General features: G+C 64.0%; 51 protein-coding genes (1 of these 51 only partly in view). 11 read left to right on the top strand and 40 right to left on the bottom strand.

Translation table 11 applies throughout. The annotated features are described in order from the left end of the window. Positions 1–2,121: 2,121 nt before the first annotated feature. The 3 genes from AC50X9_RS14560 to AC50X9_RS14550 all read right to left on the bottom strand — a co-directional run bounded on the left by AC50X9_RS14560 (position 2,122) and on the right by AC50X9_RS14550 (position 3,495). Complete coding sequence (locus AC50X9_RS14560; RefSeq protein WP_494894464.1) at positions 2,122–2,883, bottom strand: hypothetical protein; 762 nt, start codon at positions 2,881–2,883, stop codon at positions 2,122–2,124. Positions 2,884–2,921: 38 nt separating this feature from the next. Further along, the gene (locus AC50X9_RS14555) at positions 2,922–3,200 is read right to left on the bottom strand and encodes a hypothetical protein (RefSeq protein ID WP_494894463.1); all 279 of its coding nucleotides are present in this window, start codon (positions 3,198–3,200) and stop codon (positions 2,922–2,924) included. 85 nt (positions 3,201–3,285) lie between these two features. Then, a complete protein-coding gene (locus AC50X9_RS14550) occupies positions 3,286–3,495 on the bottom strand; it encodes a hypothetical protein (protein WP_494894462.1) in 210 nt (69 codons plus the stop codon). Positions 3,496–3,995: 500 nt separating this feature from the next. On the opposite strand from AC50X9_RS14550, the gene AC50X9_RS14545 reads away from it, so the two are divergent. Next, a complete protein-coding gene (locus AC50X9_RS14545) occupies positions 3,996–4,202 on the top strand; it encodes a hypothetical protein (protein WP_494894461.1) in 207 nt (68 codons plus the stop codon). 292 nt (positions 4,203–4,494) lie between these two features. On the opposite strand, the gene AC50X9_RS14540 is transcribed toward AC50X9_RS14545, so the two are convergent. Beyond that, a complete protein-coding gene (locus AC50X9_RS14540; protein ID WP_494894460.1) occupies positions 4,495–7,053 on the bottom strand; it encodes an AMP-binding protein in 2,559 nt (852 codons plus the stop codon). A gap of 174 nt (positions 7,054–7,227) precedes the next feature. On the opposite strand from AC50X9_RS14540, the gene AC50X9_RS14535 reads away from it, so the two are divergent. Continuing rightward, complete coding sequence (locus AC50X9_RS14535; protein ID WP_494894459.1) at positions 7,228–7,617, top strand: hypothetical protein; 390 nt, start codon at positions 7,228–7,230, stop codon at positions 7,615–7,617. Positions 7,618–7,809: 192 nt separating this feature from the next. Here the strand turns inward: AC50X9_RS14535 and AC50X9_RS14530 are convergent, their stop codons facing one another. The 8 genes from AC50X9_RS14530 to AC50X9_RS14495 all read right to left on the bottom strand — a co-directional run bounded on the left by AC50X9_RS14530 (position 7,810) and on the right by AC50X9_RS14495 (position 17,700). Beyond that, the gene (locus AC50X9_RS14530; protein ID WP_494894458.1) at positions 7,810–8,841 is read right to left on the bottom strand and encodes an Lrp/AsnC family transcriptional regulator; all 1,032 of its coding nucleotides are present in this window, start codon (positions 8,839–8,841) and stop codon (positions 7,810–7,812) included. 85 nt (positions 8,842–8,926) lie between these two features. After that, positions 8,927–10,174, bottom strand: coding sequence for an amidohydrolase (locus AC50X9_RS14525; RefSeq protein ID WP_494894457.1), 1,248 nt, complete (start codon positions 10,172–10,174; stop codon positions 8,927–8,929). Between the two features lie 53 nt (positions 10,175–10,227). After that, positions 10,228–10,959: a hypothetical protein gene (locus AC50X9_RS14520; protein WP_494894456.1), complete on the bottom strand. Its 732-nt coding sequence runs from the start codon at positions 10,957–10,959 to the stop codon at positions 10,228–10,230. A gap of 22 nt (positions 10,960–10,981) precedes the next feature. Beyond that, positions 10,982–11,716: a DUF5058 family protein gene (locus AC50X9_RS14515; RefSeq protein WP_494894455.1), complete on the bottom strand. Its 735-nt coding sequence runs from the start codon at positions 11,714–11,716 to the stop codon at positions 10,982–10,984. A gap of 1,600 nt (positions 11,717–13,316) precedes the next feature. Next, a complete protein-coding gene (locus AC50X9_RS14510; protein WP_494894454.1) occupies positions 13,317–14,696 on the bottom strand; it encodes an MFS transporter in 1,380 nt (459 codons plus the stop codon). Between the two features lie 101 nt (positions 14,697–14,797). Beyond that, a complete protein-coding gene (locus AC50X9_RS14505) occupies positions 14,798–16,036 on the bottom strand; it encodes an NAD(P)/FAD-dependent oxidoreductase (RefSeq protein WP_494894453.1) in 1,239 nt (412 codons plus the stop codon). 16 nt (positions 16,037–16,052) lie between these two features. Then, positions 16,053–16,376: a 2Fe-2S iron-sulfur cluster-binding protein gene (locus AC50X9_RS14500; protein WP_494894452.1), complete on the bottom strand. Its 324-nt coding sequence runs from the start codon at positions 16,374–16,376 to the stop codon at positions 16,053–16,055. 28 nt (positions 16,377–16,404) lie between these two features. Continuing rightward, entirely contained in the window at positions 16,405–17,700 is a 1,296-nt protein-coding gene (locus AC50X9_RS14495; RefSeq protein WP_494894451.1) for a cytochrome P450, read from the bottom strand. Positions 17,701–17,815: 115 nt separating this feature from the next. On the opposite strand from AC50X9_RS14495, the gene AC50X9_RS14490 reads away from it, so the two are divergent. Next, entirely contained in the window at positions 17,816–18,730 is a 915-nt protein-coding gene (locus AC50X9_RS14490) for a LysR substrate-binding domain-containing protein (RefSeq protein ID WP_494894450.1), read from the top strand. Between the two features lie 137 nt (positions 18,731–18,867). On the opposite strand, the gene AC50X9_RS14485 is transcribed toward AC50X9_RS14490, so the two are convergent. From AC50X9_RS14485 to AC50X9_RS14435, 11 genes are all read right to left on the bottom strand, one after another. Then, positions 18,868–19,152 (bottom strand): hypothetical protein, encoded by a 285-nt coding sequence (locus tag AC50X9_RS14485; protein WP_494894449.1) that lies wholly within the window; start codon positions 19,150–19,152, stop codon positions 18,868–18,870. Between the two features lie 317 nt (positions 19,153–19,469). Then, a complete protein-coding gene (gene hxlA, locus AC50X9_RS14480) occupies positions 19,470–20,093 on the bottom strand; it encodes a 3-hexulose-6-phosphate synthase (protein WP_494894448.1) in 624 nt (207 codons plus the stop codon). A gap of 112 nt (positions 20,094–20,205) precedes the next feature. Next, positions 20,206–20,805 (bottom strand): 6-phospho-3-hexuloisomerase, encoded by a 600-nt coding sequence (hxlB, locus tag AC50X9_RS14475; protein ID WP_494894447.1) that lies wholly within the window; start codon positions 20,803–20,805, stop codon positions 20,206–20,208. 131 nt (positions 20,806–20,936) lie between these two features. Beyond that, the gene (locus AC50X9_RS14470) at positions 20,937–22,907 is read right to left on the bottom strand and encodes an acetoacetate--CoA ligase (RefSeq protein WP_494894446.1); all 1,971 of its coding nucleotides are present in this window, start codon (positions 22,905–22,907) and stop codon (positions 20,937–20,939) included. Next, positions 22,904–23,512, bottom strand: a complete 609-nt coding sequence (locus AC50X9_RS14465) for a cupin domain-containing protein (protein WP_229994192.1) — start codon at positions 23,510–23,512, stop codon at positions 22,904–22,906. The genes AC50X9_RS14470 and AC50X9_RS14465 overlap by 4 nt, the downstream gene beginning before the upstream one ends. Beyond that, positions 23,512–24,528 carry a fumarylacetoacetate hydrolase family protein gene (locus AC50X9_RS14460; protein ID WP_494894445.1) on the bottom strand — a complete coding sequence of 339 codons (1,017 nt, stop codon included), beginning with the start codon at positions 24,526–24,528 and terminating at the stop codon, positions 23,512–23,514. The genes AC50X9_RS14465 and AC50X9_RS14460 overlap by 1 nt, the downstream gene beginning before the upstream one ends. 86 nt (positions 24,529–24,614) lie before the next feature. Beyond that, positions 24,615–25,466: an ABC transporter substrate-binding protein gene (locus AC50X9_RS14455; protein WP_494894444.1), complete on the bottom strand. Its 852-nt coding sequence runs from the start codon at positions 25,464–25,466 to the stop codon at positions 24,615–24,617. Then, a complete protein-coding gene (locus AC50X9_RS14450; RefSeq protein WP_494894443.1) occupies positions 25,463–26,494 on the bottom strand; it encodes a fumarylacetoacetate hydrolase family protein in 1,032 nt (343 codons plus the stop codon). The genes AC50X9_RS14455 and AC50X9_RS14450 overlap by 4 nt, the downstream gene beginning before the upstream one ends. A gap of 30 nt (positions 26,495–26,524) precedes the next feature. After that, positions 26,525–27,463, bottom strand: a complete 939-nt coding sequence (locus tag AC50X9_RS14445) for a VOC family protein (RefSeq protein ID WP_229994196.1) — start codon at positions 27,461–27,463, stop codon at positions 26,525–26,527. Between the two features lie 41 nt (positions 27,464–27,504). Continuing rightward, on the bottom strand, positions 27,505–29,010 hold the full coding sequence (locus AC50X9_RS14440) for a bifunctional 3-(3-hydroxy-phenyl)propionate/3-hydroxycinnamic acid hydroxylase (RefSeq protein WP_494894442.1): 1,506 nt from the start codon (positions 29,008–29,010) through the stop codon (positions 27,505–27,507). Between the two features lie 104 nt (positions 29,011–29,114). After that, a complete protein-coding gene (locus AC50X9_RS14435; protein WP_494894441.1) occupies positions 29,115–30,491 on the bottom strand; it encodes an aldehyde dehydrogenase family protein in 1,377 nt (458 codons plus the stop codon). A gap of 144 nt (positions 30,492–30,635) precedes the next feature. On the opposite strand from AC50X9_RS14435, the gene AC50X9_RS14430 reads away from it, so the two are divergent. Both AC50X9_RS14430 and AC50X9_RS14425 read left to right on the top strand, forming a co-directional pair. Further along, complete coding sequence (locus AC50X9_RS14430) at positions 30,636–31,649, top strand: ornithine cyclodeaminase family protein (protein WP_494894440.1); 1,014 nt, start codon at positions 30,636–30,638, stop codon at positions 31,647–31,649. 27 nt (positions 31,650–31,676) lie between these two features. Next, complete coding sequence (locus tag AC50X9_RS14425) at positions 31,677–32,696, top strand: dihydrodipicolinate synthase family protein (RefSeq protein WP_229994200.1); 1,020 nt, start codon at positions 31,677–31,679, stop codon at positions 32,694–32,696. Positions 32,697–33,062: 366 nt separating this feature from the next. Here the strand turns inward: AC50X9_RS14425 and AC50X9_RS14420 are convergent, their stop codons facing one another. The 3 genes from AC50X9_RS14420 to AC50X9_RS14410 all read right to left on the bottom strand — a co-directional run bounded on the left by AC50X9_RS14420 (position 33,063) and on the right by AC50X9_RS14410 (position 36,709). Then, positions 33,063–33,359: a hypothetical protein gene (locus AC50X9_RS14420; RefSeq protein ID WP_494894439.1), complete on the bottom strand. Its 297-nt coding sequence runs from the start codon at positions 33,357–33,359 to the stop codon at positions 33,063–33,065. Positions 33,360–34,025: 666 nt separating this feature from the next. Then, on the bottom strand, positions 34,026–35,438 hold the full coding sequence (locus tag AC50X9_RS14415; protein ID WP_494894438.1) for an MFS transporter: 1,413 nt from the start codon (positions 35,436–35,438) through the stop codon (positions 34,026–34,028). Positions 35,439–35,452: 14 nt separating this feature from the next. Continuing rightward, a complete protein-coding gene (locus tag AC50X9_RS14410) occupies positions 35,453–36,709 on the bottom strand; it encodes a substrate-binding domain-containing protein (RefSeq protein ID WP_494894437.1) in 1,257 nt (418 codons plus the stop codon). A 127-nt stretch (positions 36,710–36,836) separates the two neighbouring features. Between AC50X9_RS14410 and AC50X9_RS14405 the strand changes: the two genes are divergently transcribed. From AC50X9_RS14405 to AC50X9_RS14395, 3 genes are read left to right on the top strand one after another with little or no spacing between them, the layout of a single operon-like run. Continuing rightward, positions 36,837–38,345, top strand: a complete 1,509-nt coding sequence (locus AC50X9_RS14405) for a sugar ABC transporter ATP-binding protein (protein ID WP_494894436.1) — start codon at positions 36,837–36,839, stop codon at positions 38,343–38,345. Continuing rightward, positions 38,342–39,301: an ABC transporter permease gene (locus tag AC50X9_RS14400; RefSeq protein ID WP_494894435.1), complete on the top strand. Its 960-nt coding sequence runs from the start codon at positions 38,342–38,344 to the stop codon at positions 39,299–39,301. The genes AC50X9_RS14405 and AC50X9_RS14400 overlap by 4 nt, the downstream gene beginning before the upstream one ends. Beyond that, on the top strand, positions 39,298–40,326 hold the full coding sequence (locus tag AC50X9_RS14395) for an ABC transporter permease (protein ID WP_494894434.1): 1,029 nt from the start codon (positions 39,298–39,300) through the stop codon (positions 40,324–40,326). The genes AC50X9_RS14400 and AC50X9_RS14395 overlap by 4 nt, the downstream gene beginning before the upstream one ends. A 731-nt stretch (positions 40,327–41,057) precedes the next feature. On the opposite strand, the gene AC50X9_RS14390 is transcribed toward AC50X9_RS14395, so the two are convergent. The 4 genes from AC50X9_RS14390 to AC50X9_RS14375 are packed head-to-tail and all read right to left on the bottom strand — an operon-like array spanning position 41,058 to position 44,420. After that, a complete protein-coding gene (locus AC50X9_RS14390) occupies positions 41,058–41,858 on the bottom strand; it encodes an ABC transporter ATP-binding protein (RefSeq protein WP_494894433.1) in 801 nt (266 codons plus the stop codon). Between the two features lie 12 nt (positions 41,859–41,870). After that, positions 41,871–42,632, bottom strand: coding sequence for an ABC transporter permease (locus AC50X9_RS14385; protein WP_494894432.1), 762 nt, complete (start codon positions 42,630–42,632; stop codon positions 41,871–41,873). After that, positions 42,629–43,384, bottom strand: coding sequence for an ABC transporter permease (locus tag AC50X9_RS14380; RefSeq protein ID WP_494894431.1), 756 nt, complete (start codon positions 43,382–43,384; stop codon positions 42,629–42,631). Before AC50X9_RS14380 ends, AC50X9_RS14385 begins: the two co-directional genes overlap by 4 nt. A gap of 49 nt (positions 43,385–43,433) precedes the next feature. Then, entirely contained in the window at positions 43,434–44,420 is a 987-nt protein-coding gene (locus tag AC50X9_RS14375) for an ABC transporter substrate-binding protein (protein ID WP_494894430.1), read from the bottom strand. A gap of 322 nt (positions 44,421–44,742) precedes the next feature. Here AC50X9_RS14375 and AC50X9_RS14370 point away from each other — a divergent pair, with 322 nt between their 5' ends. Further along, complete coding sequence (locus AC50X9_RS14370) at positions 44,743–46,062, top strand: NADH:flavin oxidoreductase (protein WP_494894429.1); 1,320 nt, start codon at positions 44,743–44,745, stop codon at positions 46,060–46,062. Positions 46,063–46,208: 146 nt separating this feature from the next. On the opposite strand, the gene AC50X9_RS14365 is transcribed toward AC50X9_RS14370, so the two are convergent. The 3 genes from AC50X9_RS14365 to AC50X9_RS14355 all read right to left on the bottom strand — a co-directional run bounded on the left by AC50X9_RS14365 (position 46,209) and on the right by AC50X9_RS14355 (position 48,763). Further along, positions 46,209–46,622 (bottom strand): hotdog fold thioesterase, encoded by a 414-nt coding sequence (locus AC50X9_RS14365; protein ID WP_494894428.1) that lies wholly within the window; start codon positions 46,620–46,622, stop codon positions 46,209–46,211. After that, positions 46,619–47,839, bottom strand: coding sequence for an acetyl-CoA C-acyltransferase (locus AC50X9_RS14360; protein WP_494894427.1), 1,221 nt, complete (start codon positions 47,837–47,839; stop codon positions 46,619–46,621). Before AC50X9_RS14360 ends, AC50X9_RS14365 begins: the two co-directional genes overlap by 4 nt. Before the next feature lie 345 nt (positions 47,840–48,184). Continuing rightward, complete coding sequence (locus tag AC50X9_RS14355; RefSeq protein ID WP_494894426.1) at positions 48,185–48,763, bottom strand: TetR/AcrR family transcriptional regulator; 579 nt, start codon at positions 48,761–48,763, stop codon at positions 48,185–48,187. 309 nt (positions 48,764–49,072) lie between these two features. On the opposite strand from AC50X9_RS14355, the gene AC50X9_RS14350 reads away from it, so the two are divergent. Next, positions 49,073–50,047 carry a helix-turn-helix domain-containing protein gene (locus tag AC50X9_RS14350; RefSeq protein ID WP_494894425.1) on the top strand — a complete coding sequence of 325 codons (975 nt, stop codon included), beginning with the start codon at positions 49,073–49,075 and terminating at the stop codon, positions 50,045–50,047. A 27-nt stretch (positions 50,048–50,074) separates the two neighbouring features. On the opposite strand, the gene AC50X9_RS14345 is transcribed toward AC50X9_RS14350, so the two are convergent. Continuing rightward, positions 50,075–51,691, bottom strand: coding sequence for an FAD-binding oxidoreductase (locus tag AC50X9_RS14345; RefSeq protein ID WP_494894424.1), 1,617 nt, complete (start codon positions 51,689–51,691; stop codon positions 50,075–50,077). Positions 51,692–51,728: 37 nt separating this feature from the next. Between AC50X9_RS14345 and AC50X9_RS14340 the strand changes: the two genes are divergently transcribed. Continuing rightward, the gene (locus AC50X9_RS14340; RefSeq protein WP_494894423.1) at positions 51,729–52,679 is read left to right on the top strand and encodes an SDR family NAD(P)-dependent oxidoreductase; all 951 of its coding nucleotides are present in this window, start codon (positions 51,729–51,731) and stop codon (positions 52,677–52,679) included. A gap of 379 nt (positions 52,680–53,058) precedes the next feature. Here the strand turns inward: AC50X9_RS14340 and AC50X9_RS14335 are convergent, their stop codons facing one another. The 6 genes from AC50X9_RS14335 to AC50X9_RS14310 form a co-directional block, all read right to left on the bottom strand. After that, on the bottom strand, positions 53,059–53,409 hold the full coding sequence (locus AC50X9_RS14335) for an aminotransferase class I/II-fold pyridoxal phosphate-dependent enzyme (RefSeq protein ID WP_494894422.1): 351 nt from the start codon (positions 53,407–53,409) through the stop codon (positions 53,059–53,061). A gap of 295 nt (positions 53,410–53,704) precedes the next feature. Then, positions 53,705–54,799, bottom strand: a complete 1,095-nt coding sequence (locus AC50X9_RS14330) for an MFS transporter (RefSeq protein WP_494894421.1) — start codon at positions 54,797–54,799, stop codon at positions 53,705–53,707. Between the two features lie 136 nt (positions 54,800–54,935). Next, a complete protein-coding gene (locus tag AC50X9_RS14325; protein WP_494894420.1) occupies positions 54,936–55,832 on the bottom strand; it encodes a dihydrodipicolinate synthase family protein in 897 nt (298 codons plus the stop codon). Positions 55,833–55,958: 126 nt separating this feature from the next. Beyond that, positions 55,959–56,858: an EamA family transporter gene (locus AC50X9_RS14320; RefSeq protein WP_494894468.1), complete on the bottom strand. Its 900-nt coding sequence runs from the start codon at positions 56,856–56,858 to the stop codon at positions 55,959–55,961. A 7-nt stretch (positions 56,859–56,865) separates the two neighbouring features. After that, entirely contained in the window at positions 56,866–57,606 is a 741-nt protein-coding gene (locus AC50X9_RS14315) for a B3/B4 domain-containing protein (protein WP_494894419.1), read from the bottom strand. Continuing rightward, positions 57,599–57,671 carry the final stretch of a helix-turn-helix domain-containing protein gene (locus AC50X9_RS14310; RefSeq protein WP_494894418.1) on the bottom strand. It continues 533 nt past the right edge of the window, so the window shows 73 of its 606 coding nt (coding positions 534–606); its start codon lies beyond the right edge, outside the window; it ends in the stop codon at positions 57,599–57,601. The genes AC50X9_RS14315 and AC50X9_RS14310 overlap by 8 nt, the downstream gene beginning before the upstream one ends.

Below are 57,671 nucleotides of genomic sequence, written 5' to 3'. Positions count from 1 at the left end.
GCGGTATCCGGGCGTTGCGGAAAGAATTGAGGCTGCGTCCTGACACTCACGTGCGGCCGATACTCACGGAAGTCCCGTTGCTGCCTGAGGGCAGAATCTTGGACTTCACGAATCCCGACGGCTCCTTCAAGGACAGGCGCGACGAGGAGCTGCTGAAAGCTTACTTTGAGTTCGTGGCCGGGATTCTTGGCGATGCTCCGCCTCACCACAATATTCAGGAGGCAGACGCCCTCCATGCGGTCATGTTCACCCGGCAACTGCTCGCCCGAACTGGCTGGGTACAACTCCCCCCGAAGCAGGCCAAGGTACTGCACGCCGCTGGTCTGAGACGGACGGGAGCGAATCTCACGGCGGCGCAGATGACTGAGGAAATCGTTGGAGCGTGGATGAAGAGAAACCCGGAGGCGTCCAAGGGTATCTATGAGCTGTGAAGGTGACGCTGGCGGAGCCGACAGTCGCCGCGCCAATGGCGGGTGTCGGCGCCCCGGTCTAGTCTTCGCTCATGCCTGAACAGCCACCGATCCGGATCACGGCAGGGTATCTGGTGTACCTGCACCCACCATCGTGGCGGCCCTCTCCAACGAACCGGACCGGCTGCTGGTCAACGACTGGCCGGAGGAGGACGGGCCGATGCCGGGTCGTCGGCGGGCCACATCTCTCAAGAGCCCCGGGTCATTGCTGCGGCGGTCGGTTAACTGGTGGGAAGGCCATGGCAGCAAAGCCCAGCAGTTCCTGCAAATCGCCCCCGAAGCCGGCCCGCCTACCGACTGGCCAGGCCCAGCGAGCTCATGATCAGCTCCGGATCAGCTGCCATGTCATGCCGTTCCCGATGCATTCCTGTATGAACAGGTACCGGAGCGGAATTCCCGACCGGCCGCAAACCTGGGTCGATCTAAAGAACACTCAGCAAATCACGTAGTAGGCGGCTCCAGCCACCATGAAGTAGTGAACGCGAAAACCCAACGGAAGGACAACCGAGAATGAACACCCAGAAGAGACCCCGCAAGGGGGTACCCGGTCCGCCGTAGGCAGCCGCTCCCCCACACAACCGATTAGGCCGTTTCCGGTACCCCACAAACCCGGAACATCAGATCAGAGGCGAGAGTGTGCACAATGTGCACACGAAAAAACACCAAAAAGCCCCTGAGCAGGGAAAACACTGTGCCCGAGGTGGGACTCGAACCGGGTTCCAGCCCTTGCAAACACTGGACTCCCGCCAAAACATCCCGAATCCGGGCCAGTCCGGTACCGGTACGGCCCAGTCCGCGACGCAAAGTGTGGACACTGTCCACACCCCCAATTCTCCCCACCAAAGACCTCCCCCAGACAGCCGCACCCCGCATTGACAGGGTGCGGTATTTCTCCGTCGCGACATCGTTGAACCCCGCGTGCGGCAACAACCTTGTCGTGTTCTCGCTCAGTGCGGGCTTTTGGGCAGACCGCGCAAGGCTGTCGGTCGCTAGGCCCTGCATTACGATTCCACCTCCCTTCACCCCTTCCATCGTCCGATGGGCCGGCAGCCGCATGACCGGGCGGCGCCCCGCGTATTCGCCAGAGCCATGCGCCAATCAGGGAATCAGGGAATCAGGGAATCAGGGAATCAGGGAATCAGGGAATCAGGGAATCAGGGAATCATAGCGACGGCACCATCCTCGGCCGGCGGCCCAGTGGAAGCCTTTGGGACCCTCGTCCCCAGAAGACAAAATCTGCGATAGGTGGATGAGGTTTCCGTGGCCCGATCGGCGGTATCACTTCCTACCGGGAGTCGGCCAAGCGCAGCTTTGACGAGCCGGTGATCCTTGCTCTCGGTGAGAAGTACGGCAAGTCCGCCGCTCAAGTGATGCTGCGCTGGCATATCGGCTGTCAGCGTGACCCCGGTGGCGCCAGTGAGTGATCGAATGATGCCCTTCTCGCAACCCTCCTGGGCTAAAGCGCCCAGGTACAGGAAATCCCCCACCGCCAGTCCTTGGTTGGATTTGAGAGTGAGGGACGAGATCCCGGCTGCTACGTCTGCATCAAGAACGGCTCGCTCTTTTATGTTCGCCGGTGCAAATGAATCAGCTTGTAGGGTTGTGGCCATTGCTCACATAATGAGCCAACCACGGAGTGGCGGCAAGAGGATTAAACGCTCGCGGTGTCAGACTCCGACTCGGATGCGGGTTCTGTGCGTGACCGACGCTTTGTCTTTTTCCACCCTTGATTGAAAGAAATTTGAGCACTCGCCACCGCGAACAGCGCAAAGCCCGCAATAGCGACTCCGAGACCGAGGCCCTGCCAGTCTTTCCCCAGGATTAGCGACGACGCCAGCGGTGAAAACGATGCCACGGCGAGTCCAACCCAGTTCAGAGGCTGCCACACCTTTTTACGGGCCTGCGTAACGTCAAGGGATCCGCCGTTTTGCCCAGCCACGCGGGCGTGGACCTTCGGGACTTCCAAGAGCCCGTCAGTCACGAACTGAAGCTCCACCCACTCGCCAACGTTTAGCAACCGCGGCGTAAATGAGACGGATTTGTCTCCGTCCCGGACGATGTCGATATTGATGGATTCATCTAGCTTCCGACTAACACTTGCAGCCAACAGCCGCGATTCGTTGAACTCAATCCTGACAGGGCCGTCAAAGTCGTCACCGTGGATCTCAGCCTTACCGCTATTGCCGACGCGCAGAACGACGATGTTCGGGCTGTCGACCTCCAGGTCGTCGTAAACAACCTTGAGCGGGAGTGACCGACTTTTGCGGGACAGGATTTTCGTCTCGGTAATGACTTCCCAACCGAACCGCTTCAGCTTACGTGACAGTAAGTAGAACCAGACACCGGTCACCAGACCCAGGACACCGAGTATGTTGCCGAACTGCTCGCCCAGCCACGTCCAATTTTCATTCACCTGACGATGCTACTGGAGGGGTGGGACAAGACTCGTCTTCACTTGGGTAGTGCGTTCCAGAACAGCATCATCGCTAGGAAGACTGAGAGAACGATGACGGCGAAGTAGACGGTCTTCCAGACCCCATTGAGCGCGTCCAGGATTGGCTTTAGGAACTCGAGTGCAATGATCAAAAGGCTGAATGCAATCGCTGCGCAGACTGGTTTGGCTAGCGCTGTGGTCCCCTCACCGATCGTCAACGCATACAAAGCGCAAAACTCACCGGCGATGATGCTCAATGTGATTCCAAGGGAGAGAGCCGCGGTAATCAGCTTCACAAGCCAACCTGATTTGGCAGAGGACTTCTGAAACTGACAGCGGGGCCCTTGCCCGTGCGGAGTCTCTTCGAAACGTCCCTTTGAGTTAGACAGCGACGTCAGGCGGGCGCGCATCAGTCAGTGCGCGTTCAAGCAATATCAGGTCGATCTGACCAAGCACGTCAACACCGTAGATGAAGGCTTCCAGCTCAAAGGGCCCGGCGTTACCGCCGACGCTAAAATAGGCGAGCCAAATTTCGTCTAAAGACATCTCGCAGGTTGCGACAAGGTTTCGGGCCCGGGACCGGGCGTCCATATCCCAATGCTAGAAACGCGTCAGCCTCACCACAAGACAGCGTTGCTACCCACCCGCGCAATCCCACCCAAGCCGACGCCGTAGGCAGTCCCCGAACCTATTGGGCGGCGGCACGCGATGCTGTGGTTTTGTCAGAGCTCCCTGACGTTTCGGCCCATGAGCACTGGCTCAGAGACTCAGTCCCCTGGAGCCAGCGGGAAAACTGCCCTAGTTTCGGACGCGACCCGGTGGGACCATGCAGAGATGAGCGAGAACGCACAGCGCCGTTAGGTCGCTTCTCTCCCGGCGGCGAGGAAGAACCCGTGCCGACCCCGCTTGGAGATCACCCCGGCAAACCGTCCCCGCAGCATACGAGCGCCGTGGGCCAGCGCCGCCGGGATTCAGAGGAACAGCTTGAACAAGAACATCGCGAAGCCAAGGCAAGCCGGTTGGCTGAGCCGGCCTTCGCCATCATCTGTCCTCGAGGCTCCGGGAAGGACACCCGGTACGGGAGGAAATCAATGGACGTCAACGTTCTGCGCCGGGCGGCCAGGAACGGCCTCGACGACGGAAACTTCACCCTGCTGGATCTCTCGCTCGGCTTCTGGGCACACGGAGGCCACGCCGAGGCATGGGACCTGGACGCCTTCATTTACGGCCTGAAGACCCTGTCCGGTTCCGACATCCTCGTTCTCGCTTGGACGCTGGAGGAACTTCACGACGCCTGAGGGATCGGAACCGCCACAGGCTCTGGAGCCGATCCCTCAGGCGTTCTGCTGGTTCCAGGCGGTCATCGTCGCTGGTGGCCGGGGCGGCAGGTGACGGTAGAGGCTGGAGCGGGTGATTCCGGTTGCCTGAACGATCCCTCCGATCGAGAGCCGGGTCGCGCAGGTGTGCGACGTAGGCAAGTTTGGTCGGATCGACCACTCTGGGCCATCCAATTCAGGGTGCTGAATACAGGGAGTTACTACTTCCTTGCACTCCAGGACGATGACCTTGAGCAATAGCCTTGTGAGCCGGTCAAGCGGTTCGCGACAGGGCTGGGGGAACTTGTTTGTGGGAATTCTTCGTGCGGATCCTCCGGCGGGTGACCGCGTTCGCCACGCGCAAGCACAGAGCCCAGTATGTTGCCCCCGCGGCGAGCGAGGCCGCGACGGCCAGTGCCGGGCTTATCCCGGCCAGGGGCGGGTAGATCAGCCAGTGGACCAGGTACGCGTAGAGGGAGGCGCTGGCCAACACCACCGTGAGACGGCGGAGGCCCTTCGGCACAGGGATGCTGGGCAGCCAGATGAGAATCAGGATCCCGGCGAGGAGCGTGACTTCCCGGGTCGCGTTGTCGAAGAACCCCGGTACGGTGAGTACTGCAATTGCTGAGACCACGCAGCGTTGGGCTACCGTCCGGGACCGTGCAATGGCCCAGCCGAGTGCGAAGAGCCAGAGGGCCGGCGCCGTGTTTGGCACCCCCGGGTTCACGAGTTCGTAACGGGTGAGCAGCCCTGCTCCGGTCAGAGCCAGCGGAAGAAGCAGGGGAAACCGCCGCTCGGCGCGGTTCACCCACGGAACGGCCAGCAGGGCCGTCATTCCCAGGAGCAGGTAGACAAGTATTTCGATGAACCAGAAGTGCCACTGTGTGGTCACTGCCTCCGGCCCGACGATGGCGTTCAGGAGCAGGATATTGGCAGGTGTGTAGTTGTCGGTGATCAGATAGGCGACGGCGATAAACGCCATGCTGGGCACGACGATCCTGGCCAGGCTGGCCAGCTGCCGCCGCAGGCGCTGGAGACGTTCCCCCGAGAGCTGGAAGCGGGCGAAGTTGTACCCGGCCACGGCCATGAGCACGTGGGCCGCGCCCTGCCAGCTGAACAAACCGACGTGTGTGCTGACGATCAGGACGATCCCCACGGCCCGCAGCACGACGCTTGTCTCGAGCGGCGCAAAGAATCGCCGCAGCTTCCCGGCCGGAGCAGTGCGGGGCAGCGGTTCCAGGTCCCGGACCGGAGTCACGTGCCAATCCGGCGGGAGATGACCCAAGGCTTGTTCCAGCCTGACCGATGCCGCCACGTAGGACAGCGAGTCCCCGCCCAGGGAGACAAAGGTATCGCCGTCGGCAATGTCGGCGACCTCCAGGGCGTCCGCAAAAATCCTTCGGACGGTGCCGGGGCCGTCGGATGACCGGTCCGCATGCGCGCGCACGGGTTCGGGCTCAGCCCGGGACAGCGCCAGGACAGCCTGATAGTCCAGTTTGCCCGTGGCCAGGCGCGGGAGATGTTCGACGACGTGGATCTGGAGAGCGGCACGCGGCAGCCCCATGCCCTGGGCCAGGACCTTTCCCAGCAGTCGCGTGTCGTGCTCGCCCTCAACGGCGACGACGAGGCCGTCGTCGGTCCCGGCGCTGGCTGCCTGCACGCCGAGGTCGGCCAGGAGCCGCTCCACCTGCCCGAGGTCAACGCGCAGGCCGACGATTTTGACGAACCTGCTGCGGCGCCCCACTACTTCGTAGACTCCTGAGGGGTGCTGCCGGGCGAGGTCGCCGGTACGGAGCTCACCGATGGCCCGGCCCTTGCCGAGGTCCTCGGCCCTCTCGGCGTAGCCGAGCATGACGTTCGGGCCTGTGTAGACAAGTTCGCCATGATCCAGGCCGGGAACGGGATCGATGCGGAAGGCGCCTCCGGGGACGGGAATGCCAATGGCCCCGGGAACTGTGGCCGCGAGCTCAGGCGGCAGATATGCCATCCGGGCGGTGGCCTCCGTCTGTCCGTACATCACGAATAGATCCCAGCCCATACGGCGCCCGAGCCCGGCATAGTGTCGCACCATCTCCGGTGCGAGCCGGCCGCCGGCCTGGGTGACGTAGCGCAGGCCCGGCAACTCCATATCCGCGAACCCCACCCGTTCCAGCAGCTCGAAGGTGTAGGGAACGGCCGCGAATGACGTCGCCCCGCGGTTTCGGAAAAGCTCCCAGAAGCACGGATCAACGACGGACAGGTCAGTGAGGACCAGTCCCGCACCGCGGAGCAGGTGGCTGTTGATCACCGACAACCCGTAGCAGTAGGACATCGGCAGCGTCGTCGCCGCACGGTCGCCCGGACCGATGTTCAGGTACTCGGAAATAGACTCCGCGTTAGATTGCAGGTTCGCATGCGACACACGTACAAGCTTGGGCGAGCCCGTGGACCCGGACGTGCTCAGTAGGAGGGCAAGATCCGGATGCAGCGTGTGCCTGGTGCCCGGCCTGCGTTCCTCGAGGACGATGCGCCCGTTCCTTGACCGCACAAGCACATCGGGGTCATAGGCCCCAACGAGGGATTCCAAGGCAGCTGGTTTGTCCTCGGGCAGGAGGATCAGGGGGTGCCCGCCCACCAGTGCCGCCAGATAGGCGACAAGCGATTCGAGGTCGTTCGCTGCGGCCAGCGCGACAAGGCGCCGTTCGGTGCCGAGCCGGACCGCAAGATCGTCGACGCGCTCCGCCAGTTCCCGGTAGGTCACCGCGATGTTGTCGGTGAGAATGGCGGGGCTGTCCCCGTAGCTCGCAAGATCAGCGGCAAAGGGTACCCGCATGAAATCAAGCTGCGTGGTCACCCGGACGATGGTAGTAGATTAGGCTCACCTAAGCAAAATTAAGGTACAAAAGTCTTGCGTAATACCCCTTCGCCGGTCATTGAAAATGTCGGTCTGAACGGAGCCCGTCAGGGCGGCCCGAAGAGCCACCACCCGAGGGCGTGGCTTGAGGCACGGCCGGCAGGGTGACCACGAATGCAATTGGTCCCGATGAAGCAGTCCTTCGTCGCGTTGGACACGCCCGGACAGGACTCGCTCATGTTCTCCATCGAATTCCATCAGGGCGGCGCTTCATTTCTGTCTCGGCCAGTGCCGTACGGCCAAGACATCGACGGCGTCGGAGACAAGGCGATCCTCGTCGTCCGGATGGACCCCGGAGGACCGAAATCCCTCCGGCACCCGAGCGACGTACCGCTCACTTACATGTCCCTCATGGTGGCCCGCGGCCAGAACATGGCCATCTTCACCGCACAGATCCTCATCTCCCCGACCGGTCCCACAGCCAAGCAGACCAAGGACAAACTCATCACCCCTCGTCAAGGAACGACTTCTGACCCTGGGACAGTCTTTAGGAGGAACCCATGATCGAATCGCTGCCGGCCCGAGCTTCGCCGCGCCGGAGGAATTCAACGTCCAGCTCAGCAGATGGCTGCACGGGACCAGCCGTCGAGAAGTCCCGAAACACCGGGAGGCGCCCTGCGGAGCTGATCGGCGCCGACCGGGCCACGATGCTGCCAGCTGCCGCCGGTAGGCACATCAGCTGAAGTCGGTGAACCGTCAATCCTTCAGGGATCGTACGGGCGGCTTCCCTTCCCAGCTATCTTCGACTCCGGCCCGCGGGAGCTTCCCGTTGCGGTAGGCAATAGTGCTGCGCTTGAAGACCCCGGCGAAGAGCGAGACGTCCACGCCGGCCACGCCGGGATGTGCTGCGATTCCCTCCATCACCCCGCGCAGCTCCACAAGGCTCCGGGCCGCGGCCTGAACCAGGATGCGGCCAGGGACGTTGACGGCCCACCGCGTCTCCGGCAAATCAGCAATGTACCGTCCGGCGGCGTCTAAAGCGAGGGCATTGGCACGCACAGTCAGGAGGGCTTCAACCGGATATCCGATCGAGGCCGGGTCGAGGACGGCACGTACGTACACTGCGCCGTTGGCAATGAGTGTTTCGAGCCGACGGCTCGCGGTGGCCTTTGACACGCCCAGGCCAGTGGCCAGCTCCTCGATTGTCCTGCGGCCATTGGCCCGCAGGAGCTCGGCAAAAGCGCGGTTCGGTTCGTCGAGGCGCGACATCCCGGGTTCCGCGGACTGCGTGGCGAAATGCGGTTGCTCAGAGGGGCTGAGCGCCTCGTACTGCTCCCGGGTGAGGAGGTCCGGCCGCCAGCCCGAGACGGTGCGGTAGTACTCGAATATCGGCTCGAGCGAAACGTCCTGCACGCCATCGAGCGCGGCGAGCTCGCCGTACAGAAACGGGCCCACGGCTTCCCGTTCGAGAAAGAGTTCACCAATGCACTCGCTCGCCCCGGACAGAGAGCTGATCCAGTGCGTCTCCGGTCGCTCGGCGAGCCACGTCCCCACCGTCGTGATGGCGGACGGCGCGGCGGCGACGCGGAGCATGTAGAGATCCACGGGCGCAAGCGCCACGGGGTTCGGGAAAGACTGCACGCGCACCTCCCCGGATGCGAGGAGACTGTTGCCCCGGCGGGCTACAGTGCGCTCCTGCTGCCCGAGCACCTCGGCGATGAGCCTCCACGGGGCCCGGCCATTGCGGATAAGGGCTGCCACGATCTGGCAGTCGAGGTCATCGAGCATGCGTATCATCCTCTCATCCCCCGGGGGGCGCCGCCCATAAGGGCGCACGCACGACGGCGGGTGGCTGCCCGCCGTCGTGCCTTGGCTATTTGCCCACGTATTCGAACAGCACCGTAAGCGCTGCACCGGTGCCGTTGACCACGGCGAGCTCAGCATCGGGCGCGAAGTGTGGCGAATGGTTGCCTGCTGGCGAGGCGCCGTCGGCGAACGCTTCGGCCGGGAACGCGCCGAAGGACCAGAAGACCACCGGGACATCGATCGCGTCGCCGAGCCAGCCGGCGTCCTCCGAGCCCATGCCAAGCGGCTCGGCGATGACGGAGTCCGGCCCGAAGCCCGCCAGGAGCGCCGCCGTGGCGCGCGCGGTGTGCTCGGCGTCGTTGAAGAGGCGCGGGAACCGGTTGATCTCCACGATTGCGGGGTCCTCGATGCCGGAAGCGGCGGCCTCGGCGGCCACAATGCGGCGAATCGAGCCCAGGACGCGGGCACGGACGTCCTCGTCGGGCGTGCGCACGTTGACGCTGAACTCGGCGGTTTCCGGGATGATGTTCTCCTTGAGGCCCGCGTGGAACGTGCCGACCGTCACGACGGCCGGCGTGATCGGGGCGAGCTCGCGCGAGACGATCGTCTGGAGGCGCAGGACCATCGAGGCCGCCGCGACGATCGGGTCGAGTGACTTCTCCGGCTGCGACCCGTGGGCCTGGCGGCCACGGACAGTGATCCGCCAAGAATCGGCAAGGCTTGCCATGTTCCCCGCACGCAACCAGAACTTCCCCGCCGCGAGAGGCATGACATGCTGCGCCAGGACCACCTCGGGACGCGGCGCGCGGTCCCACAGGCCGTCGTCGACCATCGCCTTGGCACCCCACGCAGTCTCCTCGCCGGGCTGGAAGAGGAGTACGACGGTCCCGTGCCACGCGCCGCGATTAGCCGTGAGGTACTTCGCTGCCGCGAGGGCCGCGGTGATGTGGGTGTCGTGGCCACAGCCGTGCATCGTGGGCGCCTCGCTGCCGTCGGGCAGCGTGCCGGTGGTGGTGCTCGCGTAGTCGAGACCGGTGGCCTCCGCGATGGGCAGGCCGTCCGTATCCGCGCGGAAGCCGACCACGGGGCCCTCGCCGTTGGTCAGGAGACCAACGACGCCGGTCCCGCCGGAGCGGAAGTGCTCGATGCCCAGCTCGGTCAGCCGGGCCTCGATCGCCTCGGCCGTCCGGTGCTCGACCGAGGACAGCTCCGGCGCGCGGTGGAAGCCCTTGTACATTTCGACGTGCTCGGCGACGAAGCCCGCGGGAACCTTGATGCCCGTAGCGAGGGCGACGGTGGTGTTGGCGTCAGTCATGGTGGCCTTTCGTGTCAGTCAGGTTCTGTTGTGTTCTGTTCTATTCGCGGAGCTCAGTGTCCGACGGACGGCGGCGCGTCGGTCGCCGCCGACCCGACGGCGCGCTTCCGTGCGAACCACGCGACGATGATCACGGCAACGACCGACATCGCCGTCGCGTAGTTGGTGAGCGCCGGCGCAAGCCGGATCACGCCGTATACGACGAGGGCCGAGACAACTGCGGCGATGATCGTGGTCCGCGCGTTCTTCATCGACACAACGGCCTGGACCGTTACGGCGCCGAAGACAGCCGCAAGGATGTACAGGCGGGCCACCGCGACGACCCCCGCCGGCAAGAGGCCCAAAAGCCAGGTGCCGAGGAAGCCCACGAGGATGATGAGCGTGGTGATGTGGACGATCGCCGCGCCGATTATCGCAGCGCCCGCGATGAGCTCGGCCCGTCGCGTGCCCGGCTTCTCGCCGAGATCGGTCTGGGCGATGAGTGCGGAAGGGAGCAGCTTGTTGGCGATGTTCCCGATCATGAACGCCTGGTACATCGCGGAGCGTCCGAGGATTGGGTAATAGGAGATCGGCTCGACGACGGCGATGATGCCGAACGTCGCGAAGACGATGCCGAACGCAGTCCACACTTCCTGGCCCGTGATACCGAGGCCCGTTCCGAACGCCGTGAAGAGCGCGGCGGCGAGGGAGACGAGGAAGCCAAGCCCCAGGGTGATGGGGCCCCAGATGGACGTGGTGCGATCGAACTGTGCGAGTCCGTCGAGGGATGCTGTTTTAGAGGACATGAGCGGTTCTCCTGGGCTCGTGCTACTTGGCGGTGACAAGGAAGGCGGCGGCAAGGGCTACAAAGATCGAGATGCCGAGGCCCCACTCGCGCAGCCAGGGCTTGTTCAAGAACTTCGCGGCGGCGATGCACAGGCCCATCACGGCCGCCGAGACGAGCAAAACGAGAACGTGGACCCCCGATTTGGTGGTCTCGGTGAAGGCGAGCGTGATGAACGCGGCGAGGATCGCTGCCGTCGGGACCACGGTCATGACGGCCGGGTTGACCCTGCGCAGCGTTTCGTCGCCCTTGGACAGGATGGGGGTGAGGATGAGCGCCGTGAGCATCCACACCAGGCCACCGAGCGTCATCGCCGCGAACCCAATCGCGAATACCTTCTGGGTATAGGTGGGGCCACCGAGCTGCGCGCCCTGCGACTGGGCTGCCAGGCCCGCCGCGGCGACGTCGAAGGCTGCGGAGCCGACCAGGCCGATGCGGGTCAAGACAGCCGGCGTGCTGAAGAGCGGCAGGAGTGAGATCGCCACAAGGGCGACGGCAAGCGAAGGTCCGATCGCGGCGATGCCGCCACGGCGGACCGAGCCCAAGACCTGCTCGTCCGTGAGATTGACCGAGCTGGCGGCCTTGCGGATCGCGCGCAGGTAAATGACTGACTGGAGCACGATGACCGCGAACACGGCGGCCGCGCAGATCCAAAGGACAGGGTGGAAAGACACTGGGCTGATGTCGGTCGAACCCGGGTCAACGGCGAAGCTGTGCATCCGCACTCCTTTGATGATTCATGTGATGGCCATGTGTGATGTCGATCTAACATGACTGTGATCTGCATCATTACTGATTTCATCAATGAGACGGCATTTGATGTCCAAAAGTCAACCGTCTTGCCATTAAATAGTCGATAAAGGCTAAAGGGGGGTGTGCACTTCCGGCCAGATGTTTTCGGCCAGTGACGGCTTGTCGCCCTCGCCCCGGGCAGTACCTTCGTACAGCGGCGGCCTCAGTAAAGATCCGGTCTGGGTCGTCTCCGTGTTGCTCGACCAGCATGCGTTGACGCCGGGGAGGCAGGGCTCGTCGGGATCTGATTGAGGGCAACGTGGCCAGCTCCCACCGCCAAAACTGGGAGGGCCGCGATGGCGGATACCAGAAGCCGGATGCGGCGGTGAAGGGAAAATGGGGTGCCGGCGGCGGGTTAACTGACGGGAAGGCGATGGCAGCAAGGCCCACCTGTTCCTGAAAATCGCCCCCGAGGCCGGCCCCGCCTGTCGACTGGCGAGGCTCAGCGAGCTCATGATCAGCTCCGGATCGGTTGCCAGGTCATGCCGTTCCGCCCACCTTCCCGCATGAACAGGTACCTGAGCGAAAAACCGTTACCGGACCCAGCACGAGCCCGATCGAAAGAATAATCATCAAATCATGTTGTACGCGGCCCTAGCCACCATGAAGTAGTGAACGCGAAAACCCAACGGAAAGGACGGACGAGGATGAACACCCAGAAGCGACCACACAGGGCGGTACGCGGCCCGCCGTAGTCAGCCGCTCCCCCACACAACCAAATAGGTCCTTCCGGGACCCCACACACCCGGGACATCAGATCCGAGGCAAGAGTGTGGACACTGTCCACACGAAAAAACACCAAAAAAGCCGCTGACCTGCGGAAACACTGTGCCCGAGGTGGGACTCGAACCGGGTTCCAGCCCCTGAATTTCCGCCGCTCCCCCGAAAACCTCCGCAATCCGGCCCAATCCGGCACCAGTACGACTCGATCCGAAGCCCAGGGTGTGCACATTGTGCACACCCTCATTCTTGCCCATTATGTTCCTTGGTCCAGAAGTCTGTCGTGATGGTGCGGGCCACGACAGGTTCACGCTGTGCGTGATGTTGCTCCTCTCTGGCCTAATGTTCTCCGAAGCGTCGGCGACGACTCCTACCAGACACCCACCGAGGCGGCATTGGACAGTTTGGGAGTCGACATGGGTCATGGCTGTTCGTTCCTCCTTTCCGAACATCTCATGGGCAAACGGTGACGTAACCGCATGACCGACACTCACTGGCCGCCCCTTGTAGAAGTGGGGCATGCAAGGCTCCGCATTGCGCCGTGAGAACGCCTGCTTGTACGTTTTTGGAACGGCCGACGGCGTCAATCACCAGGTCCGTGCCGCTGCCCCGCAGTGCCCGGATGGCCTCAATGGGATCTTCTCGGCTGGACAGCTTGCGTCGGCGATCGCGGCGATACCCACACCGCCGAGCAAGCCATTGTGGTCCTCATGCATTGTGATTCATTCATGCGGCTCGACGGCGAGCATCCGCCGCGCTTGGGGCCAGTGCCCTGTCAGCTAGCCCCAGCCCCGAATGACGGCTTGATCAGTTGGTGCGGATGAACTCATTTGGAACGTCCGCCGTGCGCCGGTCAAAAACGAGGGCTCCAACTTCCTGTTCGGCCTGATTCCGGATGGAAAGGTCGATACCTGAGCGGTCCCGCACCAGTGAGACGGCCACAAGAGAGATGAGTGTCATCCCGACCAGGTACAGGGAAACGGCTTCGGTTCCGCCTGTGGCCTGCACCAATGCTGTGGCGATAGTCGGGGCAAAGGCGCCGCCCAGGATCGCTCCTAAAGCATAAGAGATGGACACACCCGAGAAGCGAACCGAGGCAGGGAACATTTCCGAGTACAGGGCAGCCTGCGGGCCATACGCCAGTCCCAGACCGACGGTAAATATAGTCAGCGCCAGATAGAGCATCGCCAAGGATCCTGTGTTGATCAGCCAGAAGAGCGGGAAGCAGGCTAGCAACTGGGTGCCGAAGCCTATGAAGTAGGTGCGCTTGCGGCCAATCCTGTCCGAGAGGTATCCGGCGAGGTAGGTGAAGATAAGCCAGACAGCAGAACCGTAAGCGACTGCGACGAGCACGTCAGTGCGTCCGTGACCGACAGCGGGGCTGGTCGCGTAGCTGGGGATGAAGCCGCCTGTTGCCATATACCCTGCAGCGTTGTTGCCCGCGAAGATCAGGGCAGCGATGATTACGAGCAGTCCGTGGCGCCGGAATAGCTCCACGATTGGTGTCTTGGGCTGTTTTTTGGCTGCAGCGATTTCCTGGAATACGGGGGATTCGTCCACCGCGCGGCGTACGAAGTAGCCCACGGCAACGAGAACAATACTCAGCAGGAAGGGCACGCGCCATCCCCATTCGAGGAAGGCTGCCCCAGGGGAAACTACCCCGGTCATGAGTGCTGTGACGCCGGAGGCCAGCAGCAGTCCCAGTGGGACGCCCAGTTGTGGGAAAGCCCCGGCCCGTCCGCGGCGGTCGCTGGGGGCGTGCTCGACCGCCATCAGGACGGCGCCTCCCCATTCACCGCCGGCGGAGATGCCTTGCAGGATCCTCAGCAGCAGGAGCATGACCGGGGCGATGATACCGGCGGTCGCGTAGGTCGGCAGGAAGCCGATCAGGGTGGTTGCGACGCCCATGAGGATCAGGGTCAGCACAAGCATGGCGCGGCGGCCGATCTTGTCGCCGTAGTGGCCGGCCAGGAAGGCGCCGAGGGGTCGGAAAAGGAAGCTGATGCCGACGGAGGCGAAGGACAGCAGCAGTCCGATGGAGGAGCCGGCTGGTTCGAAGAACAGCTGGGCGAATACCAGGCCGGCTGCCGTGGCGTAGATGAAGAAGTCGTACCATTCAACGGTGGTGCCGATGACGGTTGCAAAGGCGACGCGACGTTGGTTCGCCTTCGAACTGTGTGTGGACATGCTCATGGTTCTCCAGTTGGTGTGAGCGCTGTACTCCGAGGGGAATCCCTGGGGCATCAAACTGTGCTGCCGATTTGTTGGGCGGAGACTGGCAATCCGTGTCAGGCCACTACTGGCACTAAAGGGGTGCTGGCAGCTGCCTTCAGGGTGAACCCCTCGGTTTCTGCCTGGGCGCGGGTGATGCCCGTGCCGGCGACGAGTAGTTTGCGGGCAGCCATATGGTCCGCGGTGACGTTGACCGATTCCACAGCCGTGAGGACGCCGTCCCTGAAGCAGAGGACGGAGAACTTTGCTGCCGCCTGGTCACCCACGACCAGCATGTCGTCGTCGGGTCGTGCGAGCCCTGCCATCTGCAGCCGGTAGGGGCCCTGTGTGGACCAGAACCAGGGCAGCTCCGTGTAGGGGTGTACAGCCCCGAGAATGGTACGGGCGGCATGACGGGCCTGATCGGTGGCATTCTGGACCGACTCCAGACGCAGACGGACCTGGGCGTGCGCGCTGGGGAAACTGGCGCAGTCGCCGATCGCCAGAACGGCAGGGTCCGCCGTGCGCAGCGTTTCATCGACAACGATGCCGTTGCTGGTTTCGAGGCCGGCGTCCGAGGCCAGGGTGTCGTTGGGCTGCACGCCGATGCCCACGAGGACCAGATCAGCAGGATATGACGCCCCTGTTGTTGACACTGCGGCTCCGACGCAGCCTTCCGCGCCAGGCTCGAACCGGTCGATGCCTTCGCCGAGACGCAGGTCGACGCCTTGTGAGCGGTGAGCTGCTGCAAACCACTCCCCCATGACGGGGGTCACCGCACGTCCCATCGGGCGAGGCGCGAATTCCAGTACGGTCACCTTGCATCCGTGGGCCAGGGCGGCGGCGGCAAATTCCAGTCCAATGAATCCGGCACCGATGATGACGACATTGCGGGCGGTGGGCAGCGCCCGGTGCAGCGCCTCTGCATCTGTCAGGGTTTTCAGTCCATGGATGCCGGATAGGGACGCGCCCGGACACTTCAGCATCCTGTTTCGGGCGCCGGTCGCGAAGACGAGGTAGTCGTAGTCGAGTGAACCCTCGGTGAGCTTCACCTTCCGTTCAGCCAAATCAATGGCAAGTGCCTGGACACCTTCATGGAGAGTGACGCTCTTGTCCTCAAAAAAAGATGCGCCGCGCAACGGCAAGGGAAGCGGTTCCTTGCCCGGGGCCAGGTAGTCCTTTGACAGCGGCGGACGCTGATAGGGCAGCCCGGATTCCTCAGCGATCACGTGGATCTTGCCCTCGTACCCCTCGGTCCTCAACGTATCGGCGACCTGCAGGCCGGCCTGTCCGCCGCCAATGATGACAACGCTCATGTCATTTTCCCCGCTTCTAGAGTTGGCCGGCAGGGATGTCGACGATAATCTCTGTGAGTTCTGCGTCGATTTTGATCTGGCATGCCAGACGGGAGGTGTCCAGCCGCTCGGCTGTGGCGCAGTCGAGCATTTCGTCTTCATCGTCGCTGATTTCGGGCAGCGCCTGTGCATATTCCGGCCGCACGTAGACGTGGCATGTGGCGCACATGGCCTGCCCGCCGCATTCGCCGATGATGCCGTCAATGCCGTTGGTGACGGCGGCGCGCATAAGTGTTGTGCCCTCCTGGACCTGGAGGGTTTGCTGAGTGCCGTTTGGCTGAGTGTAGGTGACGGTAGGCATCGTTGCTCCTTGGTATTTGGTGGTGCTTCTAGTTCCAGGTGACGGGCAGGCTGGTCAGTCCGCGGAAGACCCAGCCGTCCCAGCTTTCATTCCGCCGTTCGTCTACGCACAGCCCTGGGAAGCGCTTGTATGCCAGCGGTACTGCTACCTGGCCGATTGAAGTCTTTGCGGCCCAGTGCCCGGCGCAGAGGTGGACGCCGCTGCCGAAAGCGAGGTGGGGGCGCTTGGGTCGGTGGATGTCGAAGTCTGCAGCGGATTCTCCGAAGTGGGCGGCGTCGCGGTTGGCGGACGCAACGACCACGCCTATACCGGCGCCGGCGGGTATCCGGACCCCTTCGAGGACGGTTTCCCGGGTCGTTTCGCGCGGGTACATCCCGATAGGCGATTGCCATCTGACAGCTTCGTCAAACACCGAAGCCCACAATGCGGGGTCGGCGAGGACCTGCGCGCGCTGTTCGTGGTGGTTGCTAAGGGCCCAGACCATGTTGGTGACCATGTGCTGGGGCTCGTTCATTCCGCCGGAGATGGTCAGCTTGACGTTGGCCGTGACGTTGGGGGTTGGCAACCCGCTGTTTGCGAATGCGGACACCATCGAGGCGTCCGGCTTCTGCCGGTAGTAGGGGATCAGCTCCTCGAGCAAGCGGTCGGCCTCCTCGGTCGAGGAGTCACACCGGTCCCAGATCGACTGATCGTCCAGGACGTTTCCCATGCCAGAAATGAAGTCGTGGGACCAGCGGCGTACCTGTTCGACCGAAACGTCCTTCAGCCCCAGCAGGTCAATGAGGTTCTGCGAGGCCACGGGCGCGGCGTAGTCCCGGTTCAGGTCTGCTTCCCCGGGCCCGATCTCGGCGAATTTCTCAAGGTAGGTTTCGGCGTTGCGTTCAAAAACCGGTCCCCAGATTTCCTTGATGGACTTGGGACGAAGTACAGGATTTACGGGTGCCCGGTCTGCCGAGTGCTCTGGATCGTTCTTGCGCAGCATCGGCCGGGCACCGATGGCCCGGGTCATCGTTGAGCCGGAGACGTTGGCGCTGAAGATTTCCTGGTCCTGTTCCACCGTGTGGCAGCCGGCGTAGTTGGTGACGAGGAACTTGTTCAGCTGCGGAACCCAGGCGATCGGAGACTCTGCCCTAAGCCTGGCATAGGTCGGGTAGGGATCCGATGCAAGTTCAGCCACGTCAACCCAGTCAGCCACGGGGTAGTCGGCGGCGTCCTTCGAAGCGATGGTGCGAGCTTGATCGCTGCTGCCGCGCACCGATTCCGCGTCAAAGCTTCGGGTCTCCGAGTTCCCGTGGAAGGGGCACTGTGGGGCTTGTGTCGTCATGGTGGTCCTACTCCTACTGGCACGTCATTGTGTTATCAGTGTCACAGCCAACATTCTTCTAGTAAACTGTGAATATTAGTAAAAGTATTTCGATTCTTTAGTAGAAGAGATTTTCGTGCCTAAATTCACCTTTCGTCAGCTCGAACTCTTCGCCGCGCTGCCGGAACACACCACCCTGGGATCCGCGGCGCTACAGCTCCACATCTCCGAATCCGCGCTCTCGCACGCCATCAGCGAGCTTGAGGCAGCGTTGGGGGAACAACTGTGCATCCGAAGGAAGGCCCGGGGCATGCACCTGACGCCGACAGGGCGCCACTTCGCGAAGCGGGCCAAAGAACTGCTTCGCGAGGCCAGCGCACTGGCAGACGGATTGGGTGAGTTGCGCGGCGAGCTGAAGGGGCCGGTGTCGTTGGGCTGCTACACGGGCCTGGCAAGCAACGTCCTGCCCGCCGTGCTTGAAGGCATGGCGAACCTGCACCCCAAAGTCGAAATCAGCATCACCGTAGGGGACCACTCCGATCTGCTGCCGGCACTTGAAGATGGGACCCTGGACACCGCCATCGTCTACGACATCGGCTTGCCGGCGGATGTGGAGCGCAGGGTCATCTACAAGACCGAGGTCATGGCCGTTCTGGCGGCCAGCGATTCGCTTGCTGAAGAAGACGACGTGGACCTCGCGGATCTGTCGACCAAGCCACTCATCATGCTTAACACGGCCCCAAGCACGGAATATACACAGTTGATGTTCGCTCAGCGTGGGCTCAAACCAAATCTGGGTGCAATTGTCCCGCAAATCGATCTTGTCCGGGCGATGGTCGGGCGGGGGCTCGGCTACAGCCTCCTGATGTCCCGGCCCAACCAGATCCCGGTTTCCAGCGAGGGCAAGGGACTAGTGACCAAGCACCTTCGTCCCCGCGCCGGCCAGACCTCTGTTGTTGCGGTCTGGCCAAAGAAAACGATGCTGACTGCCCGGGCATTGGCCGTCACACAATATGCAGTCCAGGTCCTGGACGCCATCGAACCCGAATAGCGACCGCCGGGTGCCAGAAAATCAACACCAAGGGTCGGTGCCCGCCCCATTCCTGAACGGTCAGGCTGCGTTACGTGCTCGCTCTCGAATGGATGCATGGCCAACAACCACGTGGTTCCGGAAGCAGGTACGCTCTCTCACCAGGCGGACCGCTCGCGGGATTCCCCGAACGGCACTTCTTCACTGAGCTCTAGGACGTACCGGCCTGAGTGATGGCGGGTGACCAAAATGCCGGCGGCCCGGCGGTTCAGAGCCACTTCGACCAGCGACGACTCAGCCTCGTTCAGTAACTGCTCGACAAGATTTGGGTTAGCAGTGGACACCTCGCGCCGCTCTTCCGAATATGCAAGGAGGGAAGGGCTCTGATCGATTACCGCGGACCTGGCCGGGGTCGGGTTGGGAAGCAACGTCAGCTCGGACATAGTGTGACGCCATCCCCGCGCAGGAACAGTCGCCGGTCAGCCGCAACGTTCTCAATCACCCAAATCAGATGCACCCGGGCTCCGACCGCCTCTGCCCATGCGGCGTACTGGAGATCCCCCAGACACACCTCTACGCTGTCGCCTGGGCTCAGGTACTCCCATTGCTGGATGCGCTGATGGGTGGGCCGAGGCTGAAGCGTGGCTCCAGCATTCATCGCATACCCGCTTTCTATCGGTCCGGTTCCTTGTGAGTGGACTGGATGCGGCGGCCGCACGTTTTGCACGTGCGGGCCGCCGCAGGTCATGGAAGAGAAACGTCAGATGATGGCGGCCTTCAGTTCTTTGGCGGCCAGGCTGGGATCCGCGGCTCCGTAGATTGATCCGCCCGCTACGGCCACGTCCGCCCCGGCCTGCTGGACAGCGTTGATCGTCGAGAGGTTTACTCCTCCGGCTACTGAGAAGGGGACGCGCGCTTCTTCGCCGGCGGCCAGGAGCCCGTTAAGGTCATAGCCGGGCTGTGCCTGCTCATCAAGGCCAGCGTGGAATTCCACGAACTTGGCGCCAAGGGCACGAGCTTCCTTGGCGCGGGAGACTTTATTGGATACCCCAATGAGGTCAACAACGATGCCTTTGCCGTGTGCCCGGGCGGCTTTCACGGCGCCGGCGATGGTCGAGTCGTCTGCACTGCCCAAAACAGATACCAGATCGGCGCCGGCTTTGAAGGCGATGTCGGCCTCCAATTCTCCGGCGTCCATTGTCTTCATGTCAGCGAAAACGATTTTGTCGGGGTGAGCATTTTTGATGGCGGTGACAGCGGAGAGGCCTGCAGCCTTTATCAGGGGCGTTCCGAGTTCGATGATGTCCACGTACTCGGCTACCTTGGCGGCCAATTCGAGGGCGTCTTCGACGGTGAGGAGGTCCATTGCAACTTGGAGTTTCATGCTGGCTCTTTCTTTAGGAATTGTTAGGTTTGAAGGAATTTAGGGGTGAGTGGTTGCTTGGTGTTTTCCGCTGCGTCGGTCGCCGTCGTCGTCGTCGCCATTCTGGGTTCAATTATTCGAGATTGGCGTGCCGGGTCCAGAGCTGCTGGGCAGAAATGCTGGCTTCCTCCCAGAGGGCTTGGAACACCGCTTCGGTGGCGAGGAAAAGCACCTGTTCGAAGAGGCTTCCGGAATATTGCCTGGAAGCACCCAATTGGTGGTCGGTTTTTTGCGGGGCCGGGATAACCACGAGCATGTCGGTTACTGCAGCTAGTGGGGAATTTGTGTTGGCAGTGAAAGCGGCCACCTTTGCACCGGCCTTTGCCGCAGTTTCTGCCGCCTTCACCACGCTTGAGGTCGTTCCGGATCCAGAGGCCACCACCAGCAGATCCCCGGCGCGGATCGCAGGAGTGGTGGTGTCCCCTGCGATGTGGACCGTGAGGCCAAGATGCATCAGCCGCATGGCGGCCATCCTCAGAACTAGGCCGCTGCGGCCCGCCCCGGCGACAAACACCCGGTTAACGGTGGTTAGATGGGCGGCCAGGAGAGCAAGTTCCTGTTCATTGATGCAGTTTGCCGTCTCTCCGACCTCGCCCCGGATCAGAGAGATGCTGTGCCCGATGGCGTCGGCCGTTTCTTGACTGGCAGGTGTTGCTAGTGGCGTGGTTCCCAATGTCTCTCCTTTGAGGGGTGAGCCGTATTCAGCGATCCGTGGAGTCGTCCGATGTTCTATCCTCGATACTTCCCGTCGCCCATCTCCCATTACGGCGGCCTGAACCTGTCGGAAGCCGGTAGCGGTGCCACTTAGGGTGAGGTCGTCTGCCGTTCAAGGGCAAACCGGGCATATTCTTCCAACAGCACGGGATCATCCACCGACCCTAGATCCGCGACCGTTTCCAGGCGCGCCCCTTGCAGAAGCCGCTTGACCGGAACCTCCAGCTTCTTTCCGGTCCGGGTATGCGGAATTCCAGGCATGAAGACAATCTCGTCGGGCAGGTATCGGACCGACAGGTTCTCACGGATGGATCTGGTGATCGCCTCTTGGGCCACGTCCGGCTTGGTGCCTCCGGCCAGGTGGACGAACAGCGGCATGTAGTAGTCAGTGCCCAGCTCCGCGCCGACAACCAGTGCCTCGGCGACTTCCGGCAGCGATTCAACCACCGCGTAGATATCTGCCGAACCGAGCCGGAGCCCGTTTCGGTTGAGGGTCGAGTCGGAGCGGCCGTGGATGAGGATGCCCCGGTGCGTGAACTCGATGTAGTCCCCGTGCCGCCACACCCCCGGATACATGCCGAAGTAGCTCTCGTGGTAACGGCTGCCGTCATCCCCCCAGAAGCTCAGCGGCATCGAGGGAATTGACTTGGTTACCACCAGTTCACCCTTGCCCGTCGTGGGATTGCCGGCTTCATCCCACGACTCCACGCGCACTCCGAGGGCCGGAGCCTGGATGTAGCCGACATGGACCGGCAGTGTCGGGGATCCCCCCACGAAGATGGAGGCGATGTCGGTTCCACCGCTCATCGAACTCAACCAGATGTCACCCACATTGCCGTAGACCCAGCGGTAGCCGTCGGCCGAGAGCGGCGATCCGGTGACCTGAAGGGATTTCAGGGCACCCAGGTCGTGGTCGCGCATCGGCACCAGGGAGGCCTTCGAGCAGGAATGGACAAATCCCGCACCCACACCGAGGACCGCGACCTGCTCGGCTGCGGCAATTTGCCACACCCGGTCGATCGACGGGAAGGTGGGGTTTCCGTCGACGAGCACCGCCGTCGCCCCCACGCCCAGTGCGGAGACGAGTGCGTTCCACAGCACCCAGCTCGTCGAGGCCACATTGAGGTAGCGGTCCCCGGGCCGCAGGTCGGAGTGGATGAGGAGCATTTTCATTTCCTCAAGCAGCGCCCCGCCGTGGCCATGCACGATGCCCTTGGGAATGCCTGTTGTCCCGGAGGAGAACAGGACCCACAGGGGGTGGCTGAACTCGACGTCTTCGAAGGCGAGCTCCGCCGGTTCGGCCACGGCCTGTGCCCAGTCCACGGCGGGAACCCGGGTTGGGATACTCGGGACGGACGTGTGCCGCCCCACCCAGATGATGTGCTCGAGGGTGGGGAGTTGGGCGAAGATCTCCCCCAGCTCCGCCTGTCGGTCCCGGTCCTTCCCGCCGAGCCGGTAGCCGGGCGCGGCGATGACGACCTTTGGACCGAGCTGGGCGAACCTTGAAACGATCGCGCCGGGGCCGAACTCCGGGGCGCAGACGGACCAGATCGCGCCGATCGAGGCAGCGGCGAGCAGCCCGACGACGGCCTCAGCGACATTCGGAAGGATTCCGACGACCCGGTCCCCGTGGCTCACACCGCGCGCACGAAGGTGCGCGGCGAGGGAGGCCACCTCGCGCCTCAGCGCATCCCAGGTGACCTCCTCGCGTGTCCCGTCCTCGGCGATGCCGATAAGTGCGGTCCCCTCGTGGCCCTGCAGCAGGTGCCGGGCGAAATTAAGGGTGCGTCCCGGAAACCACCGAGTGTGCGGCATGGGATCAGTGGTGCAGACCGGCCCTGCCGCCCCGCCGAACTCGACTCCCGCAAACCGGGCAAAGAGTTCCCAGAACTGTTCGGGCTCATCAACCGACCAATGCCACAGCTCCTCATAGCCAGCACCGATCTCGATGCCCTGGCCGCCCAGGAAGGCGGCGAAACGGGCGACGCCGGTCTCGGCGCTGTGTTCGACGTCAGGTTCCCAGATCACCTCCCCGTCTGCAGCCTGGGCGTCGGTGATCATGCCCTCTCCAGCGTCTGCGAGGCTTCCTTGCGCCGCTCGGCAATCTGGGCCGCTGTGAGGGGCTCGGTCCCGATCAGCACGAAAAGGACGCGGGCCGTTGTCTCCGTGCGGTTGGACCACGCGTGGCTGGTGGCACGTTGCACTGCCACGTCGCCGGCGCGCATGGTCGCCTCACCTTCATCGACCAGCAGGGTGATTTCACCTTCAAGGACGACGGCGTAGTCCAGGGAGTCGGTGCGGTGGAACCAGAAGTGCCTGGAGCCGCTGTGCTCGGCTCCCGCTTCGGCTTCGTCGTGTCCGTCGAGCTCGCTGAAGATCACCGAACCCGCCTCGTCCGGATACGCGGAGTCCGGCGGAAAGTCGGCGATGCGCATAATCGTCTGGCCCGGGGCCGGGAAGCTGGGGATTTCCGCATCGGCGCTTGCCGGATCCGAGTCACTAACGTGGTCGATTATCCCAGCTTGGGTCAGCCAGGGCACGGTGGCACCGAATCCAGGGATCATGTCCGAGGACCAGTGGTTGGGTGCGGCCCCGTCCGAGAGGATGATGGCGCGTCCCTGGTCGTCGTGTCCGGTGACGATGCGGCGAACTGGGGGCCGGGTCATCACGCCACCCATTCTTCGTGCGGGTAGGTGCGGGGCTCGGGCCACCAGGGGGCCTTGTGGCGTTCGGTCGAAATCGGCGTGCGCAAAGTGCCCACGCCTTCCAATTCCAGCTCGATGACGTCGCCCGGGTTCAGAAACTTCCCGATTTCGACGCCGGCGCCGAAGCCCATTGTGCCGGAACCGATGATGTCCCCGGGCTGCAGGCGGTCGGAGATGGAGACGTAGGCCAGCAGTTCCGCGGGGGTGTAGACGAAGTCCTCGACCTTGGTGTCGGAGAGGACTTCCCCGTTGACACGGACTTGGCCGCGCAACCCCTCGATCGACGTGATTTCATCCATCGTGGTGACCCAGGGGCCGATGCCGTAGCCGAAGTCCTTGCACTTTTGCGGGCCCATGCCGATGGCCATTTCGGCGCCCTGGATATCGCGTGCGCTGAAGTCGTTGAAGATGGTGATGCCAAAGAGGTGGTCCAGCGCCGTGTCCGGGGTCAGGTCGCTGCCGGACTTGCCTACCACGTACCCGACCTCAAGTTCCCAGTCCAGGGCCTCGGTGAAGTCGGGATAGGGCAGCTCCTGGTTGTGTCCGTAGGACATGGCAGTGGTGCCCTTGAAATAGCCCGGACGATCGTAGATCGAGCGTGCCGGCTGGGCCTTGGCAACAATGCGGTGGAAGTTCTGGATGTGCTTCTCGAACGTCAGCCCGTCGCGTATGACCGGGGAGTCGACAGCCGCGCGCCATGAGACCTCGTCGATGCCGTACGAAGCATCATCAGCAGCAGCAAGCGCCTCGTGGGCCGCATCCATGAAGATCGCACCTCCGCCGATTCCTGCAGCCAGGCTCCCCGGGAGAATGGCCAGGGCGAGCGCCCGAGCCCGGTCAGGATCGGCCGCCCTGCGCCGAAGCGTCAGGGCATAAGCGCGGGCGAGATCAATGACCCGGCCCTGGTCTGGCTGGGCTGCGACGAGTCGAATCTGTTCGCCGTCGGGCGTGGGCACTGCTATTCGTCCCAGTTTCATGTTGCTCCTTTGAATGCATAATACGATACGTACAGTATCGCATTGCGTTAGTGGAGTTGCAATAGGCAACTACGTGGGGGTGAAGCTCAGCTACCGATAGTGGCGGACCTAGTGGCCCTCAGGAGAGGTCCCGCGTCGCAGAGTTCCTCCAGGTCGATGTCGGGCGGAAGCATGCCCAGGCTTCGACGAATCTCCGTCAGTAGCTCCAGGCCGTGATGATCAACGGTGAGCGTGCAGGCGCGTGTGCCCCAGGCCGTCGCGGCCGCCGCTTGGTAACCGCGCCGTTCAAGGAACTCGATGCCCTGCGCCTCGGCCATCGACGCTCCGGCCTCCACCCCCCGCACCAGTGCTCGCAGGTAGTCTTCCAGCTCCGCGGAACCAAGAAGATCGGCGCGGGCCACCAAGCCCTGGCCCGGCAGTCCGGGCAGCAGGGCGTTGACATCTGCAAGGGCCCGGAACCCGGCCCGCTCAGCATGCTTGTCGAAGGGGGGCCCGAGCAGGGTCGCGTCCACGCGCCCCTCGACCAGCGCCTCCAGGCGTTCACGCACGCCACCCACCAGCACGTAGTCGACCTCGACGCCGGCGTCCCGCAACAGGCGTTTGGCGATCAGCGCGAAACCGTTGTCGGGCGCGTCCACCGCGAACCGGCAACCGGCCAGGTCCGCGATGGATTCCACGTCACCGCCTGCATGGATGCCCAGCGGCGTGGTCGCCTCGACTTGGGCCACCAGGCGCAGGTCGGCCCCAGCCCGGGTCCATTCGAACAGGTTGTCAATTGCTGTGACCACCATGTCCTGTTCCGCGGCGAGCAGGGCACGCAACTGCTCCGCGCTCGAGGTGGTTCGGCTGGGCACCACATCCACTGAGCGCAGGAATCCCAGCTCGTCCGCCAGTAGATAGGAAACCGGCGGCACGAAGTGGCTTTGGCGCAGGCTCATGAGGAGGCCCCGCCGGCCGCGGCGACGGCGACCGGGCGGTCAACATACCAGGGAGGCAACTGCCCGCTGGGCCCGCGGACCGTTGAACACTGGGTACCGAGACCAGAGATTTCCGCCTCCATCACGTCGCCGTCCCTCAGGAAACGGCCCCAATGCGAACCGTTCCCCGCCGGCGAGCCGGTGATGAGGACATCCCCGGGCAGCAGTACGGCCATAGAGGACGCGTAGGCGATCAGGCTCGGGATATCGAAAAGCAGGTCATCTGCCAGAGCATCCTGCATCAGCGTACCGTTGAGGCTCAAACGGATCCGGAGCTTCGCCGGATCCGGGATGAACCGCCTTGGCACCACGTAGGGGCCGGTGGGGAAGAACGTCGGCTGGTTCTTCGCCCGGAACCAGTCGGTGCCCATCATCGCGATGTCGTTGCGCGGGACGAGCGTGCGCGCGGTGACATCGTTGACAATCGTGTATCCGGCCACGTAGTCGAAGGCGTCGTCGGCCGAGACCCGGTGCGCCCTGCGGCCGATGACCACGCCGAGTTCCAGTTCCCAGTCGACGTTGCCGCCGACATCCGGCAACTGCACGTCGTCGTAGGCGCCGCAGACCGCCGAGGGGATCCCGGTCCAGACGTAGGGGTCGCCCGAGCGGCCGCGCTCATCGATTTCAGCGGCGGCGTCGGCGGCCAGTTGCGTCGTATCGGCGCCTTCTTTGCCGAGCTTGTGGGCCACGCTCATCTGCAGGACGTGCTCCCGGTAGTTCGCCCCCGCGGCGATGATGGTGCCCACCGGCTGCACTGGAGGCAGCACTTTCAGCCCCTCGAGCGGGCGCGCGCCGGCCGCTGCCGGGTCGACGGACTCGAGCGTATCCAGGTGCGCGTCCCAGCGGGCGAACAGATCCCCGATCCGCGCGATTCCCGGCACCACTGTGCGCAGGTCAACGACAGTGTCCCCGAAGACCACACCGGGAAATTGCTCCCCGCCGTCCTCGAAGGTGCCCAGCATGAATCCGCGCACGCGTGCTTCTTCCATGAATCCTCCACTAGTCATTGTCTGCTGCCGCTATACCGGTGGCGGGACAAACAGGCCCTTGTCGCGGTCGTTGAACATTTCGCGGGCGATAAATTCGTCCATGTCGCCTCCGGTTCCCCATTGGTCGGAGGTCTCGGGGTCGCGCGTGTCAAAGATGCTTGGATGCCATGTATCCTCATCCACCGAATCCAGCTCGGTGGTGTACTCCATGGTGTTCCCGTTGGGATCGTGGAAGTAGGTGAAGGTGTTGTCCCCGGCCTTGTGGCGGCCAGGGCCCCAGATTTTCTTGAACCCGGACCGCAGCAGCTTGCCGCTGCCGCGCATGTACTCGTCGATGCCGCGCAGCTCGAAGGACGCGTGCTGCAGCGAGGCATGCGGGCCGCGGGAGATCGCTATGGAGTGGTGCTGCGCATTGCAGCGCATGAAGTAGAAGAGGTCGCCCATGTGCGGGTGGTTGAGGGTGTCGGAGAGACGGAAGCCCAGATGCTGTTCATACCAGGCGCGCATCTTTTCCGGTTCCGGGGAGTTGAGCACCACGTGGGAGAGCCGCACCGGGATCGCCTCGCGTTCCTCGATCTTGCGGTGCTTGCGCACCTCGACGTCTGACGAGACCTCGATGGTGCGTCCCTCCAGGTCGAAGAAGCGGAAGCCGTATCCCCCGCCGAGGGTCTTGACGTCATCGGGTTCGCCAATGAGCTTCACGCCCTTGGCAATGAGGTCCGAGGCGAGCTGGTCCACGGAGGCCTTGTCCGCCGCGCCGAACGCGACCATGTCAAGGCGCTTCTCCTCGGCCTCGCGCACGCGGACCGAATACTGCTCCGGGGAGCCCTCGGCGGCGAAGTAGGTGACGCCGCCGTCGTTCTCCATTTCGGTGAGTCCCCAGTGGTTCTTGTAGAACTCAACCTGCTTTTGATAGTCGGGCACCGCGATGTCGAAGTGCCTCAGGTGTGTGATCGGGCTGAATGCCATGATGGTCTCCTGTGTTCTGTCCGTTTGACGCGGATGTGGGTTTAGATGCGTGCCGGCACGTTGCGGCCGACCTGCGGAATGCTGCGGATGAGGCGCTCCAGGGCCTCGGGTGTGTCGCCGAGGCCCAGGATGTAGCGGTCCGGGCGCACGACGACAGCCTGGGCGCCGGCGGCTGCAAGGATCTGGCCGACCTTGGCCGGATCGAACAGGACCACGACGTCTGTATGTTCCTCGAGTTGTTCCCGCACCGGGGCGGGGACCGCGGCATAGAGCTCGCGGGTTGTTGCCACTAGGAAACGGCTTCCCACCATGTCATCCAGGCGCACCCCGTCGGCGAGGATCGGCTGCATGCCGAGCCGGCCGGCGCGTTCGTCGGTGCTGCCTTCGTGCAGGCCTGGACCCAGCGCGGGGGCGACCGGTGCCGATGCCGCGGGGTTTGCACGGATGAAGGCATCACGCTGCTTGGCAATGTCGGCGTCCGTGGTTTGCATGAAGCCGGCGGCGCGGGTTGCCTGCTCGACCCAGAACCGTGCGTGCGGCATACGCTCGCTCTCGTAGGTGTCAAGCAGGCCGTCGTCGGCGGCACCGCGCTTGACGGCATCGAGCTTCCACACCAGGTTGGCCACATCGCGCATTCCGGCGCACAGGCCCTGCCCAAACAACGGCGGGGCCTGGTGCGCGGCATCCCCGGCCAGGAAGATGTTCCCGGCGCGCCACTGATGCGCGATACGCCCCCGGAACGTATATATCGCCAGCCGGTCCGCAGCGAACTTGTCTGCCGGCAGCACGCCATGGCTGATCCGTTCCACGCCCGCGGGAGTCGCAATTTCCTCGGGATCGTCCCCCGGCATCAGCATGAACTCCATCCGCACCCGCTGGCCGGGGAGGCGGATCCACAGGGCGGGCCGCGTGTGGTGGCCCAGGAAGATCATGTCGGAAGACAGGCCTGGACCTTCTTCAAGGATCCCGTCCGCGACCAGCCACTGCGCATCCTCGCCCAGCTGCTCGCACTCGATGCCCAGTGCCTGGCGGCTCTGCGAGCGCGCCCCGTCCGCCGCGATGGCCCAGTGGGCGCGGATGAGGAAATCGTCGCCGTCCGCGTCACGCACGGCGACCTCGACGCCCTGCCCGACATTGCGCACCGAGACCACGGTCATGCCGCGGCGGAGCTCGACGCCGGGAAGCTCATGGACGACCTCCTGAAGCAGGACTTCGATGTCCGGCTGGTGGAAGGTGAGGTCATCGTGCCAACCCTGGGTGCCGAGCTGACCGGTTGGCACCGACACCAGGACTTCGCGCTCCTCGTTCTCGATGTGGAACGAGGCCATCGGCAACGTGGCCTCGGCAAAGCGGTCGGCCACGCCCAGCGACTGGAGCGTGCGGAAGGTCTCGCCATCGAAGTGCACGGCACGCGCGGTGGGCCATGCCTGGACCTCGCGTTCGACGCCTACGGCGCTCAGGCCGGCGCGGCCCAGCAACGCCAGGGCAGTGACCCCCACGGGTCCTCCCCCGACCACCACCACGTCAACATTGACGATGTTTGCCATCTCACTCCTTTGTGTTCAGTACGTATCGTTTCGTAAAAAAGGTAACACCCATCACTCACCCACACAAGAGCTAACGGCTCCCGGCGTGCGTCGAGCCCTGCCGCTCAGGCCTTCCAAACAGTCTTGAGGTTGCAGAACTCCCGGATGCCGTCAGCGGCGAGCTCACGCCCGAACCCGGAGCGCTTGATCCCGCCGAACGGCAGCTCCTGGAACGAGACTGTCATGCCGTTGATGAACACCGCGCCCGCGTCGAGGTTGGCCGTGAACCACTCCTCTTCCTCTGCGTCGTTGGTCCAGACCGCACTGGACAGACCGAAGGTGGTCTGGTTGGCGATGCGCAGGGCATCCTCGCGGTCCGCCGCACGGTATAGAGACGCGACGGGCCCGAAGGTCTCCTCCTGGATGATCCGCATCCCTTCGCTGAGCCCGGCGAGCACCGTGGGGGCATAGAAGAAGCCGGGGCCCTCGGGAATGGTGCCGCCAGTCAACACCTGGGCACCCAGGGCCCGGGCGTCCTCCACCAGCCCGGCCAGCTCGTCGCGTCCGGCCGCGGTGGCCAGCGGCCCCACCTGGGTCGCGGCGTCTAGCGGGTCCCCGACGGAAAGCTCTGACATAAGCTTCACAAATTCGGCAGCGAACGAGTCATAGACCTTGGTGTGCACGATGAAGCGCTTGCCGGCAATGCAGGACTGCCCATTGTTGCTGATCCGCGCACGCACTGCGCTTGCGGCAGCGGCGGCGACGTCCGCCGAGGGCATGACAATGAACGGATCCGACCCGCCCAGTTCCAGCACAGACTTCTTCACATGGTCCGCTGCAATGGAGGCTACGGAGCGCCCCGCCGGCTCGGAACCCGTCAGGGTCACCGCCTTGACCCTCGCATCGGCCAGGACGGCGGCCACCTCGGAGCCGCCGATCAGCAGGGCGCGGAAGGAGCCGAGGGGGAACCCTGCCCGCTCAAAGAGCGTGTCGAGGAAAAGTGCCGCCTGGGGCACGTTCGATGCATGCTTGAGCAGGCCGGAGTTGCCCGCCATGAGCGCCGGGGCGGCAAAGCGGATGACCTGCCAGAGCGGGTAGTTCCATGGCATGACCGCCAGGACGGTGCCCAGCGGTTCGTAGCGCGTCCACGCTCGGCTAGCACCGACCGACGACGGGTCCGCCAGCGGGGCATCGGCCAGGAAGCCCTCGGCATGCGCGGCGTAGAAACGCATGGCTTTGACGCACTTGTGCACCTCGGCGATCGATTGCGCAATCGGCTTGCCCATCTCGACGGTGATTAGCTCGCCCAGGCCCTCGGCCTGGTCCTCCAGGATGTCCGCCGCGGCGAGCATCCACTGCGTACGCTGGGCGAACGTACTGCCGCGCAGCAGGCGTGCCGCCTCGTCGGCTTTCGCGATGCGATCCTGGACTTCCTCGGCCGAGTGCGGCTCAATGATCATTTCGGTCGAACCGGTGGTTGGGTTGACGGTTGCGATTGCCATGGTTGGGATCCTTTCCTGGAGACGTGTTCTCTCTCACGACTATATAGGATACGATTCGTATCGAATACTATTTGGGTCTACTCAGTAAATCCACCCACACCCGCAGCCCGTGGACCGGCTGCCCGACATCCAAGGAGTGCCCCCGTGAGCACCAATGGCGAGCTACCGAACAGCCTTCCGCTCTTTCTCACCGACGCCGACGTCGCCAGCCTTTCGGACTGGGCCGGGGCGATCGAAGCCATCCGCACCGCCTACAAGGCCCCCGGCGACGAGGCCGGAACCCCGGGCCGGATCTTCGCCCAGACACCTCGGGAATGGTTGCGGATCATGCCCTCGGTACCGCCCAGCGGCCAACTTTTCGGCTCAAAGTCAATCGCCGGGTCCTTCGCGGACGGCCTGCGCGTCAGCTACTTGATTTCACTCTTCGACAAGGACACCGCAGATTTGGTGGCGCTGGTTGACGGAAACCGCGTCACCGGCCTGCGCACCGCCGCGACCACTGCGGTGGGCACCTCCACGATCGTGCCGCAGCGGCCGCTGATCGTCGGTGTGATCGGTTCCGGCTTTGAGGCGCGTTCCCACCTGACAGCCTTTTCCCACCTGTTGGAGTTCGCCGACATCCGTGTGTTCAGTCCGACCCCTGCCAACCGCGAGGCGTTTGCCCGCGAGTTCGACGGCGCGTTCGGCGCACCCGCACGAGCTGTCGACTCGGCCCAGGAGGCCGCAGAAGGCGCGGATCTCATCCTGTGCGCTGCACGCTCTCGCGATGAATCCCCGACGCTGCTGCCCGAATGGGTCGGCCCGAACGCCGCGGTGGTCTCGATCGGTTCCACCACCCCCGCCCAGCGCGAACTGCCCGCGGAGCTGATCGCCCGCGCCGCGGTGGTCGTGGTGGACGCCCGTGACGAGGTCGTTCACGGAAGCGGGGACATGATTGCGGCCCGGGCACATGGCGTCGATGTCGATTCGCTCGTCGTCACCCTCAATGACGTCCTGACCGGTGAAACCAAGATCGACGCAGAGCAAGGGATCCGGATCTACAAGTCAACAGGGTCCGGCCTGCAGGACATCGTGGTTGCCGAGATGCTCGTGGACCGCGCCCGTGCCGAGGGCATCGGCACTGTCCTGCCCGTCGGCATCGTCACCAGCCGCAAATAGACCCCTCACAGACAAAAGGAGAACAACATGGTGGACTACACCAAATCCGAAGCCCGCTCCTGGGCCCGGGAGAACTTCGTCGGCACCGTCGCGGTGACGCACCCATCCTTCACCCCGGACTTCTCTGGCATCAACGAAAATGCGATCCGCCACGACATCCTCCTGCTCAAGGAACGTGGCTACAAGGGCTCCCTGCTGATCGCCGAAGCCAATGTCACCCCGGAGGAGAACGCCCGGATCACGGCCATCGCCCGCGAAGCAGCCGGCCCGGACTTCGCACTCTTCTTCCACGCCATCTTCGGCACCCTGGAGGAGAACATCCACGCGGCAAACCTGGCTACCAAGGCCGGCGCCGACCGAGCGCTGCTGGCCTACCCCTCTTCGTTCTGGCCGACCTCCTACGACGAGGTCTTCGACTACACCAAGCGGTTCACCGACGAAACCGATCTGGCCACCATGCTCTTCCCCCTGCCGGCCTGGGGATTCGAGCGAATCCACCCTGCAGGCATGAGCGTTGACTTCGTGCGCCGCGTCCTTGACGCGATGCCGAGCATCGTTGCCATCAAGGCCGAACAGGGCTACCCGGGCATCCCCGGAGTCATGGAGATGTACCACCATTTCCGCGATGAAGTCGTGATCTCCTGCCCCATCGAGGCGGAAATAATCCCCCTCATGTCGGTCTTGGACGTCCAGTTCTCCGGCACCGCGAACACGAACTGGATGGGCGACTACTACCCCAAGGCCTTCGAACTGGCGCGCACCGGCAAGTGGGAAGAAGCCATGAAGCGCTACTGGGAGGTCCAGCCGGCCCGGGCCGCCAATATGGCTGTATCGTCCACTTCCACCCCGGGCACCAGCTCCATCAACCGCACCCAGTGGAAGTACCAGGAGTGGCTCTCCGGCTTCAACGGCGGCGCCCTGCGCCCGCCAGCAGTCAGACTTCCCGACCGCTTCATGAAGCAGCTGCGCGCAAGCCTGGAAGCCTCGGGACTGCCCGTCACCGATTCCCCGGACTCTGAATTCTTGCGCGGACGCGTCAGCGCCTAAGCCTTGCCCGGCCGCGTGCCGGCATTGCAAAGCCCCTTGGACCACTGAACCGGCTGGCTGGTTCGTTGGTCCAAGGGGATTCTTTGCGTGTGACCGAAAGTGCCGGACACAACGCGGCACCCGAACCGAGGGTTGACGCCACGACGGCGGCTTGTCGAAGCGGCTGCGCTCGTCGATAGTTGGGATATTCCCTGCACCAGCGCGCTACAGCTTCGTAGACGACCCTTCGCGGACCAACCGGAAGCTGCAAAACGGGCGTTTCCCGCCCGCCACCTGCCCTCCCCCTGGGTATTCGAGCCATTCCACGTGTTCGCGATGAAGCCCACCCACGGGCAAAGGCTCGGTTCCGTTTCTGGAACGGCTCGGTCAGCTCATCGATGCAACCCTTTGTGTATCCGGGGAGCCCTCCCGCGCCAATCCGCCGTCCCCAGCCAAACAGGCGATCGATAGAAACGGTCCCGGACTTGTCACCAGGAGAATGAACAACCCCGCGATTAACCAAACAGGTGCCTGCATGCCGCCGCCTTCCGCGGGCGCGAACGCCCAATTGATCTCGACCATGAAGTTCGCGCGGAGCACGTATACCACTAGCGGAATTGCCACCGGCATGGTGAGAAAACCAAACGCGATGAAGCTCCCGCCGACGAACATCAGAAGCGTCACGTACCAACCGGTCAGAAGAGGGAATGGAAGTCCTCACGCGCCCTCTACAATCGCAGCGAACTTCGCCGGCGCGAACTGGAGTTCGTGGGCAATCAGCGTTGCACTGATCGCGATTCGCAGGAGCAAGGGGACGCAGGGTTCGAGGCGTCGCAATGGCGCCGAAGTGCAAGAAACATTGTTAAAGCTCCCCAGTAAGTTTGTAGGGCCGAACGTTTTGTCATTGCATGGAGAGCAGGGCGGTAGGTCTGGTATCGATTGCCAGGGAATATCAGGGGCCAACGGCTCGGTCCTGACCGATGCGACTCGACGGCGTGTCACCGCTCGCTATGTTTTACACGCCGGCAGCCAGTTCCGGCGTGTGCCTGTGTTGTACGGGGCAGCCGCCGCCTGTTCTTCTGAGGCCGTATGCCCTGCGTCCCCGCTTCCGGCCGGTAACCGTGGTTCGCGGTGAAACAACAGCACGCTTCGTCCCACGGTGGATGTCGCTTCGACATCCACCGTGGGACAAAGTATTCGGTTCCGCATCGAACCTGGTGATGAGCGTGTTCCCGCATTGGCATCAGGCGCCGGAATGATCTGAAGGACGCACTGCATCGCTCACCGGTGCGCCGTTCGTCACGGCACTCGACGATGCGCGGTACGGGCAGCCATTCCCCAGGGAAGCCATCAGTCCATGGCGGCCGCGCGTTCGGGGGTTCCCTCCGCCGGCGCGGGGCCAGTTGGACCGACCTCCGCTTGCTCAGAGACCAAGGTCCGCCGTGACTGCGCACGAAGCCCCGTCAAGGAACAAAGAAGCACCCCGATTGGCAACAGTAGGACCAGGAACAGACCCGAGAGCCCCATTCCGGCGGCGATGAGCGTGCCGCCGGCAACACCGCCGGCAGCCGCTCCCAGCCGTCCGCCGAATTCCGCCACGCCTATTCCCGCACCCCGCATGCTGGCCGGGTAGGCCATGGCTGCCAGGACGCTGCGCGTGGGGCCGAAGGCGCTCGGCAAAATGAATCCGGCGATCCCCAACACGACCAGCAGGGAACCGAACCCCGGATCGGGCAGCAGATAAACCACGATGGACATCACCGCAGCCAATCCGAGAACAATCCCGATGATCAGGAAGCGTGACAAGCGGGCCAGAATGGCTCCCAGCACCACCCCTCCCACGACGCTGGCCAATCCATAGACCCCGACGATGGTGCTGCTCTGCACGGTGTCGAGTCCGGGTTTGGGCAGCTGCAGCAAGGTTGGCATGTATTGGGCGATCAGCAATTGGGTGCCCAGGGAGAAGAAGCCGAAAAGCCACAGCAGGAGGGTCTTAGGGGCCAGTGGACGGGACAGGACGGTCCGCACCGACACCGCGGGCCCTGCAAGTGACGGCCGAACCCTCAAACCCGGATCAAATGTTTCAGCACCACGTCCGTCCGTCGACGCTGCACCGTCCACCCGGCGCTTGGCCAAGAGGAACGCGGGAGATTCGGGGACGACGGCGGCAAGCGCAGCGATCACTGCCAAGGGGATCAAGCCTGCCACCACGAGCAGCAGGCGCCACCCCGAGGTGGGTATCAAGGCGCCGGCGAGAACCGCACCTAACGTTGTCCCCAAACCCACTCCGGCGTAGGCCGTCGCGATCAATGCCGCGCGTCGCCGTTCGGGAATCAGGTCTGCCAGCAGGGCGTTCCCTGATGCCATGGCAGCGCCCATCCCCAGGCAGGCCAGGATTCGCCAGCCGGCGAATGCCGTGAAGTCGCCAGATGTTCCGCCCAGGGCGGTGGCCCCGCCGAAGACAACCACGCTGCCGATGAGCACTGTCTTGCGTCCCCACCTGTCGGCCATGCCGCCGGCGACAACGGCACCAAGGCCCATGGCCAGGAAACCCACAGCGACCACGAACGCTATGCCGCCCCCGACGGAGACGCCCCAGCCCCTGATGAGCGTCGGAAAGACGTGGGCGACGATCGTGACGTCCATACCATCGGAGAGCAGAACGAGCGTGATCAGGCTGAAGTAGAGCCAGTGCCTCGGAGTCAGGCTTTCGGGGCTCGCATTGTCGGCAGACCGCGCGGTGGACCCACTTCTCGTGTTCAAGGATCGCACCATCCCTATTTGCCGGGGTGTGCGAAGAACTCGTTGAGGCGATCGGTAGGCAGGTAATCCTCCGGGGCGCCAGCCAAGTCGGTCAGATCATTGTGGTCCCACGAGCGGTCCGCGACCTTGGCAAGGTTCTCCCGGGAGACGATCACCGAGGGTTCAACAATCTGGTTGATCTTCGGGCCCTCGCCCTTCAGGATGCGCAGCGCCACGTCGACCACTGCCTCACCGGTGCGCACGGACGGGGTCGTGGTGCCGAAGAACGGGTAGTCCGGGTTTGCCAGCGCCCAGGAGGAGAAGCCGTGGCTCGATCCGTCGTCCGCGATCGGCGGCACGTCCATGCCTGATTCCTCAAAGGCGTTGCGGATGCCTACGCCCATCGTTCCGGCCTGGAGAACGGCGTCAACCCCGGCAGGGTTGGTCGCCAGGAACTTCTGGACCTCCGCCTGGGCCTTTGCCGGCTGGAAGAAGCCCGTGACCGACCCGGTGACCTTGACCTCCGGGCAGTTATCCAGGACAGCATCGATTCCCAGGTTCGCGAAGGTCGAGGCAGGGATCCCCGGGATGCCCTCGACGCGCAGGACGGTCCCCTTGCCCCCGAGTGCTCCCACTGTCCCGGCGGTGACCTGGGCGACGGCCAGCGGGGTGTTCCTCGTGACGCTGACGGCGTATTCGGAATCGATCGGAATCTGGGCGGCGACCAGCGGGATGCCAGCGTCATGGGCTGCCTTGGCCAGGTCCACGGAAGGCTCCGGTGCGATGGCGGTGTAGATGATCACGTCCGGCTTAAGCGAGAGCGCTTCGTTGAACTGCTGGAGCTGCAGGGGCACGTTCGACGGGTCGTCCGGGGCGAAGTCGCCGACGATCTTGACACCATTGGCCTTGAGGCTCGAGCGGATCGCCTCCGACATGGAGGCTATGAACGGGCTGGCAGGTGGCATGCCCACAATCGCGGCCGTGAAACCGTCAGTCTTCTTCGACTTGTAGTCGGCCCATGCCGACTTCCGGATCTCGTAGGGGTAGAGGTTGTAGCCCGCGGCGATCTCCTTGGGTACACCGGCCAGCAGGCCATTCGGATCGTTCGCCGTACCCGTCGGCAGCGACCCGCAGGTCCCGGCGGCCGCCGACGACGCCGGCCCGGGTGTGGCCCCTCCGGCGGAGCCCGGGGCCGCTGGCGCCGACGCCGAACAGCCCGTCAGAACGAGGGTGCCGGCCCCCAGAATCGCGGCGCCAACAGTCGTAAAACGGGGGAAAGAGGTCTTCTTCATTGATTAATCTCCTTGCAAAATGAACGATTCGTATCGTATGGCATCAGAGTAGATGCATGCGGTACGATTCGTCTAGTTTCGAATATGACCTGCGACACATTTATCGGCCATTCAAAGGAGATCCGCCGTGAACAACCAACCATCCGGACTGGTGCTCGCCGGGGTGAGCAAGCGCTTCGGTGCCACCCGCGCCCTCATCGACGGCGACCTCCACCTCCGGCCGGGCGAGATCCACACGCTCCTGGGCGAAAACGGGTCCGGGAAGAGTACCCTCGTCAAGATCATGGGAGGCGTCCACCGCCCGGATTCCGGCACCGTCACATTGGACGGCGTCTCCGTAACCAGCCGATCGCCCCGAGCGGCCCTGGACCTGGGGATTGCAACGGTGTTCCAGGAAGTCCTCACCGCGGGGAGCCAATCGGTCCTCGAGAATGTCTGGCTCGGGTCCCACGGAACGTTTCGTCGCCGGCTGGGCCGCGCCGAGCAGCGATCAATCGCGCAGGACGTCCTGACGCGCATTGCCGGCGCGATCCCGCTGGATCTTCCGGCCGGGCAGCTCTCGCTCTCCGAGCGGCAGGCCCTCTGCATTGCCCGCGCACTCGTGCGCAAGCCCAAGGTTCTCATCCTCGACGAGTCGACAGCCTCCCTGGATGTCAGCTCCCGCGATCGGCTCTTCGTCGAGATGCGCCGGCTCGCAGCCGAGGGGACCGCCATCCTGTTCATCTCGCACCGCATGGACGAGGTCGCGGAGATCTCGGACCGGGTCACCGTCCTGCGGTCCGGGCGCAGCGTCTCCACCGTGGAGAGGTCGGATCTGTCCATTAACCGGCTGATCGCGGACATGACCGGAAACTCCGGCCATGCCGAGACCCGGCGGCAACCGCATGATGCCGGGGACACCATCCTTCAGGGAGCGGCCGTCCGCCTTGCGCCGGCCTCGGCACCCATCGACTTCGAGCTGCGCGCCGGCGAGATTGTGGGCCTCGCGGGGCTCGAGGGCCACGGACAGGACCAGTTCATCAAGCGCCTGGCCGGTGTGGCCGGTGGGCCCGGCAGCGTCGTCCGCCTCCTCCCCGGGGGCGCCGCGGAGCTTACCGAGCGCAACGGGGATGCCCTGGGGGTCGCCTACCTGCCGCGCGAACGACGCGGGGAGTCGCTGTTCGAGTCCATGTCGATCCGCGAAAACTTCGCGCTGCCGACCCTGGCCAAGGACCGCCGCGGCGGCTTGCTGGACACCCGCAGCAGTGCCCGCCGGTTCGATGCCTTCGCCCGCTCCCTGTCCCTGCGCTTCGGCGCCGCGCACGAAGCCATCTCCACCCTGTCCGGCGGTAACCAGCAGAAGGTGCTGCTGGCGCGCTGGCTTGCCACCGACCCCAAAGTCCTGCTGCTCAATGACCCCACCAGAGGGGTCGACATCGGGACCAAACGGGAGATCTACGCAATCCTGCACCGGCTCAGCGGCGAAGGCATGAGCGTCGTGATCCTCTCCAGCGAGGTCGACGAGCTTGTCGACCTCGCTGACCGCGTCCTGGTCTTCCGCGACCAATCCGTGTTTGCCCAGATCCCCCATTTCGAGCTCTCCACCGAGTCCATCGTCGCCGCATACTTCGGCCAGAAATCAGAGGTGCACACATGAACCGCGTCCTGACTTTGTTCCAGCGCTGGCCTTTCGCCTTTGCCTTGCTTCTCGCACTGGTGCTGCTGGTGCTGAACGTGATCGTCTCACCGTCCTTCCTCTCCCCCGCGCGCCTCCCCGGCACCCTGGCCACCCTGGCGCCGTTCGTGCTGGTGGGATTCGCCTCCACGCCCTCGATCCTCGCGGGTGGCATCGACATTTCGGTCGGCCCACTGGCCACGTTCATCAACTGCCTGTTCGTCGCAATCCTCATTCCCGCTGGGCTGGGCAACTGGCACCTCGCGGCACCCATCATCCTGGCGGTGGCCGCCGGGATCGGAGCCCTGAACGGAATCCTGGTCGTCGTCGTCCGCCTGCACCCGGTGGTCGCGACCACCGGGATGCTGTTCCTGCTCGTTGGCCTGTCGCTGACCATCGCTCAGAACCCGGTGGCCGCACCTGACAACTGGACGGAGGTCTTTGCCGGGAGCATCGGCATCGTCCCTGGTGCCCTCATCACGATCGGCGTCGCCGGGCTGATCTGGTTCGCGCTGCGCCGCACGGCCTTTGTCAGCAACCTCCTGGCCACCGGCGAGAGCGATGTCTCCGCCTACGGTTCCGGGGTGAACATCAAGGCGATCCGGATCCTGGCCTACACCCTCGGCGGCCTGTTTGCCGGGATCGCCGGAATTGCGTTGACCGCACTCGTGCAGTCATCGCAGTCTTCGCTCGCTTCGACCTATGCACTGCTGGGGCTCGCCGCCGCAGTCCTGGGCGGAACCAGCCTGGCCGGCGGCCGCGGCGGCCTGTTGGGCGCACTCTTCGGAGCGGTCTCCATTTATCTCCTGCAGCAATTGCTCACCGCCTCGGGCGTGGCCCCCAGCCTCATCCAATTCGCCTACGGCGCCGTCCTCGTCGTCGGCGTCGTGCTGGGCGCGACGCTGCTGGCCCCCCGTTTGAAGAGGAACGCATCATGACCAGTGACACCCTGTCCCCCGCGGAAACACCCCACGCACCAACCGCCCGGCAGATGGCCTGGACCCGGTTCAGGGCCTGGGTCTTCGAGGTACCGGCATTGCAGGTCCTCGTCGTCCTGGCCCTGGCGGCCTGGCTGGTGGTCACCATACCGGCCATCGCAAACCCCAGGTCCGTCACCTCGATACTGGTCATTACGTCCTTGCTGGCCCTGGCAGCCATGGGCCAGACGCTCGTGGTGATACTGGGAGGACTGGACCTGGCGGTGCCGGGTTACATCCTCTTCGGCGCCTTCATGGCTGCGAACGTCGCGGGCAAGCTCGCGGTCCCGGCGGTTGTCGCCGTGCTGATCACCGTCCTGGTCTGCGGCGGCATCGGTGCCCTGATCGGCTGGATCTGCCACCGCTTCGCGGTCCAGCCACTGGTCGTCACGCTGGGCACCGGCGCTGCCCTCACGGGCGCAACGCTCTTCCTCGCCGACGGCGACTATTCCTCCGCCCCGCCGCAGGCGCTCCGTTCCCTGGCAAGTTTGCGGGGAACCACCTTCGGCATGCCGTTCCCGCCGATCATCCTGATCGTGCTCCTCTGCGGGGTGGGCATGTGGATTCTCCTCAACCGCACCGCGGCCGGACGTCGCTTCCATGCGACGGGAGTCAACTTCCGCGCCGCCCGGCTGACGAGGATCCGCACCTCAGCCGTGTGGACCTTAGTATTCGCGGCCTCAGGCGCCCTGGCCGGCGTCGCCGGCATCTTCATTGCCTCTTACGGCTCGGGCTGGTCGCAAACCATCGGGGAACCCTATCTGTTCTCTGGCCTGGCCGCGGTTCTCGTCGGCGGCTCGATCTTCGGCTCGATTCGCGGCAGCTACACGCGGACGCTGCTCGGCGCACTCACCCTCACCCTTTTGTCCACGATCATCGTGAGCAACGGACTCTCCGAGGCGCAGAGCCGCATCATTTTCGGAATCATCATCCTTGCCGTGGTTTCGCTGTACGGCCGGGAACGCCACGTCCGCGACAGGTTCTGAGTCCCGGTCCTGGTTTCTGATGAGACAGACGGGGGATGCTCGGCCCATCGGGCCGGGACGTCCCCCGTCTGCGCTCCTGTGCGCTTCAGATAGCCGAAGCCGGCGGCCCTGTTGCCGCTCTCCGTTGCGGAGAACCCGCGCCGAAGCCCATCGGGTTCTCCCCGACGGTGAGCCACCCAAGTAGTCCTTCTGCGCTGCGGCACCGCGAAACCGGGGCATCGGTCGGAACAAGGTGCCTCAACACTGCATTCCGTGAGGCAGCCACCTCCACCGCGTCGCGGCATACCTGCTTATGATCGTGTGCGACGAAGCCAAATTCTCGCCGACCGCTCCCCCAACCGGGGGCGGTATGGAGGCTGCCGGTTTATCCGCGAAGGTGTGTCGTCATAGCCACTGCCGCTGTTGTTTGCAACGGATTTCCCACGAAATTATCGGTGGCGAAGCAGGCAAAGCCCCCGCCATCGATCGCTGCGGGGGCCCAAAGGACATGATGCTCGTGGTTAACGATTTCCTGAGGGTGCTGCCGGTAGAAGTGCGCGCGGCATCTGCGCACCCCATGCTGGAACGTCATTGAATCAGTGAGCCTCATGGCCCCGAGGCGTTTCAACGATCCTGCGCATCGACTGGATACAAGAAAGGCCCGGGCGCGAATTAATCGCCCGGGCCTTCAACAACCTGTCGGCTCCGAGTGCCCATACCTTTTCAAGGAGAATCAGGCAGCGCCATGGGGGTCATCGGGGCGCCCTTTGGGGCGCCACGGTGTCGGACTTCCTCATGATCATCCGGTGGATCTCGGCCCGAAGCTCAAGGTACGCCGGACGGGACTTGGTCTCGATCTGGTCGCGGCCGGTGCCCAGCGGGATTTCGACCGAGGCGGCCACGGAGGCCGGCCGACCCGATAAGACGATGACCTTGTCTCCGAGATACACCGCTTCCTCGATGTCGTGTGTCACCAGGACGATCGAGACTCCTAGACGGTCGCGGATATCGAGCATCAGGTCCTCGAGGTCCGCCCGGGTCTGTGCATCAACGGAGGCGAACGGCTCGTCCATGATTAGGATCTCGGGGCGATAGGCCAGGGACCGGGCAATCGCCGCGCGCTGTTGCATGCCGCCTGACATTTGCCACGGATACAGCTCTTCGGCATGTCCAAGGTCCACATCGCGCAGCGCCTGTTCCACACGTTTCCGGCGTTCCTCTCGCGAGAGTCCGAGCCGCCGCAGCGGCAGCTCGACATTCTGGCCCACCTTCATCCAGGGCATGAGGGACCTGCTGTAGTCCTGGAACACGACCGCAAGTTCCGCAGGTGGCTGCACAACTACGCGCCCGTTGACCCTCACTTCTCCGCTGTTCGCGGGCCCCAGCCCCGACAAGGCGCGCAGCAGCGTGGTCTTTCCCGTGCCTGAGGGACCCACGATGCAGACGAATTGACCTTTCGCCACTGAGAAGGTGACGTCGGACAAGACCTGGTTGTCACCGAAGGACTTGCCGATCCCGTCAGCTTCCAGAATGGGCGTCGATATGGATTGCATGTGGACCTGCTTTCAGCTTCGCGATTCGCGGTGCCAGTCGAGCGCAAATCGCTCGACGAGCAAGAGGATGACATTGAGTAAATAGCCGATGACGCCGAGCAGGATCATGCCTGACCACATCTCGGGCAACGAGAACTGGCGCTGGGTCTCCAAGATGAAATAGCCGATCCCCTGCGAGGCCCCCATCAGTTCGCTGGCGAACATTAGGATGACCGAAACCGCGAGGCTCGCCCGGATCCCTGCGAAGATCTGCGGGGAGGCACTGGGAACGACCACCCGGAAGACCCAGTCGATGGGGCGTAGCCGGTTGGACTTTGCGACATCCACCAGCGCGGGGTGTACGCCCCTGACCCCGTCGATGGTGTTGAGCAGCACCGGCCACAGGGCACCCAGCACCACTATCAGCACGCGCATGTCGGGACCGATGCCCATCAGCTGGATGGCCAGCGGCAACATTGCCACCGCGGGCAGGTAGCGCATGAACTGGAGCAGTGGTCCCACGGCCGTGGCGATGGCGTCGTTCAGCCCGAGCACGATGCCCAGGCCTACTCCCAGCACGACGGAAATGCCGAGGCCGATCAGTACCGAGTTGAGACTGGACACCACGTGCTCGCCAACGAGGTCGAAGATCCACAGCTCATGGAACCTCTGCCAAATCTTGGCGAGCGGAGGAAAGAAGATCGATGTGCTCCCGGCGCTTGCCATCCACCACAGTGCAACGAGCAGCGCCGGGACGATCGCCGGCAGGAGGAACCGTGTGATCCTTTGCGTCATGAGCTGACCTTTCGATGCGACGGATGCCATGCCAGAACGCTGCGTTCGAACCACCGGAACGTTGAGTCGATGGCCATGCCCAGCACCCCGCACAGCACGATGTAGGCGAACATCTCCGGGAGCGCACCACTGAGTTGGTGGACCACGATCTGTTCCCCGAATCCGCCGGCAGGGATGACGATCTGCGCACTGATCGAAATCAGCAGGCAGATCGCTGCAGCCAGCCGGACACCTGTGGCCATATACGGCAGTGCCGTCGGGAGCAGAAGCCGGGTCACCGTGTCCCAGCGGCGGACGCCGAAGGAGCGGAAAGTGTCCCGGGCCACGGGGTCCAGGTCGCGCGCGCCGTAGATGGTTTGCATGACCATTGCCCACACTGCTCCGAAGAATGCCAGCAGTATCGTGCTCTGCAGTCCCGCACCGTAGAGCAGGACAACCAGCGGGACAAAGACCAATGCGGGGATGGTCCGCAGGAAATCGAGAGTGACCACCGACATCCGGTAAGTCTCTCGGCTCACGCCGAGTGGAAACCCGATGATCACGCCGATGACCACCGCCAGCAGCAGGCTGATGAACCAGCTAGCCAGGGTCTCGGCAAGGGGTCCCCATACGGAGCCGTCCAGGAGAAGTCCCAGCACCGCGCCGGCGACAGCCAGCGGCGTGGGCACCGCACCGAGCTGCCCGGTGGCCGCGGCCACCTGCCATGCCCCGAGCACCAGCACGATGACGCCCAGCTGGGACAGCCAGTTCATGGTCCCCCGCCGTAACGCGGGCTTCCGCGGCCGGGGCTTGCTCGGTGCCTCAGCTGCCTGCAGGGGTCCAGATGAGCTTTGCCGGGTCGTAGCCGTCATTGATGAATCCTTCCTTGGCCATCAGGTCAGCAAAGGCCTGGATGTCTTCCACGCCGAGCTTTGTGTCATAGGTGGGAATCACGGACTTCTCAATGGCCTCCGGGGACAACGAGGTGAATTCCGGGAGGACCTTGCGCACTGCCTCGGGATGCTCATTCGCATACTCCCCGGCACGCTTCATGGCCTTGGTGAATCGCTGGACGGCGTCCGGGTTGGACTTCGTGAACGCATCGCTGGCCACCCACTCCAACGCGCTCATCCCGCCGATCCCCTCGGTGAACGGTCGCCCGATCACCTGTAGGCCCGCGGCGCGCGCCTTGGAAAGGAACGGATCGACGACGAACGCCGCGTCCACCCGCTTGGACTGAAGCGCCGGAACCATGTCCGGGTAGGCAATCTCGACGACTTTCACCTGCTCGGGGTCGACGCCGGAGTCCTTCAGGAGCACTCGCAGGGCCAGTTCGGGCGCCGATTTGAGGCCGACCACGGCCACCGTCTTTCCGGAGAGGTCCTTCACGGAACCGACGCCGCTACCCGGTGCCGCGACCAGCGCGGTCGTGTCATGCTTCGGATCCAGGGGATAGCGGTCGCTGCCGGAAACGACCCTGATCGGCAGCCCCTTCGAGGCAGCCGTCACGATGGGGACGGATGTCATGAGCGCCATTTGAAGCTCATTGTTAAGCAGGGAGGGAATCGCGGTGGCCGCGGTCTGAATCGTCGTGACGGTGACATCCAGATTCTCGTCCTCGAAGAACCCCTGCTGCTCTGCGATGTAGACGTGGGCAGCATTGGCAATCGGCGTCACGCCGACGGCCAATGCCACGGGGGCTCCGGCCGATTCCTGCGGGGCTGGGCCGCTGGCCGAGCACCCGGCCAGAAGCAATGCACCGGCCGAAAGTGCGGAGATCGCGGTGAGGGTTCGGGAAAGTCTGGGCATTGGCACTCCTAGATGAACGACGCAACATTCGAAACGATTCGGTTCGTATAGCACCGTATGTGACGCGCGTCATGAAGTCAATCGTCTTTTCGAGCGTTACGAGCGGCTCGAAAATCGCTGCAACAACCACCTTCGCGGCAATCCCAGGAGGTGACACCGAGACGACCTAGCCAAGGGAAAGTGGGCACAGGTAGCGCGAACCAAGCCCTTTCGGGCTATCCATATGAAATACGGCACAAACGCGATACGATACGACACGACTCGAACTTGATAATGGATAAATGACTTCATCCAGATTCCATTGACAATCCAAGGAGAACAAATGTCCCCCGAGACCGCCACCGCTGCCGAGGTCCTCTCGAGCCCCTGGAAAATCGACGGCCTGACAATCAAGAACCGCTATGTGCTTAGCCCCATGGCCGTGCTCCAGCCGACGAAGGACGGCCATCCCAGCGAGCAGACGATCGCGTTCCTCACCACGCGCGCACGCGGTGGCGCGGGGCTGCTGATCATCGGCGGCGGCGTGGCCACCGAACGCGGCAACCAGGAAGCACCGTTCCGGCCACTGATGCGCTTCGACCGCGACGAATTCACTCCGGGCCTGAAGCGCATGGTCGATGCCGTGCACGAGCACGATGTACCCATCTTCGCCCAGATCTTCCCCAGTTTCGGCGCCATGGGCGTGCCCGGCGAGGGACGGCCCACGCGGGCTGCGAGCCCAAAGCCCGTCCGCATGGCCGCACCCCGCCTGCCGCACGGTTTCTACATTCCAGGCGGCAGAACGAACCCGACGCCGGAGGAGATCACCAAGGCGGAAATCCTTGAAGTCCAGGAGCAAACCGTCGCCGCGGTGCGGCGTGCCAAGGCGGCCGGCTTCGACGGCATCGAACTGGGCGCACACATGCGCTACCTCTATTCCTCCTTCCTCTCACCGCGCACCAATTGGAGGACGGATGAATACGGCGGCAGCGCCGAGAACCGCGCCCGCATCCTTGTCGACACGATTCGAGCGATCCGGGCCGAAGTCGGCCCCGAATATCCGGTGGGCCTCAGGATGAGTACGAACGACCACCTTCCCGATGGCCAGGGACCCGAAGGCTTCGCGGAAGTCGCGGCGATCATTGAGAGGGAAGGGATTGGATATATCGCCCTGAGCGATGCGAATTACGAGTCGATGGACAACAACGTCACCTCCTTTTCGGGCGCAATCCTGGAGCACGGAGAGCCACAGGCATTCCGCGCCGCCATGCCCGAGGTTCCGTTGCTTCTCAGCAGCACCTACGACCCACAACAGTGCGCAGACGCCATCACCGCCGGATTCGCGGACGGAATCATGCTGGCCCGGCAGATGCTGGCCGATCCGGAATTCCCCAACAAGGTCCTCCAGGGACGACAGGATGAGATTGTGTGGTGTGATCACGACAACTCTTGCCTGCGCCGCCTGATTTTCAACGTGCCGGTGAGGTGCCACAAGAACCCGGCCATGGGACGCGAAGCGGTCCTCGCGGGGGCCAAGGAACCAGTCTCGGTGAAGCTTCAGCGTCCGATCCAGGGCCTGCTGATCGCCGCGACCGGGTCCCCGGTCCTCATGGGCATCGCCGACAAACTGGCGACCGCCGGCTCGAAGGCCTCCAAGAGCTGACGCCTTTGCCGCGCGTCGGCCCCCGCCGTCATGGGGGCCGACGCGCGGCAACCTTGGCACAAATACGTGTGTGCCCGGGCTCCGACTCGGAGCCCGGGCACACACATATGTCTTGCCGTCTTGTATCGGCAGTTGTTTCAGAAGCCTCAGTCCGCGGGGCGCAGGGCCCTGCCGGTTCCGCGGTAGATGGCGACGGTCCGCTCCCCCGCCCGCACGCTGACATCCACAATCATCCGGCGGCCCTCGTGAAAGGTCACTTCGGCGGACGCAACCAACTCCTCGGCGATGCGGGCCGGGGAAATGTAGGAGATGGAAGCCTCCGCAGTCGCGATTCCGGCGCCGAAGGTGTTTGCGGCCATGGCGAACGCCGTGTCGGCCAGCGCGAAGACCAACCCTCCATGGGCGATCCCGTGCCCGTTGGCCATTTCGGGCATAACCGTCAGGACCGCAGTGGCTCGGCCCTCGCTGGCACGCAGCACCCGGATGCCAAGGCCTTCCAAGGCGCGGTCGGCGGCAAGCATCGAGCGGGCCGGCTCGTCAATGAGCGTTGCCGGGTTCATGCGAGCCTCTCCACTACCATCGCCATGCCCTGGCCGCCGCCCACGCAGAGCGTGGCCAGGCCGAGCGCACCGTCGATGGTCTGCAATCCGTTGATAAGCGTTCCGACCAGCCGTGCGCCGGTCGCGCCGAAGGGGTGGCCCAAGGCGATCGCCCCGCCATACGGGTTGACCCGCTCGGGATCGGCGCCCAGCTTCCGGACCACGGGAACCACCTGGGCAGCGAAGGCCTCGTTCAACTCCACGATGTCAATGTCACCAATCGAGAGGCCCAGGCGATCAAGAAGGCGGTTGGATGCGTCCACCGGGCCCAGTCCCATGATCTCCGGTGAAAGGCCGCTGGCGGCACTGCCCAAGACGCGGGCCAGCGGCTTCAATCCGAGTTCACCGGCACGCCTGGCGCTCATGACAACCAAGGCAGATGCGCCGTCGTTGAGCGGACTGGCGTTGCCCGCGGTGACGGTTCCGGACTCGTGGAAGACAGGCCTAAGGCCGGAGAGTGCCTCCCAGGTTGTTCCCGGCCGCGGGCCGTCGTCGGCAGTCACCACGGTGCCGGCAGCCGTGGTCACCGGCGCGATCTCGCGCGCGAAGTACCCGGAGCGGATCGCCCGTTCAGCGCGGAGCTGGGACTCCAGAGCCCATTCGTCCTGGTCGCGACGCGTGGTGCCGGTTTGGCGTGCCACGAACTCGGCGGTTTTGCCCATGGAGAGGTACACGTCGGGCAGCTGCCCGTGCTCGCGGGGGTCGGCCCACGGCTTACCGGATTCAAAGACGTCGTCGGCACGCCGTGCCGCGTCCGCGAAGCCAGGGTGCGGGTTTTCCACCACGGGAGGAGTCGAGCTGGTCGATTCGACGCCCGCCACCAGAAACGCTTCCCCGTCGCCGGCCCGCACGGCCTGGGCCGCCATCGCGGTGGCCTGCAACGATGACGCGCAGAAGCGGTTCACGGTGACCGCCGGGACGCTATCCATTCCCGCCAGCACCATGACCCGGCGTCCGATATTGTCGCCCTGCGCGCCCTGCGGGACCGCGCAACCCACGTAGGCATCGGCAAACTCGGCGGAGTCCATCTGCGGAATGGCCGCGAGCGCTCCCCGGATAGCTGCCAGCGCGAGGTCTTCGGGTCGCTCCCCGGCCAGCGAGCCCTTTCGGGCCCGGCCAATCGGTGTCCTGCGGTAGGCGACGACAACCGCGTCATTTGGAGCAATGGCGGTGTTCAAGATGGTGTTTCCCTTCTTTGTGGCCCGCATGCACGCCCGGCCGGCCCTAAGAGCCGGGACGTGCGACATAGACCGGGACGCATTCGCAACAGGCGCGGAACAGCTCGTGCATTCAGCATCTCCCGAATATATACGATCCGTATCGTATAGCACAAGGCCCAAATCTCTCCTGGAACTTGCCGAGACGTAGACCGGAATGACCGAAGTGCGCCCTACCGGTTGCGAAGATGTTAGATGGAGGCGCGAGCAGTCCTTGCGACCTGAAAGGTTGCCCGGTCAGTTCTTTGGCCACAGCGCTCATCAGGGCCCATGTGCCCGGACGGAACTATGGAGGTCTTGAGGCCGCTATCGTGCGGCGAGACCTTCAAGGGCCGCCTGCATGATGGAGTCGGTGGCCTTGGCGTCAAGAGGGCCCGATTGGAACAACAGTCGGAAGTAGATGGGGGCATATAGCAGCTCCGTGACGACCGGGGCATCGAGATCTTTGCGCATCGACCCCTCGCTTATGGCTCGCTCGACCAGCGACGTAACGACCAGCGCGCGCGGCGTCCAGAAATGTTTCTTGAATTCAGCCATCGCTGCCTCGTCCTGCTGGCACTCACCGATGAGTTGCGCCACGAGCCGCCCCTCATTGCCCGCGTAGACCTCTGCAAGGGAGGCCATATGCTCCCGAAGTGCGTCGATCGCGAGAACGTCCTGGCGCACCGGAGTCCGCGCGACGTGGTTGTCCAAGAAAGTATCGATAACCACGGCAACTTTGCTCGACCACCACCTGTAGATGGTGGTCTTGCTGACGCCAGCCTCGCGGGCAATACGCTCGATCGAGAGCTTTTGCACCGTGAATCCGTTGGGCCCTGAATCTTCGAGCAACTTCATGGTCGCTTCCAAAATCGAGCGACGACTTTCTTCACTTCTGACTGCCATGGGTCAACCATACGTGCAACGTCATTCAATACGAAACGTACACGATCAAATTCGTCCGAATTCAATGCTCCGGCAGCGTGCCATAGGTGCGACGGGCTGCCCGCCAATGGGTGGCCTGCGCCAGCACGCAAGATGAAGCGGCGTCATTGCATTGCGTTGTGACCCACCTTACAATCAGTACGAAACGGATCGAATCTTCTAAGGAGATGCCGTGACTGCATCTTTTGCCGGCAAGGGCCGCCCTTCTCTACTCGGCATGTGCATGCCTGCACCGCAAATCTGTCTCGGAACCTCATCCGAGGTGGACCGATGACTTCCGTATTGGATACGCGGTCGGTTCCTCCGGCAGAGCGGCGGGACTACTGGTCGGCGGGAATCGCCGAACGCTTCTTCCCCATGCAGGTTGAATCGGTCGGGGCGCCCTCCTTCGAGGCCCGCTTGGCCAGTGGCCAGGTCGGGCCGGTCAGGGTCCAGTCCATCCAAGGGCTTGCGCACCGGGTGGCACGCACGCAGCGGATGGTCGCCGCCGCCGATCCGGAGTGCATCTTGCTGTATCTGATGACCAGAGGCACGGTCCATATCGAACAGGACGATCGCAACTGTGCTCTTCGCCCCGGTGACATTGCGTGCCAGGATACGTCGCGGCCTTCCACTTTTGAGGGCCGCGATGGTTTCGAGGTGCTCGTATTCAGCATTCCAAAATGGTTCATAGGAGCGCAGGCCGAGGGCATCGCCCGGCGTTCCGCGACGCGGGTGGACTCGGGTCTTGGACGGCTTACTGGGCCGGCAACCCCGTTCCTCGCACAGTTGGCACGAACCACAACGAGCGGCGGTGGACTCTCGAGCCTTGATGGGGAAGGCGCTGCACAGATGCTACTCCCCTTGCTTCGCAGCATGTACGATGCGCAGGAGATTTCCGACACGCGCTCCCGCCCGGAGGCACTGCTCGCCCGGATGCAGCGGTATGTGATGGACCACCTGCACGACCCGGAACTCGGGCCAGAGCGGATTGCGCAGGCCCACTACGTGTCCACGCGCTACGTCCACAAGCTCTTTGCAGCCTCCGGCACCGGAGTGTCGGCCTGGATCCGCGAACGCCGGTTCGAGGGTGCGGTTGGCGAGTTGAGGCGCTCCCCGGAAACGACGATCGCGACGGTCGCGATGAGGTGGGGATACCGCCATCCGGCAAGCTTCAGCAGGGCCTTCCGCGAGGTCAACGGCTGTGCGCCACGGGACGCCAGGCACCTGCCGGAGCCGATGGGGAAGACCCCGCCCGTTTGTTAGGGCGGGGGCTCCCCCGGAGATGCGCAATCAGGCCTGGGGGAAACCAGCCTTCCGCAGGCGGGTGCCCCAGATCCCCGACTTGCCCGGGGCGATGATCCCGTTCGGGTCTAGGGTGTCCTTGATCGTCTCGTTGAAACGCCGCAGCGCGTGGTCGTTGAAGCCGAACTGGTCGGCCGCGAGATCCATAAAGGACAGGTGTGCCCGGTATTCGCCGTAGCCGCGTTTGCCCGCCTCGGCGACCATCCGCTTGGCCAGGGCGTACGCCTTGGCGACCTGCTCCGGGTTCTTCGTGTCGAAGGGGATCACGTTGATGAACGTGGTCGACCTAGCGTTGATCGGGAGCATGCCACCGAGGAAATCAAGGCCCACCTCGGCGCACATCTCGGCCATCAGCTTCTGCGCGGCGATCGCGTGCTGGGCCGTGAGCGGGATGACCGGCGAGAAGTCGACGTGGCCGCCTTCGTCGCCGCCTGACCATCCGGCCATCTTGTAGAGATCCTGACTCGGCACCCCAATCTGCACCCGCTCGTGCGGGTTGGGCAGCGTCTCCCAGGCGTCTGGCCCGTGTTTCTGGCCCATGATATCCACGCCCGGAATCTGCAGGAAGCGCGCATTGAGCTTCTCGAAGTTGTGGTCGACCACCGGTTCGTCGCCGTAGAGGGCGAAGCGCATCATCCAGCGGCCCAGTCCCATCTCGTTGGCGATCTTGTCGATGATCTCCTCGGGCATCGGGCCCTCACCGGTGTACCACTCGGCGCGTGTGGTGAGCATCGAGGCCATGCACAGGGTGTTCGACAGCTGCGGGCGCATATCGATGGTGCCGGCCAGCATGAGCTCGCGAAGTGCATCGACTACGGCGGGCATCTGCGCCTCATCCCAGACGCGCAGCCAGAGCGGCATGTATACCTCTGGCTTCGGCATCAGCCAGTAGCCCATCTTCGTGACAATGCCGTAGTTCGACTGCATGAACATCTCGGTCGACGTCGGACCGAGGCCGCGCTTGTACAGCGGCCAGGTCGGGTTGTTATCCATTGCACCCGAGCCGGTGCGCATGAGGTCGCCGTTGGGGAGCACCACCTCGAAGCCGCAGTGTGAGGCTTGGTCGATCGAGTACGGCATGTAGGTGAGCCCGTGCTCGAGCGTGTTCGAGACGACGCCTCCCCAGCCGATGTCCACGATGGAGGCGACGAGGTTGTGTCCGCCGGCCTTGATCGCTTCGTGGAGGTCGTACCAGCTCACCCCGGGCTCCACGATCGCGTAGCCAAGTTCCTCGTTAATCTCCAGCACGCGGTTCATCTCCCGGAACGAGAGCATCACGGAGCCGCGCACCTGGGGCGCAGCTCCCCCGTATCCGTTGTTCTTTCCACGGCCGATGGGCCACAACGGGACGCGATACTCGTTGGCAATCCGAACGATCGCCTGGACGTCCTCGGTACTCGTTGGGCTAACGACTGCAGACGGAAGATTTGTAGCCGAACCTGGGACCTGGAAGGGGTCTTGGAAGTCCTGAAGGGAATTGGCATCGGTCGCGACGTTGTCGGCACCGATCGCCGCGGCGAACGCCACGAGTGCCTTCTCGAGGTCCAGTTCGGTGACGCCGGGTGGCAGCGGGCGAGTCGACGTCTCGGGGGTGATACTCATCATTCAACATCTCCTTTGATGCGGGTGTGTCGTGTAACACGTGCTGTTCATCCTGCGCCTTACGGGGCCGGAGCGGCGAGATTGCGGACCGATGGTGCAGTTCGTGCACAGAAGCGTGCACGAACTGCACCATCGTCGCGCTCCTGGCCACTGCCGCTTCGCGCCGTGGTTGCATGGGGCCCACACATATGACGAGATGAATGGAGAAGGAACCATGGCCAACGGTCGTTTGGAAGGAAAAATAGTCCTGTTGACAGGCATCGGCGGCGGGATGGGTCGGGTGACCGCCCGGCTGTTCGCACGCGAGGGTGCCACTGTTCTTGGTTGCGACCTCGATGCCGACGGAGCCGAGGAGACGGTCCGCCTGGTGGAGGCCGACGGAGGCGCGATCGAATCAAGCGCACCGATGGACCTGGGCAACCGGGAAAACATCGATCGCTGGGTCGGCGGCGCAATCGAACGCCATGGCCGCATCGACGTCCTCTACAACAACGCCAGCATGCCGAAATTCGCGCCGTTCGCACAGATGAGCGACGTGGATTACCGGTTCACCATCCAGAACGAGCTGGACCTGGTGTGGCATGCCTGCCAAAGCGCCTGGCCGCACCTTGCCGCCGTCGGCGGTGCGATCGTGAACATCGGTTCTGGAGCCGGGATCCAGGGTGCCCGGGCCCTGCCGCAGGCCGCCCATGCTGCCGCGAAAGGGGCCGTCATCGCTCTCACTCGTCAGCTTGCGGCCGAGGGTGTCGCCGTCGGCGTTCGCGTCAATTGCGTAAGTCCTGGTGTCATGGCGACTCCGCCGGTACTCGCGATGTTCGAGGAATTCGGCGAGAACGCACCGGTCGCCCCGATCATAGAGCGAACGATTGACGGCAAGCCCGGGGACCCACTCGCCGTCGCGTATGCAGGCCTCTACCTCGCCTCCGAGGAGGCGAAATGGGTCACGGGATCCCATTTGGTGGTAGACGGCGGAGCCAGCGCGATGATGTAGGTCGAGCGAGAACGAAGAAAACCTGCAATCGGCTAATCCCACTGGCTGTTCGATTCCGGCACCGAGCCGCTAGTGTCGTGCTGTCTCCTACATGGCACGGCGTAACGCCGGCTGGATGCCACTTCACGAAGGGGGCCGGGCCCGTGAAGTGCCTCGAGAGGTCAGCGCACTGGCGGACCAACTGGGTGGCCCGATTCCTATGGGCTTCGGTTCAATAAGCTGCGGCACCTGCAGACCATCGATTTCGCAACCGACGCGCACGTGCGCAGATCGGGCAAGTTCGGTGTCTGCAAGGTCCGGTTCGGCAGGTCCGCCGGGCATCACCGCCCAAGCCCCGCAGCCAAGGAGACTGCCGAAACCATCTGCTCAGTGACGAAATCTATCGTGGGATCCAGCTTGATCCGGAATGCCGGCTTCCATCTGCTGCTGCCATGACGTCAACGCCCTCACGGTCGCGGGAGAATCCCAAGTGCGGGGTATGGCCGGCGTCCGTATTGGCTGAACCGTTACCCAGAACGCAGCAATCACCGACAAGTTCCTCGACTAGGAACGTGTCGGTTCCATCGACAAGATTGAGGAGTTCCTCGAAGACCTCCCGCTCAGGAAGTGATCCCGTGGGGTTATGGGGGGAGTCCGCGACAACGAGCCGCGTATTGGGCCGCAGAGCGTTCCCAATCTCAGAAATATCCAGCTCCCAACCGTTCGCCCGGCAGAGGCGAACCTCAGTCACGGCGGCACGGATTGCCCCCGGAACGTCGATCAGGAGCTAGTAGGTCGGACCAATAACAATCACGTGGTCGCCTGCCTCAAGAACAGCGTTCAAAAGGACGAACACAGCCTCAGTCGCACCCGCAGAATCTGGACGGCCGACCCGGATTCACCGTCGGAGGCTTGAGCAGCCAACTCGCGCAGTTCCTGGTGGCCTGGCGATTCGGTATACCCAAGCGTCAGCGACCCGTACCACGCCCGTGTCTGCGCAGGGGCGACCTCCAGGGATCGGATCCTGGTACTCCGTACGAGCGTCCCTAAGGTGCCCCATTGAATTCTTCACTTTTACGCGTTTGGCGCCGGGGTCCGGCCGTTCTTTCAGCGATGCTGACGGCTACGGCCGTCGCGGTGAGTGTTGTGGCCAGAGCGAGCGGTGCCCAGGCGGCAACGCCCACTATCGCACCGGCCATTGCGGTTCCTGCTGCTCCACCGGCGATCTTGAGCGCTCCGACCCAGATGAAGATCTGGCCGCGGGATTCGATGGGGGCGAATTCGCTGCGGGCTGCAAGAGTAGCTGCAAAGAATAGCGCGTTGGCAACCCCAGCCAAGGGGAATGCGACGAGTGAAGCAGGCAGTGTTGGGGTGAAGATAACTGCGGTTAGCATTGCCGCTACGAAGACAGCCAGGATGCTCATGAGCCGGTCGGCGTCACCGCGAAGCGGCCGGAGCATAAGGCCGGCCGATCCGAGGAGATTCCCTGCCCCATAGGCGGCGACGAGTAATCCCGCGGTTGGGCCTCCGCCCAGAACAGGAGCGATGGCCACTGCGTAGATGGGTAAGGCGGCGACTGAGAACGCCACTGCCACGGTGAGCCCCAGGGTGCGGCGGAGCGGACCGTGCTTGAAAATGCGGCTGAGCGTCTGTGCTGGCGATGGCACCTTGGTTGCATGACGGGGTGGTTCTTGTCCGGGGAGTGCGAGGACGGCTCCGGCCCCGAGGACAGCCGCTGTGGCAAGGGCCATCGTGGCGGTGAGCGGATCTGTTGTTGCCGCTATCCAGGCGACGGCGGCGGGCCCCAGGGTTCCACTGAGCCCGTATGTAGCCACGTCCCAGCTTTGTGCCCTGCGTTGGCTGCGTTGTTCCGGTCCGGCAATGGAGGGCAACCGGCTACTGATCCCGCCGGTAAGCATCGGCCCGAAGACCCCGGAGACAAACAAGAGCACGGCCGGCCAGAATGCTCCGGTTGGCATGAGCAGGGCTGCGGCCCCGAGGAGCAGCCCGTGGAGGATAGCGGAGGAGGCGATGACTTTGCGCCCGTCACGGGCCGTATCCAGCTTTCGGGCGATGAATGGTCCCAGCAGATGGGGTGCGGTGATCGAGGCACCCAGCAGGCCGGCCAACCATCCGGGCATCCCCATGGAGTCTGCCAGCAGCACGATAGCAACTACTGCGCCCCCGTCTGCTGTTCGAACCAGGGTCGCTGCGACGACATAGCGGGCCAGTGTCCCGGCCCGGAGTTTTGGCTCGTCTGAAACTCCGGTGCCCGTATTAGCTGTGGAGGCCGAGCGCATCGATGACCCCGGCAACACGGTGGCGCTGGTCCTTGCTCAATCCTTGGATCGGCAGCGGCAGGCAGGCTTCGGGTGCCAGACCCAGGTGCTCGGCGATGGCCGCAACCACACGAAGGCTCCCACCGAACTCGGCGAACAAGTTCCATAGCGGTGCAAGGCGTCCGGATTCGGCCAGCGCGTCCGAAATGCGGTGTTCCTGCGCCGCCCGGGTGATCTCCATGGCAAGTGCGGGCAGGGTGCCGCCGATGACCGAGTACCAGGCATCGCAGCCGGCAGCCAGGCCGGCCGCGGCATGGGCGTCACCGGACACCCCGATCGTCACGTGCCTGGGAACAACTGCCCGAATCTCTTCCACCCATGCCTTAGCCAGCTGCGGGTCACCAGGTACCCCTGGAATTTTGATGGAAGCGATGCCGGGCAGTTCGGCGATGCGTTCGTAAAGCTCGATGGTGAAGGTGAAGTGCGTGGTGCCCGGATTGTCATAGACGACAACGGGCAGCGACGAGTGCGCCGTGACCGTCCGGAAAAGCTCGAACACATCATCATCAGTGAGGGGCTGATAGGTCATCGGCGCCAGCAGCAGCGCCGACGCTCCCGCTCGCTCGGCGTTGTCCGCGTTCGTTAGGACCTGGGAGGTCCGGAGCGCCCCGATACCAACTATCACGGGCGTCCCGCCGGCATGCCGCACGGCCAGCTGCGCAACACGGCTTCGCTCCTTGCTGGTCAGGTACGCGTAGGAACCGGTGGAGCCAAGGGCAGTGATCGAGTCGACTTTCGCCCCGCTGAGCCTTTGTACCAAGCGGATAAACGAGGCCTCGTCTACCGCGTCCTGCGCCAGCGGGGTAATGGGAAAAGCACTCAAGCCTGTAAACATCGTTCCAACTCCTTTATAAGGATCCGAATGAAAGCAGTGTGTAGGCGCACCCTGCTATGCCCGCTGTGAGCGTGCGCCGGCGGGTGCCGTGACCGGCGCATCGTTCGAGGAGGTAGCTTCGGCCCGTTAGCCGACGAAGTCGAGATCCGCAGGGCTGGGGCTCTGCTCCGGTTGTGCCGGGCGCCGTCGTCCGCCCCGCTGCGCAGCGGCGCCGGCGAGCACGACGAGCAGGACGCCCAGGACCTGGATGGCCGAAGGCTGCTGATGAAGGATGAGCAGTCCGAGGAGGACCCCGAGGGCTGGCTCGAGGGCCATCAGCGTGCCGAACGCTGTAGGCGTCATCCTGCGCAGGGCAAGCATTTCCAGCGCGAACGGCAGCACGGGCAACAGGATAGCGAGCCCTGCCGCGGCGGCCAGGATCCCGAAGGTGAGGTGGCCGGCGGCCTGCGGGATGCCGACGACGGCTGCCGTTGCCGCAGCGATAGGCACAGTCATAGAGAGCGCCCCGATTCCGGTGAAGTGATCCCCGATCCGCTGGGTTAGCAGGATGTAGATGCCCCAGGCGACGCCCGCCAGCGCCGCCCACGCCACTCCAATCGGGTTGAAGTCGCCCTGCCAGGGTTCTGTGAGCAGAACGACGCCGAGCAGTGCCACAGACGGCCAGAGGAGCGCATTCCGGTTGTGGCTGCGCACCGCGGCCACCGTCAGGGGTCCCAGGAACTCGATCGCGACGGCGGTGCCGAGCGGTATGCGCTCGATCGCGGCGAGGAACCCGATCGTCATCATGCCAGTCGCGACCCCGAGTCCGAGCAATGGCAGTACGTCTGCTCGGCGGACGGAGCGCAGCGGCGGGCGGGCGATCGCCAGGAGAATGATCGCTCCCATGCTCAACCGAAGCCATCCTGTTCCGGCCGGGCCGACTTCGTCGATCAGATCCACTGACAGGGCCGAGCCCAGCTGGATTGACAGGATCGCCGTCACGGCCAGCCCCCATGGCGGGACTGGGACGTTCGAAGCGCTTCGCATCCGCATGTCATTTTCCTTCATGGAATGTAGGGGCCGCGGCTATCCGACGGCGGGCGATCGTGACGTTTGGACCGAGCCGCGCCAGCCGGCCGGCCAGGTCGTCGACAGCGGCGTCGAGCGCTTCATCGGTCATTGGGTGGAGGGCGTCGAGGATGAACAGCGCTGTTGACGTGTCTTCGCTGAGTTGGGTTCTCCGGCCCTGGCGCCAGTTCCAGCGCCGGCAGGTCACACCCGCGTCATCGCACCACACCACCTCACCAGGATCCGGATGCTCGAGCATTTCAGCGCCGCCGGCGATGGTGTCGAACGGCTCCTTGCCCGTAGCGCGCACGAGTCGGGGCTCCCCGACGTAGCCGGTGAGGTCCTCCCCGCCCAGTGGGATCCGGTGCAGCACCGAGACGGCGTTGTAGATATCGGTGAGCCGGTTCACCCGCGGCAGGCCCGAGGCCGTACGGCGCAGCAATGCCTCAAGACTGTTGCGCGTGCGCTGCGGCTTGGCTCCGAATAGCTTGTATGCCTCCCGCCATGCGGCAACATGAGGAAGGTCCTCCACCAGTCGACTATCCAGTGCTTTCCGGGCCGAGGCCTCTGCCGCCTGCAGCAGCGTTTCACTGGCCTCGTCGCTTGGTCCCGGTACCAGCCCGTTTACCGCCAGCAGGACGGCGCGGTAGTCCGGGCGCAGCGAGAAAACCGTAGCATCCACCCACGCGCCGGCCAGGAACTCCTGAAGCGCCTCCAGATCACGCATCGGTGGCCTCTGCCATGTGTCCTGACCCCACGCCCGGCTCGAAGACTGCAAGGGAGAACCGCGCC

The sequence above is a fragment of the Pseudarthrobacter sp. HLT1-3 genome, from assembly GCF_059383535.1.
The sequence above is the reverse complement of the archived record's forward strand: the minus strand, read 5'-3'. Positions and strand labels throughout refer to the sequence as shown.

Coding starts and splice junctions, on each gene's coding strand:
- AC50X9_RS14550 (WP_494894462.1), bottom strand. CDS start 3,495: ATGGACGCCCGGTCCCGGGCCCGAAACCTTGTCGCAACCTGCGAGATG.
- AC50X9_RS14545 (WP_494894461.1), top strand. CDS start 3,996: ATGGACGTCAACGTTCTGCGCCGGGCGGCCAGGAACGGCCTCGACGAC.
- AC50X9_RS14535 (WP_494894459.1), top strand. CDS start 7,228: ATGCAATTGGTCCCGATGAAGCAGTCCTTCGTCGCGTTGGACACGCCC.
- AC50X9_RS14530 (WP_494894458.1), bottom strand. CDS start 8,841: ATGCTCGATGACCTCGACTGCCAGATCGTGGCAGCCCTTATCCGCAAT.
- AC50X9_RS14525 (WP_494894457.1), bottom strand. CDS start 10,174: ATGACTGACGCCAACACCACCGTCGCCCTCGCTACGGGCATCAAGGTT.
- AC50X9_RS14520 (WP_494894456.1), bottom strand. CDS start 10,959: ATGTCCTCTAAAACAGCATCCCTCGACGGACTCGCACAGTTCGATCGC.
- AC50X9_RS14515 (WP_494894455.1), bottom strand. CDS start 11,716: ATGCACAGCTTCGCCGTTGACCCGGGTTCGACCGACATCAGCCCAGTG.
- AC50X9_RS14510 (WP_494894454.1), bottom strand. CDS start 14,696: ATGTCCACACACAGTTCGAAGGCGAACCAACGTCGCGTCGCCTTTGCA.
- AC50X9_RS14505 (WP_494894453.1), bottom strand. CDS start 16,036: ATGAGCGTTGTCATCATTGGCGGCGGACAGGCCGGCCTGCAGGTCGCC.
- AC50X9_RS14500 (WP_494894452.1), bottom strand. CDS start 16,376: ATGCCTACCGTCACCTACACTCAGCCAAACGGCACTCAGCAAACCCTC.
- AC50X9_RS14495 (WP_494894451.1), bottom strand. CDS start 17,700: ATGACGACACAAGCCCCACAGTGCCCCTTCCACGGGAACTCGGAGACC.
- AC50X9_RS14485 (WP_494894449.1), bottom strand. CDS start 19,152: ATGTCCGAGCTGACGTTGCTTCCCAACCCGACCCCGGCCAGGTCCGCG.
- hxlA (WP_494894448.1), bottom strand. CDS start 20,093: ATGAAACTCCAAGTTGCAATGGACCTCCTCACCGTCGAAGACGCCCTC.
- AC50X9_RS14470 (WP_494894446.1), bottom strand. CDS start 22,907: ATGATCACCGACGCCCAGGCTGCAGACGGGGAGGTGATCTGGGAACCT.
- AC50X9_RS14465 (WP_229994192.1), bottom strand. CDS start 23,512: ATGACCCGGCCCCCAGTTCGCCGCATCGTCACCGGACACGACGACCAG.
- AC50X9_RS14460 (WP_494894445.1), bottom strand. CDS start 24,528: ATGAAACTGGGACGAATAGCAGTGCCCACGCCCGACGGCGAACAGATT.
- AC50X9_RS14455 (WP_494894444.1), bottom strand. CDS start 25,466: ATGAGCCTGCGCCAAAGCCACTTCGTGCCGCCGGTTTCCTATCTACTG.
- AC50X9_RS14450 (WP_494894443.1), bottom strand. CDS start 26,494: ATGGAAGAAGCACGCGTGCGCGGATTCATGCTGGGCACCTTCGAGGAC.
- AC50X9_RS14445 (WP_229994196.1), bottom strand. CDS start 27,463: ATGGCATTCAGCCCGATCACACACCTGAGGCACTTCGACATCGCGGTG.
- AC50X9_RS14440 (WP_494894442.1), bottom strand. CDS start 29,010: ATGGCAAACATCGTCAATGTTGACGTGGTGGTGGTCGGGGGAGGACCC.
- AC50X9_RS14435 (WP_494894441.1), bottom strand. CDS start 30,491: ATGGCAATCGCAACCGTCAACCCAACCACCGGTTCGACCGAAATGATC.
- AC50X9_RS14425 (WP_229994200.1), top strand. CDS start 31,677: ATGGTGGACTACACCAAATCCGAAGCCCGCTCCTGGGCCCGGGAGAAC.
- AC50X9_RS14410 (WP_494894437.1), bottom strand. CDS start 36,709: ATGAAGAAGACCTCTTTCCCCCGTTTTACGACTGTTGGCGCCGCGATT.
- AC50X9_RS14400 (WP_494894435.1), top strand. CDS start 38,342: ATGAACCGCGTCCTGACTTTGTTCCAGCGCTGGCCTTTCGCCTTTGCC.
- AC50X9_RS14395 (WP_494894434.1), top strand. CDS start 39,298: ATGACCAGTGACACCCTGTCCCCCGCGGAAACACCCCACGCACCAACC.
- AC50X9_RS14390 (WP_494894433.1), bottom strand. CDS start 41,858: ATGCAATCCATATCGACGCCCATTCTGGAAGCTGACGGGATCGGCAAG.
- AC50X9_RS14385 (WP_494894432.1), bottom strand. CDS start 42,632: ATGACGCAAAGGATCACACGGTTCCTCCTGCCGGCGATCGTCCCGGCG.
- AC50X9_RS14380 (WP_494894431.1), bottom strand. CDS start 43,384: ATGAACTGGCTGTCCCAGCTGGGCGTCATCGTGCTGGTGCTCGGGGCA.
- AC50X9_RS14375 (WP_494894430.1), bottom strand. CDS start 44,420: ATGCCCAGACTTTCCCGAACCCTCACCGCGATCTCCGCACTTTCGGCC.
- AC50X9_RS14370 (WP_494894429.1), top strand. CDS start 44,743: ATGTCCCCCGAGACCGCCACCGCTGCCGAGGTCCTCTCGAGCCCCTGG.
- AC50X9_RS14365 (WP_494894428.1), bottom strand. CDS start 46,622: ATGAACCCGGCAACGCTCATTGACGAGCCGGCCCGCTCGATGCTTGCC.
- AC50X9_RS14355 (WP_494894426.1), bottom strand. CDS start 48,763: ATGGCAGTCAGAAGTGAAGAAAGTCGTCGCTCGATTTTGGAAGCGACC.
- AC50X9_RS14350 (WP_494894425.1), top strand. CDS start 49,073: ATGACTTCCGTATTGGATACGCGGTCGGTTCCTCCGGCAGAGCGGCGG.
- AC50X9_RS14345 (WP_494894424.1), bottom strand. CDS start 51,691: ATGATGAGTATCACCCCCGAGACGTCGACTCGCCCGCTGCCACCCGGC.
- AC50X9_RS14330 (WP_494894421.1), bottom strand. CDS start 54,799: ATGCCCGGATGGTTGGCCGGCCTGCTGGGTGCCTCGATCACCGCACCC.
- AC50X9_RS14325 (WP_494894420.1), bottom strand. CDS start 55,832: ATGTTTACAGGCTTGAGTGCTTTTCCCATTACCCCGCTGGCGCAGGAC.
- AC50X9_RS14320 (WP_494894468.1), bottom strand. CDS start 56,858: ATGCGAAGCGCTTCGAACGTCCCAGTCCCGCCATGGGGGCTGGCCGTG.
- AC50X9_RS14315 (WP_494894419.1), bottom strand. CDS start 57,606: ATGCGTGATCTGGAGGCGCTTCAGGAGTTCCTGGCCGGCGCGTGGGTG.